This is a genomic window from Streptomyces sp. NPDC046465 (assembly GCF_040646035.1).
Classification (GTDB): Bacteria; Actinomycetota; Actinomycetes; order Streptomycetales; family Streptomycetaceae; genus Streptomyces.
In genome coordinates this window covers 228,464-285,737 of the sequence record NZ_JBEYZK010000005.1, presented here as the reverse complement: position 1 = coordinate 285,737, position 57,274 = coordinate 228,464, and the positions used below count along the sequence as shown (strand labels likewise).

Genomic DNA, 57,274 nt, shown 5'->3' with positions numbered 1-57,274 from the left:
GGGCAGCAGCGGACGCACCTGGGCGACACTGTGTGCGTTGTCGAGCAGGACGAGGACCCGGCGTCCGGCCAGGGTGGACCGGTAGAACGCCGCCCGTTCCTCGTGGTCGTCGGGGAGGGCGGAGTCGGGTACGCCGAGGGCGCGCAGGAAAGCGCCCAGTACGTCGTGGGGCCTGGCAGGCCGGGCGCTCTGGCCGAGGAGGTCCGCGTAGAGCTGCCCGCCGGGGAAGTGAGCGCGGACGTCGTGGGCCACTCGTACCGCAAGCGTGGTCTTGCCGACGCCGCCGAGTCCGCGTACCGAGGCGATGGCCATCACCCGGCCCGGGTCGCGCAGCAGATCTCGCCGCAGGTGTGCCGCGGCGGCGGCCCGGCCCGTGAAGTCGGCCAGCTCGGCCGGGAGTTGGGCCAGGCGTGCCGCTTGGGGCAGTGGCTCGCCCTCGGCGCCGGTGCCGGGGGGTGCGGCGAGGCCGGGGTCCGCCTGCAGCACGCGCTGGTGCAGTGCGGTCAGTTCCGGGCCGGGGCTGACGCCGAGTTCCTCGTCGAGCATGCGGCGGGTGTCGGCGTACACGCCCAGTGCCTCTCCCTGCCGTCCGCCGCGGTAGAGCGCCACCATCAGCAGGGCGCGCAGGCCCTCGCGCAGCGGATGCTCGGCGGTGAGTGAGGTCAGCTCGGAGACGGCGTCGAGGTGTCCGCCGAGCTCCAGGTCGAGGGCGAGGCGGTGTTCGAGCAGGGCCAGGCGCCATTCGGCGAGGCGGGAGCGCTGGGTGTGGGCGAAGGGGCCGGGGACGCCACCCAGGGGTTCCCCGTTCCACAGCGCCAGCGCGTCGCGCAGTGCCCGCCGTGCGCGGTGCGGGTCGTGTGCGGTGCGGGCCTCGGCTGCCTGCGCCTCATACTTCTCACACAAGGCCAGGTCAAGTGCCCCGTCCGGCAGGGCGATCGCATATCCCCCGGCCTCGGAGACGAGGGTGCGGCGGCCGAGGGTCTTGCGTAATCGGGAGGCGTAGGTGCGCAGGGCGGGGAGCGCCTGGGCGGGAGGCGCCTGGCCCCATATGGCGTCGATGAGTTCGCTCGCCGTCGCGGTGCGTCCGCCTCGCAGCAGCAGCGCGGTCAGCAGGGCCCGTTCCTGGGGGCGGCCCTCGGGCAGTGCCTGCGCACCGCACCACGCACGGACGGGACCGAGCACCTGGAAACGCATCGGGGGCTCGGACCGCCGGGCGTCGTGGGCGGGGGCAGTGCCCTGCGCGGGAGTCCGGCCGGGTCCGGGCGGTGCATGGCGGCGGTGGGCGGGGAGGGTGAAACCGAGCTGTTCCAGCCGCATGCCGAACATCTCCTCCAGCACCCGCTGGCTGGAGCGGCGCGGGCAGGGCGGATCGGGCTGCCGCCAGCGGTGCAGCTGCCGTACGGTGATCTGCCCCGGCTCGCCGAGCCGCCGTGCCGTGGCCTCGTACACCGCCATGAACACCGACGGCTGCTGCCACTGACGCCGGGCGCACAGCCGGGCAAAGTCCGACTGCCGTGTCGCCGCCATGTCCGCCTCCGGGCTCTCTCTTTCCGGCAGACGGCTCAACCTAGCGGCCCCCGGGATGCGGTAACAGGTGTCTTACCGCAGGAAAAGTCCGGCCGAAAGTCCGGCGGCTCGGCCGCGGCACGGCCACTGGACGGGGCCGACCACGCTGTTCGGCCGGGAGGGCCGCCTCGTGGGTGCGCTCATCGGACGGACAGCGCACGGAGGCGGCCTGGTGAGCGCGCCGGTGTTGACTCCTTCTCGTCCGGCACATCAGCGCACAGCCGAAACCACCGCCGCCCACAGGGGTGGTGCGGCCTGCCCGAACACAACGGAGGACACCACTCATGCACCGACACAAGCGCCTCGCGCTGGCCACGGCCACCATTGCTCTCGGCACCGGGCTGACCTTGGCGGCTCCGACCGCCCAGGCCGACAGCGCCCCGAAGGCCCCGAGGTCCGCAGCCCCCGCGGACGACACCGCGCGGTTGGCCGTGGCGGCGTGCCCGGCCCCGCTGCACACGTACGAGCACTGGCGCTACACGGGCGGCTACAAGAAGTTCTGCAAGTCGGACATGAAATTGTCCGACAACAAATACAACAACGGACACAAGGTCAACGACAATCTCCGCTCGGTGAAGAACCTCACCCGCAGCTGCTACTGGACGCTGTGGACGAACTACTGGAACCGCGGTGAGCACTGGACGTTCCACCCCTGGACGTGGTCGTCCGACCTGAAGGACACCCGCGTCAAGTACAAGACGAGTTCGCTGTACAAGTCGTGCACCTGACCCGTGAGCTCGCGGCGCGAACCCATGCCATGAGCTGAGCCCGTCCATCCGCCGGAGGTACGGCACCGCCTGCCGTGTACCTCCGGCACCTCCTGGGAGGTGCTGACCATGCGCAGGCGTATCGCACCCGCAGCGGCCCTGGTGCTGCTGCTCGCCGCGGGTTGCGGGGGACCCTCGGCAGACGACGGTACCCACCCCCCGGATCGGCCACCCGCCCCGAGCCGGGAGATCCGCGCACTCACCCTGCCCTTGGACGCGTACGAGTTGGACAGCCGCAGCGCCGCCCTCGCCGCCACGGCGCAGGAGAAGCTGATCAAGTCGTGTATGGCACGTCAGGGTCTGGACTGGCCCGAGCTCCCCCACTCCTCGACCGAGACATGGCCGCATCGCGGCCGCTACGGTCTGGCTGAGACTGCGGTGGCGAAGCGATACGGATACCACGCCATCCCTGACCCGGCCACCAAGACCGCGGAGAGGCGTCTGGGACAGCGGGACGCGAAGCTCACCACACGGCAGCGGACGGCTGCCTACGGTACCGACGGCCGGTCGGGCTGCCAGGCACGAGCCGACCGCGTACTGATGCGAGATGTGCCGATGGTCAACTCCGACCTGGTCAATGAGGCTTCCCACGCCGCGTACGAGAAGTCCCGGCACACCCCCGCCGCCCAGCGGGTGTTCGGGGAGTGGCGGGCCTGTATGCGGAAGCGGGGCCATGCCTACCGCGACCCGATGGACCCGAACGAGGACCCCCGGTGGAAGGGCGGACAACCCACCCGTGACGAGATCGCCACGGCCCAGGACGACGTCGCGTGCAAACTCCGGACACGCCTGGTGGCCGTCTGGTGGCGGGCCGATGCGACCCTGCAGCACCAGGCGATCAAGGACAGTGCCGGGCGCTTCCGGCAGGTCCATGAGGCCCGGAAACGCTACCTGGAGAATGTACGGCGGCACAGCAGGTGAGGACCCCGTGGCCGACGCTGCCCGCGCGGGACTTCTCGGCGCCTTTCTGCCGGGGCTGTCCGCCGCACTGCGCGGCACCAGCCCCGGTCGCCAGCTCCATTACTGCCGTTCACAGAGGAGGGGGTGGCGATCCAGCTGCCGTCCGGCGCGATCGCGACGCCGACCGCCGGGCGGGAGACCGCCCCTCCCCCTGAGCACAACCTCCCGGTGCCGGGAATGACGGTCTCACCGGACGGCACGTGGATTGCTGCTATCGGCCATGACGGGAAGCCACGTCCCTGTGGGGGTCTCGGAGATGCCCGACAACCCGGTGGGCCGGCACCGCCACCCCGGCCCGGGGAAGGTCGTCGGCGCGCGTGACGTGTGCCCGGACAACCGGGCTGGCCCGCCTCTCGTACAGTCAGGCCCGCGCCCTACTGGACGAGCACACCGCTGTGCGCGGGCCGGGAACCGGCCGGGACCTGCTCGCCCCGGGCGGCAGCCGTGGTTGCACCTGCGGCGCTGCGCCGTCACGGCGCAGTGTTCGAGAGAGCAGGGGCTGAAGGCTCCCATTGCTCAGATCCACTGGTTCCCGCCCTCGACCGAGGACGGCGGTCTCAGTTCAGGCCGGTGAGGAACTCGGCGAAGAGCCGGTTGGCGGTCTCCGAGTCGTAGAGGCGCTCGAACTCGGCGCGCGCCAGGCGGCGCCGGAACTCACCGTGGTAGGAGACGTCTCCCTCGTCGTGCATGAGGTCGGTGAACCACACGGCGAACGCCTGGTAGTTCCACACGTGCTTCAAGCACGTGGCGGAGTACGCCTCAAGCAGGCTCCTGTCCTGCTCCTTGACCTGCTTCGATACGGCCGCGGCGAACATGTCGGCGTCATGCAGCGCCAGATTCATGCCCTTGGCGCTCATGGGCGGCACGATATGCGCGGCATCGCCGAGCAGGTATAGGCGGCCGTGGCTCATCGGGTCGTGGACGACACTGCGCAGGGGCACCAGCGTCTTGCTGGAGATCCGTCCCTTCACGGCGACCGATTCACCGAAGCGCGCCTCCCACCACGGTGAACAGGTCTTCCGTGCCGTTGGGCATCGAACCGGCGAGCCGGGAGCACTGTAAGCACCCACCCGAATGGCTGACCTCCCATGCAGAAAAAAAGGGGGGTTGGAGATGTTGGCAGGGCATTCGCCTACGGCGTTTCCGCAACACCAAAACGCCACGCCTGCCGCTGCCGACAGACCCGCACCCGGCACCGGCTGGAGCAGTAGACCGCCGACTTGGCCCGCTCCACCCCTACCGTCCACGACCGCCCGCACACCGGGGCACACCGCCTGCTCGCCCCGCAGGATCGCCGCCACCCGGGACCGTGTCCGCCGCATCCCGCGCCACCGCCGTGACGCTACTAAAGGCCATTGGTCCCGAATCTTGTCGAGGGGCCAGGGCACCCGAACCTCTGCACGGTTACTCCGGTCGCCGACCCATCCGGCTGCACGTCGGCGTGTGGGCCTGATGAAGGCGGCTGCCGGGGCGTCCGATCGGCTTCGAAGAGCCCTGTACCAACCGCACAGCAGCAGAGGAAAGGCAACGTCATGGCTGAGAACACACTGAACGGCCACCGCGTTCTGGCGATCGTCACCAACTACGGAATCGAGCAGGACGAGCTCGTGGTGCCGGTGCAGCATCTGCGTGAGCGTGGCGCCCACGTCGACGTGGCCGCCGTGAAGGCGGAGGAGATCCGCACGCTCGTCGGCGACAAGGACCCCGGCAAGACCGTCCAGCCGGACCTGACCCTTGCCGACGCGGACGCGTCCTCGTACGACCTGCTCCTGATCCCCGGGGGCACGGTCAACGCGGACTCCCTGCGGCTCGACGAGACCGCCGTCTCGATGGTCCGCTCCTTCGCGGAGTCCGGCCGCAAGGTGGCTGCGATCTGCCACGGGCCGTGGCTGCTGGTGGAGGCCGATGTCGTCGATGGCAAGACCCTCACGTCGTACGCCTCGGTCGCCACCGACATCCGCAACGCCAAGGGCACCTGGGTCGACAAGTCCGTCATGCACTGCGGCGCCAACGACTGGGACCTGATCACCTCCCGTACCCCCGACGACCTGGAGGACTTCCTCCGCGAGATCGACGACACGCTCGGCGCGGCGGGCTGACGGCCCCGCGTCCGCCCCGGCTCGCGCGAAGTGGCGGGCCGGGGCGTGTCGGGTGGTGTCGGGTGGGTGTCCCCCATGCTTGATGGTGTTCGTCAATGGCCTCGCAGACAGGAGGAGGGTCCCGAAGCTGCGCCCCGGCCGACAGCGGCCGCAGTCGTTCACGACGCCCCCGAAGGCAGGGTTGGGGTCCATGCCGTAGCTGCGCACGCCGCACTGGATGTTCCCCGCGTCGCGACCGCACATGTCCTCCAGGGCGATCGCCTGAGGACGAGATCCGCGGATCCGGTCCATGCATCGCTTGATGACCAGGGCCGGGATCGTCCGTGCCGGGTCCTTTCGTGCGGGTAGCCCCCCTCACGTCATGCACCACAGCAACGCCGCCGTGCACAGTCACCAGCGCCTCAACTCTTCACCCAGGGCGCTGTGTTCCTCCCCACACAGGTGAACCCCCCTCGCAAACCAACCCTTCAGTGGAGTGGTGACGCACTCGCGCCACCCGGCCGCCGGTGCGGTCGTCGAAGGATCCGGTTTTCGACAGGGGCATCTGCTGATGACGTCGTTACGAAGAAGAAGACCTGCCACGTTTTCGACAGCTGCCGACGGCTTCGTCGATGCCGCGCTGGGTTCCCTGGGGGTCGGCGACACCCAGTCCGCCGACTTTCGCCAGGGGATTCAGCGCCTGATGCACGGCTGGGGCGAACTGCCCGTGAGCCACGGCGAGAGCCGGTCGGGCGGCGAGTACTTCGCCGCGAACGACGGTGCGCCGTTCGAGCTGTCGGTGTCCTGGCGGCCGGGCGGCTTCGAGGCGCGCCTGCTCTGCGAGTCCGCCGACGGGACCCCCGGGCTCCTTGCCCGCCAGGCGAGCGGGCTGGCGCTGACGCGCAGGGTGACCGCGGGGCTGAGCTCCGCCGCGGTCGACCGCGTCAACGGCGTGGTGGACCTGTTCACCTCGCGCGAACCCCACGGGCCCTTCACGCTGATGCACGCGGTCGGGTGGAACCCGGGCGCCGAGCCTGGCTTCAAGCTGTACCTCAACCCCGGCGTCCACGGGCCGGACACGGCCGCGAGGTCCGTCGCGCGCGCCATGGACAAGCTCGGCATGTCCCGCGCCTGGGCCGCCACTGCCGAGACGCTGCGCTCGCTCGGCATCGAGAACCACCTCGGCGTCCTCGCCCTGGACCTGTCCGATTCCCCCAGGGCCCGGGTCAAGGTCTACGCCGGTCTACCCGGTTGCTCACCCCAGGACGTGGAGGACATCGCGCGGCTGTCGGCCACGTACCGGCCGGGCCGGGCCACGGGGGCCTTCGACGCCGTGTACGGCGACGCGAGCCCGGCCCGAAGCCCGCCATGGCCGCCCTCGCGTTCACCTCCGGGCTCGACGCCCCCGCCGCGGTGAACCTCTACCTTCCGCTGGACCCCAATCTTCCCCACGACGAGGCCTCGCTGGCCGCCGCGGAGGCCTTGATGCGGGACGAGGGAATCGACCCGGCCCCGCACCGCCTGCTCATCGAGAAGCTGTGCCCGACCAGCCTGGACCGATCCCACATCCAGAGCTGGGTCTCCTGCCAGGCCGCAGGCCCGCCGCGTGTCACCGTGTACATGGGACCGGAGCTCTACCCTCATCGGGTACGGCCTTCCGGAGGGCGGCAGCCCTGAGGGTGATCTTCGGGCCGTAGATTGGGCACATGACAGAGGGGACGCGGACCGGGGCGATAACGCGGTCACGGAGAAAGCGGGGGCGGCACGCGGCTCCGAAGCGGGGCCCGGGCGAGGGCGGGATGATGCGCTCGTCCCTGTTGATGGCGGCGGGGACGGTGGTGTCCCGGGCGACGGGGCTGATCAGACTCGTACTGCAGGGGGCCGCGCTGGGGACCGGGCTGCTCGCCACCACCTACAACCAGGCCAATACCGTGCCGACCAGCCTGTATTTCCTGTTCATCGGCGGGGCACTGAACTCGGTGCTTGTACCGCAGTTGGTGAGGGCCCGGACCGAGCATCCGGACGGCGGCAGGGCCTTCGAGCAGCGGCTGGTCACCCTCGTCCTGTGCGTGCTCGGTGCGGGCACGGTGCTGGCGGTCTGGGCGGCGCCGCAGATCGTCGGCCTCTACCAGAGCGATACGCCCGACAACCATGCGGCGTTCGAACTGACCGTGACGTTCGCCCGGTTCCTGTTGCCGCAGATCTTCTTCTACGGTCTCTTCAGCATCCTGGGGCAAGTGCTCAACGCCCGGAACAGATTCGGGGCGATGATGTGGACCCCGGTCCTCAACAACATCGTCCTGATCACGGTGTTCGGCATCTACCTCGGAATCATGACCGTCCCGGACGGCGTACAGGACATCACGCAGACCCAGGTGACACTCCTCGGCATCGGCACCACACTCGCCCTGGCCGTCCAGGCGATCGCCCTGATTCCCTTCGCCCGCGCCGCGGGTTTCCGCTTCCGTCCCCGCTTCGACTGGCGCGGCACTGGCCTGCGCAAGAGCGTCGGCGCGGCTCGCTGGACGCTGCTGTTCGTGCTGGCCAACTTGGTGGCCAGCACGGTCGTGACCCGTTATGCCTCGGCGGCCGACCAGGCGCTGCCGAAGGACGGCGTGGGCTTCACCGCCTACTCCAACGCGCAGACGATCTGGATGCTGCCCCAGGCGATCATCACAGTCTCCCTGGTCACCGCCCTGCTGCCCCGGATGAGCCGGGCCGTGGTCGAGCGGCGCCTGGGCGATCTACGCAGCGACCTGTCCCGCGCCCTGCGGATCAGCGGCGTGGTCATCGTCCCCGCCTCCTTCTTCTTCCTCGCCTTCGGCCCCCGGATAGCACAGTTGCTGTTCGCTCACGGCGCGGCTGACGCCGCATCCGCCCGGCCGCTGGGCCACATGCTCCAGGCCTTCGGGCTCGGCCTGATCCCCTTCTCCGCGCAGTACCTGTTGCTGCGCGGGTTCTACGCCTTCGAGGACACCCGGACGCCGTTCTGGATGGCCGTGTGGATCGGCGCCGTCAACATCTCCCTGGCCACGGTCTGCCACCTGCTGCTGCCCGCGCGCTGGGCCGTCACCGGGATGGCGGTCGCGTATGCCGCCTCGTACGCCGTCGGCCTGCTCATCACCGCTCTGCGACTGCGACGGCGTCTGGAGGGCCGCATGGACGGCAGACGCCTGTGCCGCACCTACGGCAAGCTGGCGGCCTCCGCCGTATCAGCCGGCGCGCTCGGCTGGCTCGTCGCTCGCACCTACTCCACGACACTGACATCCACCACCTGGGCTCCCGCGCTGGCCCTGGCCGCGGGCGGCGCCACCATGGCGTTCCTCTTCGTACTTCTCGCCCGCGCCTTCAAGATCAGCGAGCTGCGGAGCCTGCCGGGTCTGAGGTGACAGAGCGGACGAGCGGGAAAGACGAGCGGGAAAGGGGTGGTGGCTGGTGGGGGCGGATGGGGCCCGGCCGGTACTGCATCATCACGAATTGCTCCGCCGTCTCGGGCAGCGGCGTGGCCGCGGTCGCCAGCACCCAGCCCGGGCCCTTCTCCGCGTGGTTCACCTGGCGCACCGCTCCGTCGGGGTGCGGCGGGTGCAGCGTCGCGGTCGCCCGGTAGATGGGCCCCGCGACGGGGTCGCGCCGGACGTCGTGCGCGAGGTTGACCAGAGCCGGATCGGCCGGGTGATCGGTGACCGCTCGCCTGACGGCCGGGCAGGCTCCGCGAGCCCAGTCGTCGGCCCAGTTCAGGAGCGTGCCCTCACGAGCCTGAGCGTCGAGGAGCATCCATCGCATGATGTTGGACGGAGCCCGGCCGTCGGGGAAGAGAGCCTTGAACTCGGCGTTGCAAGCCCTGACGTTCCAGTGCTTGTCGGCGATGTAGGCCATGGCGCCCGTGACCCCCTCGACGACTGTCCGCCAGACCATCCCTACCCGTGTCGCTTCTGAGTCTGAAGCCTGCTCACCCGGCTGCACCGGCCGTCCCCTCCCGTCATGCTCCGCGTAGAGCTCCGTGCCGTGACGGCTCGTCCGTCAAGCCTAGCCAGCACCGGAAGCCATGCTTCCGGTGCCCCTGGCGCGCTACCGGTACGACCAGGCCGCCGCCTGGCCCGCGAGTTCCAGCACAGTCGGAGAAGAAGAAGCACCGCCGAGGTGGCTGTATTCGACTGCGATCACGATCATCAGACGCTCGGGCAGCCCCAAGTGCGGGTAGAAGTCGCGCTGGACCAAGTCGTCCATCGCCTTCTCCGCAGTCATTCCGGCTTCGAAGCGAAGACGTATCTCGCGCTGCGCCGTGCGGAGGTAGACGAGGTGCTCTTCGAGGCCGGCCTGGTCCGTCGGCCTGCCGTGGCCAGGAATGATGACGCGCGGATTCAGGTCGAGAATGAGGTCGCACGCATTGATGACGTTCTGTAGCGGCCCCGCCCAGTGCGGCGGATGGTCGCCGTGGAAGAACACGTCGCCGGCGCAGACCACATCTCCTATGCGAGCCACCAGATCGCCGACATGGTGCGCAGGGCCCACCTCGATCAACTCCACCTCCGTCTCCCCCACGGCGAACGTGTGGCGGCCGGAGAAGGTCGACGTGGGCGCCACCAGTCGGGCGGAAGCGAAGTCGAAGACGCCGAAGTGCTCACGGAGGTACCGGCCGAGGGGGGAATCGGCCGCCGACTGGTTCACCAGGGCGTGCATTTCCTGCGGCGTCGGCTCGTGATGCAGGTGCTCCCGCGCAGCGCGGGTGGCGATGATGTCCGCGCCGGGGAACAGGTAGTTGCCGAAGGTGTGGTCGCCGTTCGCGTGGGTGTTGACCACGGTGCCCACGGTGCGGTTTCCGAGCCGGGGCTGTGCCGCGGCGATCATCGCCCGGGTCAGGGGCCCGTCGTACGGCGTGTCGATGACGGCGGCCTCGGGGCCCGAGATGACCCATAGACAGTTCGCGTAACCCCAAAGGCCCGTGCCTTCGGGAGCCCACAGGAAGAGCCCATCGGCGCCGGGTATTTCAGTGAGCTGCGTGGGGAGGTTCATGAGCGCATTCTCACCGATTCGTGCACCCCGCTCGCGCACCGGGTCCGGCACGGTCAGCGCACCGCTGTCCGGGGTTGTGTGCCGGGGGAGGTTTGGCAGCTGCAAATGTGGTGAGGCGCACGGCAGTTGACACAGGAGGTGCACGGTGGTTTTCAATCCGGGGCAGAACGGTCACTGGGTTCGCACACGTACAGAAGCCGACACGAAGGCTTTCATCGAGGAGAAAATGGCCGAGCAGGAGCGGTCCCTGGAGACGGGCACCGGATCGGTGATAGCGACGGGCATCATCGTGCTGCTCGTCGTCGCCGCGGTTCTGTACAGCTGGCTCGGCTGACCACCGCGCGCCGTCTCCGCGCACACCCGCGGCCCTACGACCCCAGCGGTTCGGACGTGATGGACCCTGCGGCTGCGTATGTTCCTGCATTGGGCGGAGCCAATAGGCCCGCCGCGACGGAACAACGAAAGTGTGCCGAGGTCCCGGGGCTGAGCAAGACCAAGGGCGAGGGGCTCGACCAGTGGAGGTGCACCGGCAGGGGCCACCACTGGTGGTGCCTCACCGAGGGGCCGGGCAACGGCGCCGACCTCATCCAGTACACGTGCAGCGACGCGGCCGACAACCGCTTCTGGGCGATCGACTGACGGGGCTCGACTCCCGGGACCACTGATCTGACCGTTGAACGGCCGGTGGCGGGGGGGCCTCGCCACCGGTCCGCGCCCGGTCAGGGACGGCGTGCCGCGACCACCGCTGAACTCGTCGGTGTGGTGAGTATTTCGGTGGCTTCGAGGGCCGGGTGGGTGAGGTAGAAGAGGCGGAGCTCATCCACTTCGCCCTCGAAACGAGGCGGCCAGCTCGGCGACGGGGTGAAGTCGTCCAGGATGAGAATGCCACCGGGAGCGAGCAACTCGACGACCCTTTGGGGATCGTCACGCTTGCCCCCGCCGTCGCAGAAGAAGACGTCGAAGGGCGCATGCCGCTCGAGCAGCCGCCAATCCCCCGTGAGCACGCTGACACGTTCGTCGTCCGCGAAGACACCGGCCGCTCGGCGGGCCAGCATTTCGTCACGTTCTACGGTGAGCAGGCGTGCACCGGCACCGGTCAAGCCGCTGTGCAGCCAGGCGGTGCCCACTCCCGAGCCGGTGCCGCTCTCCGCGATGACTCCGTCGGGTTTCGCGACGGCGGCCAGCCTGAGCAGCCTGCCCACCTCGGGGATGCAGCTCTTCTTGAAACCTGCCTCCGACGCGATGTGCTCCGCCGCCACCACTCGGGGCGGAACCGTGCGTTCAGTCAGGACGGTCGTATGGGCTGTATCAGTCGTATCAGTCGTATCAGTCGTACGAGTCATGATCGAGCCTCCCCTTCGCCGTGAGCATGACGCTATCGCCCTGGCGCCGGCAGACGGCCCCGTACGGAATTTCACTCCTCGGGCACCAGGTCCGGGCGCAGCCGGTGCCAGACCGGGTGCCGCAGCAGGCCGGCCCGGGTGAGGGCGGTGTAGCGGACCTCGGCGACCAACCGCGGCAGGACCCAACGGGCGCCGGGCACCGCGGGTTCGGGGGCGAAGGGGCACTCGTCCATGGCGGCGATGCTCAGGAGGTGGGCGAGTTCGGTGCGTTGCCGCTCGTTCCAGCCCGTTCCCACGCTGCCCCGGTAGGTCAGGACTCCGTCCTCGTACTGGCCGACCAGCACCGCGCCGGGCAGCCCCGTCAGGCGACCGTGGCCGGGGAGCCAGCCACCGACGACCACGTCGACGGTGCGTACGTTGCGGATCTTGACCCAGTTCGGTGACCGTCTGCCGGGCTCGTACACCGAGTCGAGCCGTTTCAGCACGATGCCTTCCAGGCCGTGCTCGCGGGCGAGTTCCAGGGTCTGACCGCTGTGCCCGACGACCGCGCGCGGGACCGACCAGCGCGGGCCGGCCTCGACCAGCCGCTCCAGGGTGTCGCGGCGGCGGACGTAGGGCAGGCCGGTCAGGTCCTGACCGGCCAAGAACAGGACGTCGAACAGGACCAGGTGCACGGGGGCGCCGGCGGCGAGGCGGGCCGCCTTCGCCGGGGAGCCGGACAGCCCCATACGTGGCTGAAGGCGCTCGAAGTCCGGACGCCCCGCCTCGTCGAGAACGACGATCTCGCCGTCGAGGACGGCCGGTACGTCGCCCAGCGCGTCGGCCAGGGCGTGCAGTTCGGGGTAGGCGGGAGTGATGTCCGCGCCCGAGCGCGAGCGGATGACCACGGTGCGGTCGCCGGGCAGGTACACCAGCGCGCGCTGCCCGTCGTACTTGGTCTCCGCACTCCACAGGTGTTCGGTGCGGGACGGCGGCAGCGATCCGGAAGTGGCGAGCATGGGGGCGAGGCGCGGCAGAGGGGCCATGGTGGTCAGCCCTCGCCCCATCCGGGTGCGTTCATGCGCGACGGCCGCCCATCTCGCCCGGTCGGCCCCGCCCTCCGCGGCCCCGCTCACCCGGTGGGCGGCAGGCCCCGGAGCGGGAAGCGCACGGAGCGGGAAGCTCACGGAGCGGGAAGCGTACGGAGCGGGCGGCTCCGTCAGCTGACGACCTGGTCCCCGTCCGGCACGTCCTCGACCGAGACCGAGACCGGGCCGCCGGTCAGCCCGAGCCCGTGCGACACCGCCCGTGCCAGGCCGTCCGCGTCCTGGCCCGCCGGAACCGGGACCTGCTCCCCCTCGCCGTAACTCTCGATCGCCTTCGTGAAATAGCTCGGGTGCCAGGCGCCGACGGCCCCTCTGACCTCGACCGCGGTCACGGCACGGCTGCCGACGACTCTCTTCACCGCGGCCAGGATCTCGTCGGACCGCAGCTCACCCGGCACCTGGAACAGACTGGCGTGCGCGCCGACGAGGCCGCCCTCCCGCAGCCGCACGGTGACCGTGAGACAGCTGGTGACGCTGGGGTACGTGAGTACGCCACCGGGCGCGACCTCCTTGACCTGTCCCTCCGAGATCGTCGCCTCGGCGGGTGCCGAGGCACTGCCTGCCGCGGACACCGGGCCGGAGGAGCGCTCGTAGGCCTGAGCCGCGGGGCTGAGCCCGCACGGCAGTGCCAGGAGCGCGGCGGCGAGGACCGTGCCGCTCACGGCGGTGCGCCGCCACCCCGGCGCCCGGACGGCTCGACGCGCGGGGTGGAGCGGCTGCTGATGCGATGACACGGGTAACTCCTGAGAAGGCACTGAGCTGAACCTGATCACTGTACTGAGGGCGCTCGTACGCTCGTACACTTGTACCGAGAGAGGCCGTGCTCCTTAAACCCTTTGGGCCGCTGACGGCAGACCACATACCGTGCCCCTCATGGATGAACTCGCCCTTCTGAGACAGTCCGACGGCCCCGTCACCCGCGCCGGGATCCGGCGCGAGGTGGCCGCGTTGGGGCTTGCCGAAGGCGACATCGTCATGTTCCACACCCGAATGTCGGCACTGGGATACGTCGCGGGTGGCTCCCTGACGATCATCGATGCGCTCTGCGACGCGGTCGGCGACCGCGGCACGCTGATGGTCACGTGCGGGTGGAACGACGCGCCGCCCTACGACTTCGACACCTGGCCCGAGACCTGGCAGGCGGCTCTGCGCGCGGAGCAGCCCGCCTACGACCCGCGGCACAGCGAGGCGGACCACAACAACGGCCGCCTGCCCGAGGCCCTGCGCCAACGGCCCGGCGCGGTGCGCAGCCGCCACCCCGACGCCAGCTTCGCCGCCCTCGGCCCGGCCGCCCACGCCCTGATGGACGATCACCCGTGGGACGACCCGCACGGTCCCGACAGCCCTCTCGCCCGCCTCACCGCCCTGGGCGGCCGGGTGCTCCTGCTGGGCGCGCCGTTGGACAGCCTCACCCTCCTTCACCACGCGGAAGCGCTCGCGCAGGCGCCTGGGAAGCGGTTCGTCGACTACGAACAGCCCGTCACCGTGGACGGCGAGCGCGTCTGGCGGCGCTTTCACGACATCGACTCCGCGGACGGCGCCTTCGACTACACGCCGGTCGTCCCGGCAGGCCAGGAACCCTTCGAGGCCCTCGCCCTCGACATGCTGGCCGCCGGGCATGGGCGAGTGGGTCAAGTCGGCGCGGCCACCTGCCACTTGTTCGAGGCGGGCGACGTGGTGGCCTACGGCGTCGACTGGATCGAGAGCAAGCTCGGACGGGGGGCGGCGGCGCAGGCCTCACCTCGGCGCGCGGGCCGCAGCTGAGAGTCCGAGGTCCGCGAGCGCGGACAGCCCTGCGGCGGAGTGGTCGGGGCCCGCGAGGAGCAACGTGCGGGCCGACTGGTACGGGGATCCGGCCGCGGCGAAGGCCCGCGCGGTGGCGTCTCGCTTGTACTTGCTCATCCCGGTCCCCTTCGGGGGACTCCACGTGGACTCCTTCGCGGGGACGTGGCTCGCCGTCCTGACCGGTGTCGCCACCCTGCTGTGGCGCCCTGGGTGACGCGCCTCGCGCGATCTGCACGACGGCGCCCAGGCCTGCCTCGTCGACGGTGCGCACCGGAACGCCGCCAGCTCGGTGCCGGTCGCGTTCTCGGCCGAACAGCGGGGCGAGCTGCCGTTGCACGCGTGAGAGCATGCGGCCATGCGCGTCGTGATCGCCGAGGATGCCGCCGTACTGCGGGAATCGCTGGCTCAGATGCGCACGACCACAACCGCCGGGTGCTCGAGGTCGTCCGTCTTCTACGGTCGTGAAACGAGCCGGTGGCGCCTCCTTCAGCGAAGGGGGCCCAATTCGCGCCGTTCTGGCGGGGGTTGGGGGCGCCGTAGAGCAGGAAATCCACGTCGGCGCGTGCCCCGGCACCCGGTGGCACGCCTTGTCGCCGACCGCCCGTGCCCGACGTGTCACACCCGCTCCTCGCCCATCCTCGACTCCCCCACCGGAACCCCACATTCCGCCCCTAAGCTCTACGGTCCCTTCACGGTCGCACCCTGGACGTACAGCCTCCGATCCGCGTATCGGCAGGACATAGGCATATGTCAGAAGCACCACCGCATCGTGTGTTGCCAAATCCCTTACGGCCCCTCACCGGCTGTGCGAAAGTCGATAGCGGTCCACCACCCGTCAAGTCGGTCGCACCGCACCTTCACCGGAGCACCCCATGCCGCCCCACGTCTTCGCGGACCACGCAGCCGCCCAGCCGCCCGAGCGCGGCCCGGTCGACGCGCTGATCTCGCAGACACGCCGGCTGCGCGGCGAGGTCGATGCCGTCCGGCGCGACGCCACGACCGACCACGGAGACCCCGAGGGGCGTTGGCAGCGAGCCCTGTGCGACCTGGCGGTGCATCAGCTCAACGACCTGGACGACCATCTCGCACAGCTGCGGGACGGCCCGCCGCGGGTGGGTGGGGAGCCCGCGGCACCGGCCGCCCCGGAATGCCGGGAACCACAGCGGGGTTCGCTCCTGAGCCGGGTGGGCAGCGCCGAGTGGAACCTCCTCACCGACGAGGCCGGCTGGTCCGGCGAGCTCTACGAGATCCTCGGCCGCGACCCGGCCGCTCCCCCGCTCTCGCTGGACGAACTCCCCTCCCTCGTACACGTCGAGGACCAGCCGCTGCTGACCGCGATGGTCACGGACTGCCTCATCGACGGCAAGCCCATCGACGGCGAGTTCCGCATCATCCGGTCCGACGGGCGAGTGCGCCAGGTGCACATGATGGGCGAGCCCGTGCTCGCCGCCGACGGCTCCACCGCCTCCATGTGGGCGGTCCTGCGGGACGTCAGCGAGTTGCGCCGCAGCCAGCGCGTGGTGCGCGAGAGCCATGACTCGCTACAGCGCCGACACGACATCGCACAGACCGAGCACCGCCTCGCCGTCGAACTGCAGGAGGCGGTCCTGCCGCCGTGGCGCGGCTCGCTCCGGTTCCCCCACGGCGGCCCCGGGCGGCTCGACCTCGCCGCCCACTACCTCCCATCCTCGACCAGCACGCTCGTCGGCGGTGACTGGTACGACGCGATGGAACTCCCCGACGGGCACGCCCTGTTGAGCGTCGGCGACCTCACCGGACACGGCGTCGCCGTCACCTCCGGCATGGCGATGCTGCTCGGCGCACTGCGTGGCATGGCGGTCGCCGGAGCCCCGCCGGGCCAACTCATGGAATGGCTGAACCAGTTACTGGACGCCACGGTCCAGCCCGCCCTCGGCAGCGCCGTCTGCTGTCGCTACGACCCCGCCACCCGCCTGCTCACCTGGGCACAGGCCGGTCACCCCGCCCCCCTGCTGTTCCGCGAGGGAGCGGGGCGCATGCTGACGCCACCATCCGGCGTGCTGCTCGGCGCCACCTCCGGGGCAACGTACGGGCAGGCCGAAGAGCAACTACGGCCCGGCGACCTGCTGATGCTCCACACCGACGGCCTGGTTCCACGGCGCGACAGGGACACGGCGACGGGCCTGCTGCTCTCCCTCGCGTCCCGATTCACCGGGGCGCGTACGGCACAGGACTGCGTGCGGGTCGTCGTCGAGGAGTTCGGCGGCGCCCCGCGCGAGGACGATGCCTGCCTGTTGGTGGCGCGGATCTGAGGGCCGCGACCTGAGGCGTTCTACGCCCTGGCTGTCCTCCCCGCTCCCCTGACCCCCCTCGGCAGCGCCAGCTTGATCTCCTCCCGCAGGTCCTCGATCTTCGGGTAGCCGGCGTACTGCGCGGTCAGCCGGTACATCTCGCGGAGCCGGTCCCAGGTGCGGTGCGAGGAGTTGGCCCGCATCGACACCAGCGCCAACCGCGCGTACCGGTCGGCCTGTTCGGGGTCGTCGGCGATGAAGCAGGCCGAGGCGAGCGAGATGTAGTCGAAGATCTGCGACCGGTCGCGGTTCTTGGCCCGCAGCTCGATCGCCCGCTTGGCATGCCGTTGCGCGACGCCCGCCGCGGACGCCTCGTGCTCGGCGAGGGTGCGGTAGGCGAGGGCCTGCATGCCGTGCAGATCCGCTTCGTCGAACATCTGCATCCAGCTCGGCGGCGGCACGTCCCCCTTGTCCGACACGAAGAGGTCCTCGGCGAGCCCGAGGGTGCGCCGCATCGCCTGGCCGCGCCCCATCGACGCGTGCGCCCACGCCTCGATGGTGTACAGCATCGCCTGCGTGCGGGGCAGTGCCTCCTCGCCCGCGCCCGACTTGGCGAGCTTCATCAGATCCAGGGCGTCGTCCGGCTTGCCGAGGTGCACCATCTGGCGCGCGGCCCGGGACAGGGCCTCCCCCGCGCGCGGGCGGTCGCCGCCCTCGCGTGCCGCGTGCGCCGCGATGACGAAGTACTTCTGCGCCGTGGGCTCGAGACCGACGTCGTGCGACATCCAGCCCGCGAGTACGGCGAGGTTGGCAGCGACGCCCCACAGGCGCCGCTGGAGATGGTCGGGGTGCCGGTAGGCGAGCATGCCGCCCACTTCGTTGAGCTGGCCCACGACGGCCTTGCGCTGCAGCCCGCCTCCGCGGGCCGCGTCCCACGCGCGGAACACTTCGACCGAGCGCTCCAGCTCCTCGATCTCCTGGGACCCGATGGGGGCGGCCTCGTAGCGGTCGAACCCGGCGGGGTCGGCGTGCAGGGGATCCTCGATACGGGGGGCGTCGGCCGCAAGCGCCGGGTCGGCGTGCAGCCAGTCGTGCATGGCGCTGCTGAGTGCGGAGCCTGCGGCAAGCGCGGCGCCCGCGCCCACCAAGCCGCGTCGGTTGAGCATGAGGTCCATTCCCGTGAATTCGGTGAGGACCGCGGCTGTCCGCTCGGGCGCCCACGGCACGCCGTCGGGGTGCTCCACACTCCCGTCGGCACGCCGCTTGCCTACGCGCCCGTGCCGGACCATGCCTAGATCCTCAGTGGTCACGACACGGCCGAGACGCTCGGTGAACAGGACCGCCAGCACACGCGGCACCGGATCGCGCGGGATCTCCCCCGTGTCGATCCAACGCCGCACCCGCGAGGTGTCCGTGGCCAGTTGGGGGTGGCCCATGGCCGCCGCCTGCCGGTTCACCAGTCTCGCGAGCTCCCCCTTGGACCAGCCGGCCAGGCCGAACAGGTCCGAAAGGCGGGTGTTGGGTTGTCCGTTCACGTCAAGCCCCCAGGTTCTCGGCTGAGTTGACAGTAACCCTCTGTCAGTTGCTGAGCGACTATTCGCCAGGGTTCGCCAGGGTGCGCCACATGGTGTGCCAGGGGACGGCGGGTGTCAGGTAGGAATGCGCCACCCCGACCCGGTCGCCGCAAGGCACTCCCCAGGGTGCACCCGAAGCGATCGGGCCGGGAGGCGCACGCAATTCACAGGCACACGAAGGGATCTGTATCGCCCATGTACGCAGCATCGTCCTCCGTGTCCGCCCCGCCCCGGCCGCTGCACCCGCGCCCCCCGGTCCACCGGAGTCGCGAGATCGCCTCCTCGCCGGGAAGCGGCCCCTATCTTGAGCCGGTGCGCCCCGCTGGTGCACCGCTGGGCGCCGGCCGTACGCCCCGCGTACCGGGAACCGGTACGCAACCGCTCAGCGGGAGACTCGACTTGTCCGGCCCCCAGGGGGCGCAACTGCGCACCGCGATTGCTTCGGTGCACCGCATCTGCCCGGAGTTCAATCCGGTACAGGTGCTCCGCAGAAGCGGCCGCACCGTGCTGCTCGTCGGCACGGCAGGACGCAGCACCGCCGTCGCCAAGTGCCTGCTCGACCACTCACCGGTGTGGGCCGAGCGGATCAGGCACGAAATAGCTGCCTACCGCTCGTTCGTCCGGCACCGGCCGCCGGTGCGGGCGCCGCGGCTCATCGCCGCGGACCCCGAGGACTGCACTCTGGTGATCGAGCGGATGCCGGGACGGGTGGCGGCACTGCTCCGGCACCCGATCGAGTCTCCGCCGCGCGCCGACATCCGAGCGGCGCTCGGCTCGATCTGCCGCCTCAACCAGTGGCGGCCGCCGGCCGAGATGTTCGGCAGGCCGTTGGACTACGGCAGGCGGATCTCCCGCTTCCACGAGCTGGGTCTGCTGACGGACCGTGACATGGGTGACCTGCAGAAGCTGCTGCACGGCATCGCGCACTCGGTCGGACATCTGGGCACCGGTCACCAGGCCATGTGGCAGTTCTGTCACGGCGACGCCCTGCTGTCGAACGTCCTGCTCTCCCCGGCGGGACCCGTCCTGGTCGACTGGGAGCACGCGGGCTGGTACCTCCCGGGGTACGACCTGGCGACCCTGTGGGCGGTCCTCGGGGACTCCCCGGTGGCCCGACGCGAGATCAGCCAGCTTGCACAGGTTGCGGGCCCGGCGGCGCGGGACGCCTTCCTGGTGAACCTGATGCTGGTCCTGACCCGGGAGATCCGGACCTACGAAACGGCCGTGCAGCGTTCGATGCACGACTCGGCCCCGACGGCACCGGGCCCGGCCCAACCCGGTGCCGCACCGTCCGGCGAGGAACAGCGGTTGCTGCTGAGGCGACTGCACGACGACTGCCAACTGGCCCGCCGGGCCGTGCGAGCGGCGGTCGGCACTCGCTGACGGGGACGACGGTCCGCAGTGCGCTTTGGACAGGGGCGTACTGCGGACTTTCGTATGCCTCTGGCACTTCCGAGCGACTATGACGCGCAGGCTATGACCGCGGAACGGGCTATGACCGCGGAACGGGCTATGACCGCGGAACCATGACGGAAGAGCCGTGCCGCCAGGGCTTGCTCACAGATTCTTGAGCGTGCCGCCGATCAGCGCCGTCACCGACTCCAGATGTTCCGGTGGAGACGTGCCGTCCGCGGTCAGGACGAGGGCGGCGTCCGGCGCGAGAGGGATGTGGAGCCGGGTGGGGCCGGGCGGCGCGGGAGTGAGGTACAGATCGGCTCCCGTGCAGCCGAGGACCGTGGGGACGTGCTTGGCGACCGCCTGGACGATGCCCGTGGTCGTAGTGGCCGCGTCGAGCGCCACCACGAGCGCGTGCAGATGGTCGAGCCTGGTGTGCACGGCGGACAGGGAAGCGGTGAGCGCGTTGCGCTCCTCGGTGGCGCGGAAGCGGAGCATGCGCTCGCGCTCCAGGGCGTTGACCCTTTCCTTGAGCGTGAGAAAACGGTCGCCGGGGTCGATGCGGACGGCGCGCAGATGCACGGTCGGCGCGGCGAGCCATTGAGCCCGGGCGCCGAAGCAACGGCAGCGCACCCGCGAGCCGTCGTAGCCGCACAGCGTGAGGCCCGCCGGCGTCGGATGGCCGGTGCGCAGCCACTGCCGGACGCGCGCGGCGACGTCGTCGTCGGATTCGGAGACCAGGCTGCTCAGGAGAGGGCCGTCCTGGACCCCGGGAAGCAGCCGCACCGCCGCCGGGTTCGCGGCGAGGACCTGGGTATCGGCGGCGACGAGCAGCACGGGTTCCGTGAGCAGACCGGTGATCTTCCGGAAGAGCTGCAGCGCTTCGTCGCGGATCACCGCAGGTCGCCGTAGTACTCACGTCCGGTGCCCTCGTCCGATTCGGCGGGTGGGCGCAGATGGACGATGACGCGACAGCCCACGTCCCATCGGGCGATGGTCTTGTCCAGTTCCACACGGGCGTAACCGAGGTTCTCCGCGGCGATGGTGCCGAAGACGTTCGATGTCATCATGCACATCGAGGGGCGGCCCACGACCTTCTCGCCGAACGGGCACACCCGGTTGCCCAGGACGATGCGCCGTTCGTTCTCCTCGATGACGAAGAAGTCGCCGCCGAGGCGCCTCTTGAGGTCCACCATGACCTGGGCGACCTGTCCGAGGTCGAGGCGGTCGACGTCCAGGGCCTTGGTGTACTGGCGGTTGACGTCACCGCCGAGGGTCTGGCTGACGAGGCTGACGTATCCCGCGGCCTCCTCCAGGCCGACCACGTCCTCGAGTACACGGGCCAATTCACGGATCAGACTCCGCATGAACACATCGCGGTCAATGGCGATGTCTGCTTCCGATGGTTGCACTGGGCCCCTCCGTGGTGTGGCCGATAAGTGCACGGCTCACCTTGTGTCACTCCATGATTGCTCGCCGTGACCTGGGTTGTCGACCCGTTCGGGAAGGTGGCGCGGAGTGCTGGTGGTCACCACGGTCGTTCAGTTGCCCTTTCAGGCACGAGCGACGAGGGCACGGGCGACGAGGGCACGGGCGGGCGGGCTTGTCCTGATATCCGGTCGGCAGACGGCAATTGGCGCACACTTCCGGAACTTTCTCGCCAGGTACGGACCAATCGAGATGCCCGCTCACTGCCGATTCACCCGCATTCGAGAGGGTGGCTTGCCTGCTTATCCACCGGTTTCATGATTGGCGGTAACCCTCAGGCATCTCAGAGGTCATCAAGGGCACTCTGGACCCACCCCCTACAGCTTCCCCCCACTCCTGCCCGGCTTCACCCTGCCCCGGCCCGTGCACGGTCGGCCCTACCGCCAGGAGTCCTGAGTGACCACGTCCAGCGCCGACGCCCTCGCCCGCCATGCCGGGCGCCTGCTGTGTTGGCACCTCGCCCTCGCCATGGTCCTCACCGCGTCACTCGGCCTCCATCCCTATGACCGTCTGCGCCCCGCCCTCTACGTCCTCTGGGCCGCCCTCCCCCTTACCGCCGCCGCATGGGCCCTCGCCCGCGCCCACCAGAAGCGACGCCTCCGACAAGAGCGCAGCAGACACACCGCCCAGCCAGACGACTGGACCCCCGCCGCCTGAGAGCCTGTCTTCGAACCCTCCGGGCGGCCGGTCGGCCGACGCGGGCGCGGGCGGACACTCCGGCACATTTTCGGTCTGCGAAGATGTGCCCTATGGATGTGCTGAGCAGGAATCACGTGACCGTGACCGGCCGGTCCGGCGGGCCGGTGGTGATGCTGGCGCACGGGTTCGGATGCGACCAGAACATGTGGCGCCTCGTGCTGCCCGCATTGGAACGCGATTTCACCGTGGTCGTCTTCGACCACGTGGGCGCGGGACGTTCCGATCTGTCGGCGTGGAGCCAGGAGCGCTATTCGACCCTGAACGGGTACGTCGACGACGTGCTGGAGATCTGCCACGAACTGGCGCTCGGACCTGTGACCTTCGTCGGGCACTCGGTGAGCGCGACGGTGGGCGTGCTCGCCGCGGCGCGGGAGCCGGAGACGTTCGCCGGGCTCGTCATGCTCGCGCCGTCCCCGTGCTTCATCGACGACCCGTCCACCGGCTACCGGGGCGGGTTCAGCGCCGAGGACATCGACGAGCTCCTGGAGTCCCTCGACGCCAACTATCTGGGCTGGTCCGGCGCGATGGCGCCGGTCATCATGGGCAACCCCGAGCGGCCCGAGCTCGGCGAGGAACTGACGAACAGTTTCTGCCGTACCGATCCGGACATCGCCCGGGTCTTCGCCCGCGTGACCTTTCTGTCCGACAACCGCGAGGACCTCGCTCGCGTGAGCGTTCCCACGCTGGTTGCCCAGTGCTCGAACGACGCGATCGCCCCGCCGGAGGTGGGTGCGTTCGTCCACGCGCGGATCCCCGGGAGCCGGCTGGTGACGCTGAACGCGACGGGGCACTGCCCCCAGCTGGCCGCGCCCGAGGAGACCGCCGAAGCGATCGCAGAGTTCGCCGGTGCCCCCAGATGATGTGCGACACCAGCAATGACGAGGAGGGCAGGGACCCCGAAGGGGACGGGGGCCCGGCCGGGGAGCAGGCGCAGTTCTCCGCGCTCCTGGAGGACAGCGCCGAGGACTTGTACGAGCACGCCCCGTGCGGCTATCTGTCCACTCTGCTCGACGGCCAGATCGCGAAGGTCAACACCACCCTGCTGGACTGGCTCGGCTACGGGCGGGGCGATCTGGTGGGCCGCAAGCGCTTCTCCGATCTGCTGACCGTCGGCGGGCGGCTTTACCACGAGACCCATTTCGCGCCGCTGCTGCGGATGCAGGGGGAGATCAGCGGTATCGCCCTGGAGCTCAAGGCCGCCGACGGCAGCCGCATCCCGGTCCTCGTCACCTCCGTCGTGAAGACGGCCGGCGACGGGCAGCCGCTGCTGATCCGCACCACCCTCTTCGACGCCCGTGACCGTCGCGCCTACGAAAAGGAGCTGCTGCGCGCCCGCCAGGAAGCCGAGCGGGAACGCGAGCGGCTGCAGCGCCTGAACGCCACGCTGCAGCAGACGTTGCTGCCGCCCGCCCTGGCGAGCGTGCCCGGCCTGGAAGTCGCCGCGCACTACCACATCGCCTCCACCGACGAGGTCGGCGGCGACTTCTACGATCTGTTCCCGCTGGCCGCCGGTACCTGGGGGCTGTTCCTGGGCGACGTCTGCGGCAAGGGCGCCGCGGCCGCGGCCGTCACCTCGCTCGCCCGCTACACCCTGCGGGCCGCCGCGGTCTACGACCCGGATCCCGCGGCGGTGCTGAGCAACCTCAACACCGTCCTCAACCACGAGTACAACGGGGCCGATCCCCGGTTCTGCACCGTCATCTTCGGCCTGCTGACCCCCGAGGGCGACCAGGGCGGCTTCCGCGTCACGCTGTCCAGCGGCGGGCACCCCGCCGCGGTCCTGATGCGTGCCGACGGGACCGCCGACTACCTGCCCACGCCCGGCGGGCAGCTCATCGGCGTGCTCCCGGACGCCCACATCGCCACCACCACCGTCCGCCTGGAAGCGGGCGACACACTGCTGCTGCACACCGACGGCCTGACCGAGGCCCACACCGCGAGCACCGGCACCGGCGACCGCTACGGCGACGAGGCCCTCCTCGACTTCGCGCGCGCCCTCGCACCCACCACCGCCCCGGACACGATCACCGCGATCCGCGACCTGCTCGACACCTTCGGTACCGGCGTGGACGACGACACCGCCGTGCTGGCCATCAACGTGCCCCGACCCACCAGTGAAGAGCAGCAGTGACCCACCTTCTCGCCCTCCACACCCGTGCCACAGCCGCGGGGCCGGTCCTGGAACTGAGCGGGGAACTGGACCACCGCACCGCTCCCGACGCCCGCACCGCGCTCCGGGAGCTCGACCTGGAGTCGGGCCAGCAGCTCGTCCTCGACCTAGCCGGTCTCACCTTCTGCGACTCCACGGGGATAACGGTCTTCATCGCCGCCCGCAACCACGCCCTGGCGGCGCACGCGGTCATCGTCCTTGCCGCGGTCCCCGACCGAGTGAACCGCATCTTCCGCATCGCGGGCCTGGACCACGTCTTCCCCACCCACCCCACCGCCGAGGCCGCGGAAGCCGCCTGGCGCCCGGCCGCGACCTGACCTGACCCGACCTGATCCGCTCGCCGGGCCGCGCTGTCAGTGGTGGCTGAGACGCTGGACGGCATGGACAGCGACGACGAGCAGCTGCTGCGCGGCCGGGTCTACGGCCAGGATCACGAACACCCGGGCCCGCGGCCCGGACAGCGTTACGTCGAACTCGTCGGCGGACCGCTGGACGGGCTGCTGCTCGACGTCACCGGATGGCAGCCGGAGCAGCTCGACGCGGGCGTCGCGCTGCCGACCGAGCTGGGACGGTTCGGCGCCGGTGGGCGGGCGACGTACGACCCGCGCGCGGGCGACCCGCGCCGCTTCGACTGGTCCGGCGACGTCCCGTGAACCGGTGGCGGCGGCAGCGGTCACCGAAAAGTTCCCCGGTCACCGAAAAGTGCGTTCTTCCACGTCGGCCACCGCTCTCCTACGGTTTCCGAGTAACCACAAGAGACCGCACCGCGAGAGCTCTTGGGCTCTCGACGAGGAGGCACACAGCATGGCCATCACCCTGGTGAACCCGAGCGGGCTGCCGGAAGTCGCCCCCTACCGGCAGGTGTCGATCGCGTCCGGGTCGAAGCTCGTCCACATCGCGGGGCAGGTCGCCTGGGACGCGTCCGGCGCCACGGTCGGCGAGGGCGATCTCGCCTCCCAGGTCGAGCAGTGCTACCTCAACATCGGCACCGCCCTGGCCGGGATCGGCGGTTCCTTCGACGACGTGGCGAAGCTGACCGTTTATGTCGTCGACTGGACCCCCGAGAAGATGCCGCTGTTCCTTGAGGGGGTGGCCCGGGCCGCCGAGAGACTGGGGACCACTCCGGTGCCGCCGGGCACGCTCCTCGGCGTCGCGGCACTGGACGTACCCGCCCACCTGGTCGAGGTCGAAGCCACCGCGGTCCTCGACTGAGGTTGCCCCGCCCTCACGAGGCTCCGCCGAACAGGTGGATCCGCGCACCGCTCATTGGTCCATGCCACTGACGCACCGCAGGCGGCGGGGCCACCCTTGGCGAAATCCCGCCCCTGACCCGCCGGAACCCGCGCTGACATGGGAAATCCCCTGCCATGGGCATGATTGACGGATCGTCGGAGAGCCGGTACCACTGACGCACGCCCGGCCCCGCACGCCCCGCCACGCTTCACCGGCCCAGGAGTCCCAGGAGGCTGCATTGCGAGGATCCGCCACCGCCCCTACCTCGTCCGCACGCAGACGCGCCGTCAGAACGGCGGGCGCTCTCGCGTCGGCCGGTCTGCTCGTGCCGCTGCTCGGTGCGGCCCCGTCGTCGGGCGTTTCCCATCCGGCTCCCGCGGCAGGGCTGCAGAACGCCTTCGCGGCCGCCGCCACGGAGTACCGCGTGCCGCAGAGCGTGCTGCTCGGCGTCTCGTACCTGCAGTCGCGCTGGGACGCGCACGGCGGCGCGGCCAGCGTCACCGGCGGCTACGGCCCGATGCACCTCACCGACGCGCGCACCGCCCTGGCCTCGGCCCCGCACCACGGCGAGGGCAAGGAGGACCCGCGCGGTGACACCTCGCGCCCGGCCGCGCCGCCCGCGACCGAGGTGCCCGATGAGTCCGAGATCCCCGCCCGGCTGAAGACGCTGCCCCGCGCGGCCGAGCTCTCCGGCCGGTCCGCCGAGGAGCTGCGCACCGACCCCGCGGCGAACGTCGAGGGCGGCGCCGCGCTGCTCGCGGCGGCCCAGCGCAAGCTCGGCAAGCCGTTCAGCAGCGACCCCGCCGACTGGTACGGCGCCGTCGCCCGTTTCTCCGGAGCGGACGACCGGGCCACCGCGGCCACGTACGCCAACGACGTGTTCGCCGTGCTGCGGACCGGCGAGCGGCGCACCACGGACGCGGGCCAGCGCGTCACACTCGCGCCGGTGCCCGGCCTGAAGCCCGACGCCGCGCAAATGGAGCGCATGGGGCTGCGCAGGGCGCCCGCCGGCGAGACGGAATGCCCGAAGAGTGTGTCGTGCGAGTGGATTCCGGCGCCGTACGAGGAGTTCAAGGACCCCCAGGGCAACCCGGACTACGGCAATCACGACCTGGCGGACCGGCCGAAGAGCCAGAGCATCGACTCGATCGTCATCCATGACACCGAGGGCCGGTGGGAAGGCGTCCTGAAGCTGGTGCAGGACCCCACCTACGTGTCGTGGCAGTACACCCTGCGCTCCACCGACGGCCACATCGCCCAGCACGTGAAGGCGAAGGACGTCGCCTGGCACGCGGGCAACTGGTACGTGAACTCCACGTCGGTCGGCCTGGAGCACGAGGGCTTCCTCACCGCGCCCGACACCTGGTACACGGAGGCGATGTACCGCACGTCGGCCCGCCTGGTGAAGTACCTCGCCAAGAAGTACGACATCCCGCTGGACCGTCAGCACATCCTCGGTCACGACAACGTCCAGGGCACCCTCACGTCGACGATCCCGGGGATGCACACGGACCCGGGGCCGTACTGGGACTGGCAGCACTACTTCACGCTGCTCGGCAAGCCGTTCCGCCGCACGGCCGGGCCGAACGGCGGGCTGGTGACGGTGGCTCCGCAGTACGCCAAGAACCGTCCGGAGTACACGGGTTGTGTCAAGCCCGGCGAGACGTGCACGCCGCACGGTTCGGCCGCGGTGCGCGTCCACACCGAACCGCGTGACGACGCCCCGCTCATCAAGGACATCGGCAAGCGCCCCGGTGGCCAGGACTCCACGATCGACGTGAACGACACGGGAGCACGGCTCTCCACCGGTCAGCAGTACGCGGTCGCCGAGCGCAAGGGCGACTGGACGGCGGTCTGGTACCTCGGCCAGAAGGCCTGGTTCAAGAACCCGGCGAAACAGCCCACCGCGGTCGACGCGAAGGGCCTCGTGGTGACGCCGAAGCCGGGCGCGAGCGAGGTCCCGGTCTACGGTCGGGCGTACCCGGAGAAGGAGGCCTATCCGGCGGGCGTGCCGGTGCAGGCGGTCTCCCCGCTGCCGTACAAGATCCTCGCGGGCCAGCGGTACGCGGTCGGCGACAAGGTGCCGGGCGAGTACTTCTACGCCCCGACGTTCGACACCGCGCCGCACAAGGTGGTGCGCGGCAAGGACATGTACTACGTGATCCAGTACGGGCACCGGATCGGCTATGTGCGGGCCGCCGACGTCCAGGTGGCGCAGTCGGGCAAGTAACCGCGCCAGAAAGGCGGGGGTGACCGGGTGGAGCCGTACAGAGGTTTGCCCGTTAGCCCGTCGTGGCGATTTCCCTCTCCCTGTTCAGGACGAGAAGCTGATCGGTGGCATCGTCGGCGGCGCCCGGTCGGCGCACGGCTTCCCGAGGGAGAGTCACGTGAGGACCATCGAGCACGTCGTGTCCAGGCACCATCCCGTGTTCAACGTCCCGGCCCTGAACCTGGGCCTCGGCCGGGACGACCAGGTCTATCTGGTGATCGCCGGCCGCCCGGACGGCCATGCGCTGCGGCTCGCGCCGGACGGCACGGCGCAGCGGTTCGGGCGGGTCGGGTACGCGGCGTTGGCCATCACGGCCGACGCGAACGGCGTGATCGCGACCGCCGAGACCCACTACCCGCACCGGATCGACTTCTGGGACAAGGAGTTCAACCCGCTCGGCAGCATCAACGACTTCACCGCAGGCGTCACGGACGGCTACTACGCGCCGTCGGCCGTCGAGGCGACCCGGTCCGGCTGGTTCTACGCCATCGACCAGCACCGCGGACAAGTGGTCCGGCTGAAGCCCGGCACCGTGGACAAGCGCGTCTCCCTCACCGGGCTCGACCCGAACGCCACCTCCAAGAAGGGCCCGGCGGGGTTACGGGTGGCCGAGGAGCTCGGGCTGCTCTACACCGCTTGGCCCACCACGCCCGGCGCCGGACTGATCGCCGTCTCGACGCTCGACGGGGCCTGGGTGCGGAACATCCCGGTCCGCCCCGCGGGCTTCGCCTTCGGCGGTTACGACGTCGACGACGACGGCCGGCTCCACGTCTCCACCGGTCTTCCGAAGGAACCGGAACGACGGCAGGTGACCGTCTACAACGCGCAGGGCGGGCTCGAGCGCACCGTCTCTCTGGCCTTGCCGAAGGACGACTCATACGTGGTGCAGGGCCTCCGGGTTCGCAACCAGCGCTACTACGTGAAGCGGAACGACCCCAAGTACCTGTTCGAGGTGTACGAACTCAACGGCGCGCTCGTGCGCCGGGTCAGCGCCGACGTCGAGCGGCTCTCCGTGTCGTACGAGGCGGACACGTGGACGGCGGGCCGGAAGATGCCGCTGACGGTCGCCCACGACCGGGGCAAGTGGTCCGACGACCCGCGCTTCCGGGTGTGGCTGCGGCCGCTCGGCGTACCCGAGTTCACCGAACTGCCGCTGACCGGCGGGGCGGTCACGCCGCCCGCCGACGCCCGGGGCCTGTACCACCTGCGGGTGTCACCTGACGTCGCCGGGCGGATCGGTGACTACGTCGTGGACGGCTTCGTCGAGATCCGCACGCCCGAGAGCACCAAGGGCTCGCTGTCCCTGATGACCTGCCGCGCCGTCACCGGCACGGGCGGCGCGGAGACGTTCACCGCCCTGAACCGCTTCTCCTACGGGCGCGGCGAACCCATCACCGTGCGCGTCGTGGCCCGCGTGGCCGACGGCACGCCGCTGCCGGGCAGCGCACGCGTGCGGGTGCTGCGGGACGGGGCGGAGGTCCGTGCCGAGGACATCCCCCTGACGGACGGCGAGGGCCGCCTCGTACTCACCGAGCAGTACACCGCCACCCTGGCGCCCGGACGCTACGTCATCGACGCCCAGCAACTCCCCGGCTTCACCGTCGCCCCGCAGTACATCGACCTCGGGCCCGGCCTCGTGCGGCGGCCCGACTTCCACCTCACCTGGTACAGCGACATCTACGCCAACAACCACGCCAGCATCCCCTCCGACCCCAGGGATGTCGTCAAGAACCCATCGACGCAGCGCCTGCCGGTCTTCGCGGACCTCCCGGACACCGTCGAGGACCACGTCAACAGAACGAAGAAGCTCGGCCTCAACCTCTTCGTCGACCGACTCGGCTTCCAGTGGCCTGATGCGTTCAAGGACGCCGCCGCCGACTCCGCCGTCGTGGACCGGCTGAAGCTGTCGAAGACCGCCGTCCACTGGGAAAAGGCGATCTTCGAGGACCCCGGCCGCCGCACCATCGCCGGTTACGGCGCCCGCGGCATGGAAGAACAAGCGGTCCTGTACGCCAACGACACCTTTCTGCCCCTCAGCTGGCCGCGGAACCACGAGGGCCGCGACCAGGCGGCGCTCGAACGCGACCTGCTGAAAGTCACCGAAAGCCTGCACACCTACGCGGCGTTCCGCGGCTGGACCTGGGGCGCGAACTGGTGGGTGGCCGCGATCGGCGCCGGCGCCGCGCAGAGCGAGGGCGAGCGCAAGCAGTACAACGACGCGCTGGAACTGGTCGAGCAGCCCGGCGGCTGGGTGCCGATCCTCGACACCGTCACCGACCGCTCCATCGCCCTCAGGGCCAACGCCGCGGCCCGGTTCCGCGCAGTCCTGAACAGCCGATTCCCCGGCAAGGTCAGCGCGATGACCGGCCCCTACCGCGCCCCGCAGACCCTGCCCCCGACCGTGTTCGCCGCCGCCGACGAGGTCGACTTGCACTACCAGGGCGAGCAGCTCCAACTCCTCAACTCCACCGCTCACATGGTCGACTACTACCGGCGCCCCGGCAGGCCCGCCTGGGGCCACCCGGAGCTCTTCAACGACGACGGCACCGGCGGCATGATCCTGCCGACCCTGCTGCAACAGGTGATGCGGGGCGCGAACGGCACCGGCATGACGGGCGACCAGGGCGCCTACCACCTGGAGGGCATCACCGCCCTCGACGAACGCGGCGGCGGCAGCGGCGGCAGGCCCGGCGACCCCCGCTCCGGCAGCGCGGGCCGCACCTCGATGCTGCGCGCCGCGTTCGACCTGTGCGCCCGTCTCGGGCCGACGACCGCGGGCGCCCGCAACGCCGACCGCGTCGCGATCGTCGTCTCCACCCGCATGCAGCGCCTGGAGACCTCGCAGGGCCTCAGCAGCAAGTACTTCATGCGGCTCTACGAGGCCTACACCGCCTGCCTGTACGCCCACCGCCCGGCCACCTTCGTCTTCACCGAAGATGTCAGCGCCGACGTCCTGCGCGGCTACGACGCCGTGCTGCTCATCGGCCAGCGCACCGACCTGGATCCGCGCCTGGCGGCGGCGCTCACCGCGGTGGGCCAAGGACCGGACGCCGTCCCCGTCTACGCCGACGACAGCTGCGTCCAGCGGTACAAGGACGCCTACCGTGCCCTCGGTACCGCATTCACCCACGTCGAGAACGACGAGACGCCACAGAGCGACGACGCGTCCTACTACCGCCTGCGCCGCGTCTTCCTCGACCAGGCGGCCAAGGTCACCGCCGCCCTGAAGGACGTCGTCACCCCGGTCGCCGAGTGCGACAACCCCGAGGTGTGGCTCAGCGAGCGCAAGGCCGGGAACACCACGTACATCTGGGCGGTCAACAACACGCTCCTCGACTGGGAGCCGAGCCTGGTCTGGCGCGTGGGCCTGCGGTGCGGCCACCGCGTTCCGGTGACAGCGAAACTGAAGGTGGCGCTGCCCGCGCTGCACCAGGTCGTCGACGTGCTCACCGGGGAGCGGGTCAGCCTGCTCGGCGGGGAGTTCACCGCGGATCTGCGCACCGTCCCCGCCCGGCTCTACGCCGTCGTACCGTTGACGCACGATCCGCTGCCGCCCCCGGCCGAGTACGCCTTCGGCCCGCACGTGCGCGACATCGCGGTCACCGCCGACGGCCGCACCGCCGCCCTCACCGCCTTCAACTGGGACCAGAACCTCTACGGCCTCGACCTCGCCACCGGCACCACACGCTGGCGTCGCCGCCTCGGCCACCACTTCGCCTACGCCCCGAGCGCCCCCGGTGACGGCTTCGCCGCACAGGGCTTCGACCTGCACAGCGCCGAGGGCTACCACCTGTATCTGCTGGGCGCCGACGGCACGCCCCGACGCCGGTTCGCGCTGTTCGGCCTGCCCAAGAAGGCCACCGACTGGACGAAGGGCGAATGGGGCCACGACTACGGCCTGAACAACTTCGCGGCCGCGCCCGGCGGTTCCTGGATCGCCACCTCCGGCGACCTGGGCCTCGCGCTGTGGGTCCACGCAGACGGCGCAGACAGCGCGGACGGCGAGGCGCACGAGAGGTGGGCACACGAGTGGTGGAAGACCGGCGAGCGGGCCCCTCTGCGCCTCCTCGCCCTCGACGACGACACTCTCATCACCTTCGCCGCGCGCACGATCACCGGACTCGCCGCCTCGGACGGCGGCACCCTGTGGTCGATCCCCACCGGCGACGGAAACTTCGGCGGCGGCGTCGTCAGCGCTGACCGGCGCACCGCCGTGATCTGGTCGGACGCCGACGGCGGTCGCGTATACGTGATCCGCGGCGGCACCCTCGTCAACACCCTCCCCACCGCCGCCGGCGAGGTCTCCGTCAGCGCCGACGGCTCGTTCCTCGCGGTCACCGCCCGCAACCAGCTCAAGGCGTACGACACCGAGCGCGGACTGCTGTGGACGTACACCGGGGACGATCTGCTGCGCCGCCCGCGGGTTTCCCCGGACGGCACCCGCGTCGCCGTCGGCAGCGAACTCGGCACCCTCGCCGTACTGCGGCGCGACGGCACCCCGGTGACCACCCAGGACCTGAAGGCGCTGCCGGTACCTGCCTGGCTGCCCGACGGCGGGCTCCTCGTCGCGACCTGGACGGGCACCGTGCTCCGCTACACCGCCGACCTCGACGAACGCTGGCGGACCCGGCTCGCCCCGTCCGAGACCGACATCCGCCCCAAGCTCCTCGCCCCTGACCCCGTTCCGGTGGTCCGCCGCGCGGGCTGGGGCAACACGTCGCCGCCCAAGGACCTCACACCCAACCTGATCACGACCGCCCCCGCCCTGTTGGACGTACGCCTCGTCAACCCGACCCGGTACATCGACCTCACCAAACAGAACGCGGTCGGCCTGCTCGCCGACGGACGCGCCGACCCGCCCGCCAACCCGTGGGTGCCCCCGTCGGTCATCGGAGCCATCGGCGCCATCCCCGGCCAGGAGCTGCTGTTCACCGTCGACACCTTCCGCACGCAGGTCCGGCTGACCGGAATCACCTTCGCCGAGGACCCCGCTCACCCCGAGTCGTGGCTGCGCGACGTCCAACTGCAGTGGTGGGACACCGGAGCCGGGCTCTGGAAGGACGGACCGAAGCTGCTCTCCGACGCGGGCGCCACGCACACCCACACGTTCGAGGCCCTCTCGTCCTCCCGCTTCCGGCTGCGCACCACCGGCGGCGGCATCTGGCCCGTGGGCAACATCCGCCTCGGTGAACTCGTCTTCCACGGCACCGTGGTGGGCAACTCCCACCGGGACGTGCTGGCGGGGAACGCGCTCGCCGTCCTCTTCGACGACCGGGAGGACGACGTGCGCGACATCGTGGAGGACAGCTCGGCCGCCGACATCCAGATCGGTGGCGCCGCCGTCGGGACCAGCTGCCTGCGGCTGAAGAAGGCGGTGGAGCGCTACCCCACGTCGCGGGCCCCCTTCGGGCATGCCATGCACGACTGGGACTTCAGGATCGTGGAGAACCCGAGCGCCCCGGGCGAGTACCGCTACCTCCAGTTCGCCTGGAAGGCCCTCAGCTCCCTGACCACCGGGATCAGCGTCCGGCTCGGGCCCGCGAAGTCCGCCCCGATCTTCTCCGCGTCCGTCGGCGACTCGCACTGGCCGCCGCAGACGTCCATGGTCGAGAAGCGGTTCGACGGCCCCGTCCCCACCGACTGGGCAGTCGTACGCATCGACCTGTGGAAGTTCACCGCGGGAGCGGTCAAGGTCGTCGACCAACTCGCCCTGCGCAGCAACGGCGACGGCGCCCTGTTCGACCAGATCACCCTCGCCCGCACCGAGGCCGCCCTGCCGGTCCTGCCCTTCCCCCGGTCGACGTGACGGCCGCGGCGGACACGGTTCAGGACGGCAATGAGGACCAGGGCATGCTCGTCGTGGGTGCGCAGCCGACGGCAGACCTCGAGGCCGCCGGTCAGTGCCAGTTCGAGCCCGCTTACATACGACTTCGTTCGACCCCTGCCATCCCGGCGAGCACCGCGTCGAGCATCCGGTCGAACTCCGCCAGGGATCCGAAGTCTTCCATGAGCGGGGCGAGGGCAGCCATGGCCGGGTACGCGGCGGCGTCGAACGCGGGCACGGCGCCGGGCTCGTCTCCGGTGCGCGCCAGCAGGTGGCCGTTGAGGAAGCTGAACAGCACCATGGGCGCGTCCGCGACGACTCGGTCGGGCAGGCCCGCGCCACGCATCGCGGCGACCAGTTCCTCCAGGGCGGCGACGGCCACCGGCGAGGTCTGGGCGCGCGTCACGAGGAGCGGGAAGACCCGGGGGTGCCGGTAGGCCATGTCGCGGTAGCCATGCGCCGTCCGGCGGGCGATGGCCTCCCAGCTCTGGGCTGCGCCGTCGTCGGTCGCGGGCGCCACCTCGGCGAGCACCGCCTCCGACATCGCGTCGAGCAGCGCGGCCTTGCCCTTGATGTGGTGGTAGATCGACATCGGGTCGACGCCGAGCTCCACGGCAAGTCGCCGCACCCCGAAGCGCTCCAGGCCGTCGCGGTCGACCAGTGCGACGGCGGCGGCGGCGATGCGGGGGCGGTCGAGGCCCGCCGCGGTGCCCTGAGTGCGTCTGGCCACGGTCACTCCCTTCTCTTCCTTCTCTTCCTTCTTTTCCTTCTCTATTTTCGCCCTCTTCAGGTTTCTCGCCTTGCCAAACCTACACCGTAGAAAATACCGTGCGGAGTCGAAACCTACGGCGTAGGTTTCAGATCGATGATCCGTACGCCCCACCAAGGAGGAGACATGGGAGAGGTCACTGCCACGGAGCGACCGCCGGAGCCGGATTGGCCGACGATCACGGCCGAGGAACTGGTCGCGTACCGCGACGCGGAGAACCGCTTCCGGGCGTCCACCTCGGCGCGGGCGCTCCTCGGGGACCCGGACCCCGGCGCCGGCATCCAGTGGCAGAAGGTGGCGCTGCCCGACCGTGAGATCGCCGTCCGGGTGTACCGGCCGACCTCCGGGCGCGACGGCGCGGGCGGCGATCGGACCGAGCTGCCACTCGTACTGCACGTGCACGGAGGCGGGTTCGTGGGCACGGCGGCCCAGTGCGACTGGGCCAACAGCCATCTCGCCGCCCACCTGCCCGCGGTCCTCGTCTCGGTCGAGCACCGCCTCCTCGACCCGCAGACTCCGCTGTCGGCGGCCGCCGCCGACGGCTGGGACGTCCTGCGGCATGTGGTGCGGCACGCCGCGCAGTGGGGCATCGACCCGGCGCGCACGGCCGTCTTCGGCGAGAGCTGCGGCGCGTTGATCAGTGCGCTCTCGGCGATCCGGGCCGACGAGGCCGGCTTGCGGCTCGCGGCGCAGGTGCTGGTCAACCCAGCGGTCGACGTGTCAGAGACGATGTTCGACTACGCTTCGATCGCCGAATACGGGTACAGCCCGACGCGCGCCGTTCCGCAACTGCGCCTCTTCCAGCAGCTCTCCGTACCACCGGGAGCCGACGCCCGAGCGGTCTCGCCGCTGTATGCCGACAACCTGGGCGGCCTGGCCCCGGCGCTCGTGGTGGTGCCGACGCGGGACGCGGTCGCCGATCACGGCCGCGGCTACGTCGAACGACTGCGCGCCGCAGGGGCATCGGCACGGCTCACCGAATACCCCGGAGCGCGGCACGCGTTCCTCACCCTGCCGGGCGTGGAGCCGCAGGCCGAGGCCGCGCGGGCAGAGATCCTCGGGTTCCTCCGAGCCGCCCTGACCGCGTGACCATGGAGGTAGGAGAAGAGTGAAGCGCATCGGCATCATCGGAGTGGGCGAGATCGGCCGGGCCCTTGTGACGGGGCTGTGCGACGGGGACGAGAAAACGCCGGAGGTGTTCCTCTCGCCCCGAGGTGCCCGCACGGCAGCGGAGTTGTCCGCGCGATACGAGGGCGTGCGGGTCTGTGCCGACAACCAGGAGGTGGTGGACCACTCCGACGTGGTCATCGTCGCCGTACGCCGACAGGACCGGTACGAAGCGCTGAACGGTCTGCGGGTGGACGACGATAAGATCGTGGTCAACGTGATGGCCGGCGTCGCCAACGACGAGCTGCGCCGGATCCTGGCCACCGGCGCCTCACTGGTACGTGCCATCCCCCTGCCTGCCGTACGTGAACGGCGCGCCGTCACGGTGACGTACCCGGCGCACCCGGTGGTGGGTCCTCTCTTCGAGCGTCTGGGTGGGGTGTTGCCGGTCGCGGACGAGGCGGCCTTCGATGTCTTCTCCGCGCTCACGGGGACGTTGACCACCCACTACTCGTACCTCGCCACGCTCACGTCGTGGGCCGCAGGCCAGGGCATCGCCTCCGGCGACGCCGACCGCTACGTCCGAGGGCTCTTCCAGGGCGTCGGCCGCGCCCTGAGCGACGAGACCCGCTCCCTGGACCGACTCGCCGCCGACCACGAGACCCCGAACGGCAACAACGAACGCATCCGCACCACGTGGTTCGACCCGGCCAACTCCGAGGCCCTCCGCAAGGCCCTCGACGCCCTCCTCGCCGATCTGCGGTAGCCGAAGCTCCGAAGCTGAAGGCGGCGTGGGCGCCGGTACGCCGGTCCCGCAAGGAGGCCGCCTTCGGCCTGATCCCGGCGATCACCTGAGCGATGTTGTTCGCCGACCGGCCGCCGTGTTCCTGCGTGGGGACCCGTTCGAGGGCGCTGCTATCGCGGCCGCCGAGGCGCCTCGCTTGCCGGCGTCGGCCTGCTCGTGCGGCCTTGGCCTGCTGAACGGCCGATCTGTAGCTGAACGGCTGATCTGTAAATGCGTGGCGTGTTGGTGCAGGCATCGGGATACTGCCTCGATGACACGAGCTGCGCTGCCTCAACCGCTTCGGCCCCGCGCGTTGGCGCCCGGAGACCTCGTCGTCATCGCGTCGCTTTCCGGTCCGCTCGATGTCAGATACGCGCCCGACCTCGAGCGCGCGGTGACTGTGCTTGAACGGATGGGATTCCGCGTGCGTCTCGCGCCGCTGCTTGAAACCGGGCGGCACCATTGGTGGAGCGCGGCTCGGCCGGCGGAGATCGCGGAGGAGTTCAACGCGCTTCTGCGTGACCCTGAGGTGCGCGCGATCATTGCGCATGACGGTGGGACGACGGCGCTCGGTTACCTCGACCTGATCGATGACGAGGCGATCACTGCGGACCCCAAGCCGATCCTCGGCTACAGCGACATCTCGCTGCTGCATCTGGTGCTCCATGCGCGCACGGGCCTGGTCGGATTCCACGCCGATCTGGCCACCCCTGGACTCGGCGGGCACTGGCAGGCCGCGCCCGCGGAGCGCCAAGCGGAGCTTGGGAAGCTCTACTCGACGCTGCTGACCGGCCCAGAGGCGATCGGTGCGCTGCCCACCAGCCCGTCGTGGGAGTGCTGGCGTGCCGGTCGCGCCGAAGGCCGGCTGATCGGTGGGTTGCTCAATCGCATTGTGCTGTCGCAGGCGACCCGTTACGCGATCCCGCTCGAATGGTTCGACGGCGCGGTGCTGTTCTGGGAGGAGATGGGCGGCCAGGCCGCGCATGTGTGGAGCTATCTGCAGGTGCTGCGGCACCGCGGGATCCTCGATCGGATCTCCGGCATGGTCGTGGGCATGCCATACGCGATCGACGGGCTCGGGGCGGACGCGTCCCCGACCCTCCGCGAGATCGTCCTCGACGTCCTCGCCGACCGCGACATCGCGGTCCTGGGCAACGTCGACTTCGGACACGCCGGCCCGAACCTGCCGATGCCGGTGGGTATCCGCGTCGCCCTCGAATCGCAGCAGCGGACGCTGTCGCTGCTCGAACCGGCGGTGCGGGTCGCTCACAGCGGCGAATCGGTCAGCTGAGCAAGGCGGATCAGTGAGGCGCTTTGCATCATCGAGTCGGGTTCTCAGTCGAAGACGTACCGCTGGCCCGCCCGCGCCTTCACCGTCCGCGTACCGCCGCTGAACAGCGTGCTCCGCACCGTGAGTTGGCGGGTGCGCGATGCTCTCAGGACGATGCGGGTGGCGCGGCCCGACGCCCAGTCGATGTCGACGGTCGCGCCGCCGCGTGCCCGCAGGCCGCGTACCGAGCCGTCGGGCCATGCCGCGGGCAGCGCGGGCAGGATCTCGATCGCGTCGTGCTGGCTCTGCAGCAACATCTCCACCGTGCCCGACGTGGCGCCGAAGTTGCCGTCGATCTGAAACGGCGGATGGGTGTCCCAGAGGTTGGGCAGCGTCGAGGACTTGAGCTGCTCGCCGAGCATCTTGTGTGCGTGGTCGCCGGCACGGAGGCGCGCCCAGAAGTTGATCTTCCAGGCCTTGGACCAGCCGGTGCCGCCGTCACCGCGCGCCGTGAGGGTGACCTTCGCCGCCTCGGCCCACTCGCTGCCGGGTTCGATCTGCCGTCCCGGGTGCAGGGCGTAGAGGTGGGAGACGTGCCGGTGGTCGTCCGTACGGTCGTCCAGGTCGGCCTTCCACTCCTGGAGCTGCCCCCAGGAGCCGATGCGCAGGCCTGGGTCGAGGCAGCCCAGCGCCTCCTCCAACTCGGCGCGGAACGACGGTGCGTCGCCGAGCAGGCGGGCCGCTTCGAGGGTGTTGGTGAGCAGGTCGTGGACGATCTGCTGGGCCATGGCGCCGCCCGCCGTGAAGTCGCCGTGCTCGGGCGAGTAGCTGGGCGTGACGATCAGGGTGCCGTCGCGCGGGTCCGCGCGCAGGTTGTCGAGCCAGAACTCGGCGGCCTCCTTCATCGCCGGGTAGGCGGTGGTGCGCAGGTAGTCCGTGGAGCCGCCGAAGCGGTAGTGCTCGTAGAGCTGCGCGGTGAGCCAGGCCGCGGCCTCGGGGAACCAGAACGCGGTCGGCCAGTCGTGCACCCCGGTGAACCCGAAGGGGTTGGTCTCGTTGTGGACGACCCAGCCGCGGCTGCCGAACATCTCCTTGGCCGTGCGCCGTCCGGGGGCGCGCAGGGCCTCGACGAAGCGGTCGTACGGGGCGGTCGTCTCGGGCAGGTTCGCGGCCTCGGCGAGCCAGTAGTTCATCTGCAGGTTGATGTTGGTGTGGTAGTCGGCGGACCAGGGCGGGGTGGTGCTGTTGTTCCAGACGCCCTGGAGGTTGGCGGGCAGGGAGCCCGCGCGCGAGGAGGCGATGAGGAGGTAGCGGCCGTACTGGAAGAAGAGCGCCTCCAGCGCCCGGTCGGCGGCGGCGTCCGCCCCGGTCCCGTACTGCTTGAGCAGCCGGTTCGTGGGCAGGTCGGCGGGCATCGCCTGGCCGATGTCCAGGGTGACGCGGTCGAACAGGGCGCGGTGGTCCCGCAGATGGCGGGCGCGCAGCGCGGAGTGGCCGGACCGGACGGCCTTGTCCACGGTGCGGGTGAGGGTGGCGTGCGGGTCGTCGCCCCGGTAGTCGGGGTAGGTGTCGGCGTAGTCGGTGCCCGCGGCGAGGACGAACCACACCTGGTCGGCGCCGGTCACGGTGATACTTCCGTCGCCGTGCGCGACGCGCGTCCCGCCCCGGTGCCCGACGCGCAGCTGGGCCTCGAACTTCAGCCCGTTGTCGGCGAGTTCACCGCGTACGGTGAGCCGGTCGCCGTCCGCCGTCGCGGTGAAGTCGGTACGGGGCGAGGAGTAGCGGAGCGTGCAGGTGACCTGCGCGGGACGGTCGGCGGAGAGTCGCCCGACGATCACCCTGTCGGGGTACGAGGCGAAGAACTCCCTTTGGTGACGGGCCTGTTCATCTCGGTACGTGACGGTCGCGAGGCCCTGTGCGATGTCGAGGGCGCGGCGGTAGGCGGCATCGGGTGCCGCCGGGGCGCCCGGCACGTCGATGTGGAGGTCCCCGAAGGCCTGGTGGGCGCCGTAGCCACGCCGGGCCTGGCCGAGCCTCTCCGCGACGGCGTCGGGGGCGAGCCTGCCCTTCTCGTCGAGCTCGTCGCGGACGGCGTCGAGGGCGCCGGGGCGGGGCGCGCGCCAGTTGCCGGAGTCGTAGCCCTCCTGGGCGCCGGGCCCGCCGGTCCACAGGGTCTTCTCGTTGAACTGGAGCCGTTCGGAGGCCAGGGTGCCGAACACCATCGCGCCGAGGGCACCGTTGCCGATGGGAAGGGCCTCGCGCTCCCAGTCGGCGGCCGGAGTGCCGTACCAGAGGAGCAATTCATCGGAGGTATCACGCTCCGGCAGCCCGTCGGCCGCCGAGGCGGGTTCGACTTCGACGGCCCCGACCGCCCCGGCAACCCCGCCACCTCCCACAGCCAGCGCAGCAGCACCGCCGAGTGCGGACCTCATGGTCGTCCTTCGCGTGATCCCCTGCGCCATGACCGATCACGTTAAAGGTCCGATGACTGGGTAGCAAGACGCAAAACTGCCCCGATCCTTGGACGGAACGGGGCAGTGCTTGGACGGAAGTACGTGTAGCCCTAGTGCCGGGGCAGCCTTGCTGAAGTCAGCCCTGCTGGAAGAGCTCGGCGGGCAGCGGCTTCAGGAGCGCGTACAGGTCGTCGGTGATCGGCCGGTCCCAGGCGGCGATGGTCACCAGGACGTTGTCACTGCGGTCGAACTGCACGCAGGAGATCCGGCCCTCGGAGAGCTTGAGGCGGCGCACGATGAGGAGGTTGTCGCCCTGCATCACCGGCACGTCCTCGGTGGAGACGACCGTGATGTCCTCGTCGTTCTCCAGGGCCAGGAGCAGCTGGGCCACCTCGAAGGGCACCTCGCCGTCGGCGGTCTCGCGCGCCGGCGAGCCCTCGGGGAGGTTGCCGATGATCATCGCGGGGCCGCGGCCGCCGAACAGGTCGTACCGCAGGAAGACGCCCTGACAGCTGCCGTCGGGGGCGGGCAGCAGGCCCGCGCCGAGATTGCCGGGCCAGTCACCGGGGTCCATGGCCAGGACGTCGAATTCCGGGCCCGCGGGAGTGGCGGAGCTGCGGCGGCGGAGGAAGGACATGCGCCCATGGTACGTGCCCTTCGGGCTCCGCCTGCGCGGGGGCGGACGCGGTTCGGGCGAGCCGGAAAGCACCGCGCGCAGCCGCGGCGGCCGCGCGACCAGCCACGCGACGCCCACCTCGGTGCCCCGCCGCCCACCCCGGGCAGCATCCGCCGATGGCCCCGACCGCATCGGCGGCCTCAAGACCTTGCACACCCCTCGCTCTCGTGCGCTACCGCTCCGGCGGTACCACTGCCACCGGGCAGCCCGCGTGCAGCAGCACCGCCTGGGTGACGGAGCCGAGGATGCGGCCCGGCGCCAGCCGACGCCGGTGGCGGCCGACCACGACGAGGTCGGCGGCGCGCGAGGCCTCGACGAGGTGCCGTGCCGCGTCGCCGGGCGCGATGAACACGTCCACCGGCACGGCGGAGTACCGCTCCCGGTACGGCGTGAGGAGCGCGTCGGCGAGCTCTCCGTACTCCCGCTCGGTCTCCTGGTCCGCGACCGCCTTCATCACGAATTCACCGGCGGCCGTGGCGCTCAGGACGGGCCACGGATACGCGGCGATCACTTGGAGCCGGGCCCCGCACCGCGCCGCCTCGGCGAAGGCGAACGCCACGGAATGTCCGTCCGGGGCGGGCGCCGAGAGCCCGAGGACCACCCGCGGCCCGGCGTCCGGCCCCGGCACCTCCGGGTCCCGCGGCTGCGCACCGCCCGCCGGGCGCGGCACGACCACCACCGGGCAGGCCGCCTCCCGCGCGCACGCCAGGCCGTTCGAGCCGAGCAGCAGGCTGGCGAACCCGCCCCTGCCGCGCGAGCCGAGGACCAACAGCCGGGCCTCGCCGCCCAGCCGCGGCAACTCGCGCCCCGGGCTGCCGTCCACCGTGACGAAATCCAGCTCGGGCAGGTCGGCGCGGCCCACGAGGGAGGCGCGCACATGGTCGAGGACGGGGTCGTTCTCGGTGCGCTCAAGGACCGAGGCGAACGGGCCGTCGACGAGCGGCACGTCGTACCCGCGCACGTGCACGATCCGTAGCGGCATACCCCGCAACCGGGCGGCGGCCAGCGCCCACTCCAGGGCGCGGCCGCTGCCGGTCGAACCGTCGACGGCCGCGACGACGGGGCCGCCCCCGCCTCCGGACCCACCGCCGCTCACGAACTCACCGCTCACGGACTCACTGCTCACGCTGTCGACCGTTTCGCTGCTCATGACGTCAGCCTTGTCCAGTGCGCCGGGCACCGGGAGAGTCGAAGGTCACGCGATCGGCAGGGCCGAAAGACCACCGGGCGGGAAGGACGGGAAGGAACCGTGGCAGCAGGAGGCCCTGCCGTCACCGGGTGGTGGCAGCAGGGCCGTGTGCCGTACGGGAAACGGCCGCCCTACGTCAGGTCGAACTCGCCCGCGCGGGCGCCGTGCACGAAAGCCCCCCACTCCGCCGGGGTGAAGATCAGGGAAGGGCTCTCCGGGTGCCCACTGTTGCGCATCGCGACGAATCCTTCGACGAAGGCGATCTCCACATCTCCACGCCCCTCGCTGCTGGATCGCCAGTCCGCCGTGCTGAGGTCGAGCTCCGGCTTGTGCCAGCCCGCGAGCGGATGCTGCTGAGTGGTGCTGTCGGCCACGTCCGTGCTCCTCCCGAATTGCGTCGTCCGGCGCCAGCCTAGCTTTCGCTCCGAGCGCCGGACAGGCCGCGACGGCAGGACCTCGATCCGGGCGGGCCCGCTCCGTCCGGCGGGCCCGCTCCGTCAGGTGGTGGGCGGTTCGGCGCCGACCAGCCACATGGAGAAGAACTGCGAGCCGCCGCCGTAGGCGTGCCCAAGTGCCCTGCGGGCGCCGTCGACTTGGTGCTCCCCTGCCTGGCCGCGCACCTGGAGCGCCGCCTCGGCGAAGCGGATCATGCCGGAGGCACCGATGGGGTTGGTCGACAGGACGCCGCCGGACATGTTCACCGGGAGGTCACCGTCCAGTTCCGTCACGCCGGACTCGGTGAGCTTCCAGCCCTCGCCCTCCGCCGCGAAGCCGAGGTTCTCCAGCCACATCGGCTCGTACCAGGAGAACGGCACGTACATCTCCACGGCGTCGATCTCCCTGCGCGGGTCCGCGATGCCGGCCTGCCGGTAGACGTCGGCCGCGCAGTCCTTGCCCGCCTGCGGGGAGACGAAGTCCTTGCCCGCGTGGAGGGTCGGCTCGCTGCGCATGGCGCCGCCGTGCATCCAGGCGGGCGGCCGGGGTGAACGGGCCGCGCCCGCGCGGTCGGTGAGGACCATCGCGCAGGCGCCGTCGGAGGACGGGCACGTCTCGGAGTAGCGGATGGGGTCCCAGAGCATCGGCGAGGCCTGGACCTTCTCCAGGGTGATGTCCTGCTCGTGGAGGTGCGCGTAGGGGTTCTTGAGGGCGTTGCGGCGGTCCTTGTACGCGACGAGCGAGCCGACCGTGTCGGGGGCGCCGGTGCGCCGCATGTACGCGCGCACATGCGGCGCGAAGAAGCCGCCCGCCCCCGCGAGCAGCGGCTGCTGGAAGGGAACGGGCAGCGACAGGCCCCACATCGCGTTTGATTCCGACTGTTTTTCGAAGGCCAGGGTCAGAACGGTGCCGTGGACGCGGCCCGCCACGAGGTTGGCGGCGACGAGCGCCGTGGAGCCTCCGACGGAGCCCGCGGTGTGCACGCGGAGCATGGGTTTGCCGACGGCGCCGAGCGCGTCGGCGAGGTACAGCTCCGGCATCATGACGCCCTCGAAGAAGTCGGGCGCCTTACCGATGACGACGGCGTCGATGTCCGCCCATGTCAACTCCGCGTCTACCAGGGCACGTTGGGCCGCCTCCCGGACGAGGCCCGCGATTGAGACGTCCCGCCGCGCGGCCACGTGCTTGGTCTGCCCGACCCCGACGACGGCGACGGGCTCCTTGCCCACCGAGTTGCTCATCGGGCGTCTCCTTCCAGGACGGCGACCAGGTTCTGCTGGAGGCAGGGCCCGGACGTGGCGTGGGCGACGGCGCGGTCCGATGCGCCCCGGTGGATGCGGGCCGCTGCCTCGCCGAGCCGGATGAGCCCGGTGGCCATCACCGGGTTGGCGGCGAGCGCACCGCCCGACGGGTTCACGGTGACGTCGTCACCGAGCTGCAGGGCGTTGCGCAGGACGACCTCCTGGGAGGTGAAGGGGGCATGCAACTCGGCCGTGTCTACGGGGCGTTCGAAGACTCCGGCGCGCTCGGCGGCCAGGCGGGTGGACGGCGAGTCGGTCAGGTCGCGCACCCCGAGCGCGTGCGCCTCGATGCGGTGGTCGATGCCGCGGATCCAGGCAGGGCGCGGGCACAGCTCGCGGGCCCGCTCCCCCGCCGCGAGGATCACGGCGGCGGCCCCGTCGCCGATCGGCGGGCAGTCTCCGGTGCGCAGGGGACGTACGGCGTAGTCGCCCTGCTCGACCGAACCGCGCAGCTGCGCATGGGAGTTGGCGGCCGCGTCGGCCCGGCTGCGGCTCGCGACCCCGGCGAGCGCGGGCTCGTCGGTCTCTCCCGCGTCGATCAGCGCCTGCGCCTGGAGCGCGGCGAGCGCCACGGAGTCGGGCCAGAGCGGGGCGACGTAGTACGGGTCGAGCTGCCGGGTCAGCACGTCGCGCACGGAGCCGGGTGAGGATTTGCCGTACGCGTAGACGAGCGCGGTGTCGGCCTCGCCGGTCTGGAGCTTCACCCATGCCTCGTACAGCGCCCAGGCGCCGTCCATCTCGACGTGCGACTCGGAGATCGGCGGCCAGGCGCCCACCCCGTCGAGCGCCATGGTGAAGGAGAAGGCGCGCCCCGCGAGGTAGTCCGACGAACCGGAACAGGTGAAGCCGATGTCGCTGGTCTTGAGGCCGGTGGCGGCGAGGACCTCGTGCAGCACGGGCATCAGCATCTCCACCTCGGAGAGCTCGTCGGTGGTGCGCAGGTGGTCGCTCTGCCCGAAGGCGACGACGGCGACGTCGCGGGCGGGCCGCGTCACCGGCGGTTTGCGGGGCGCCATCAGACCATCTCCTTGTACGTGTCGTAGTCGGCGTCGGGTTCGCCCGTGGGCCGGTAGTGGTCGGGGTAGCGGCCGCCTTCGGTCCAGACGGGTTCGACGCGCAGGCCCATGCGGACCTGGTCGTAGGGGATGTCCGCGATCCGTGCGTGCAGGGCGAGGTCGGCGCCGTCGAGGGCGATGTGCGCGTAGACGTAGGGGACTTCGATGTCGAGGTTCTTGGCCTTGATGTTGACGATGCAGTACGTGGTGACGGTGCCGCGCGGTCCGACCTCGACCCGTTCCACCGTGGCGACGCCGCAGGTGGGGCAGGCGCCGCGGGGCGGCACGTACACCTTGGCGCAGGACGGGCAGCGCTCGCCGACGGTCCTGCGCTCGGAGAGGGCGTGGATGTAGGCGGACTGGGCGCGGCCGGGCGAGTAGGTGTAGTCGAGCCGCGCGGGCGCGACGATGCCGGTCACGGGCTCCTCGAACTCGCCGCTGTGCGGGCCCGGCCGGGTCGCCTCGCTGTCGCCTTCGTACGCCTCGAAGCAGGCGATGTCCGTGATGGCGCCGACGCGTTCGGCGGCCCAGCGGACCCGGACCCGCATGCCGGTGCGCACCGCGTCGGGGCCGGGCGCGTCCAGGGCGTGCAGCAGGGCGGTGTCGGCGCCGTCGAGCCTGACAAGGACCCAGGCGAAGGGGGTGTCGAGGGGCTGGCCGCGGCGGGGCTCGTGGTTCCAGGCCCAGGTGGTGACGGTGCCGGTCGTGGCGACCTCGATCAGGTCGCGTACCTCTTCGGCGGTCACCGGGTCGTACTCGACGGGCGGCACGAGCGTGCGCCCGTCGCCGGTCCTGACGCCGAGCACGGTGCGTTCGCGCAGCCCGGTCAGGAAGGCGCTCTGCACGGGGCCGAGGGAGCGGGTGAAGGGGAACTCGACGACGAGCGGCGCACGCAGCACTTCGGGTGAGGAGGCGGTTGTCATGACCAAAACTCCGTTTCCAGGCGAGGGGGCGGCGAGGGCCCCGTCGGGGCGCGGGGACGGCGGGGGCCCCTTGAGGGGCGCGGGGAACTGCGCGACCAGCCACGACGGCCCCGCAGGCGAGACGGGACCTAGGCCCGCCGAAACACCGGGTCACGTTTCTCGGCGAAGGCTCTGGAGCCCTCCTTCGCATCGGCGGTGTCAAAGATCGGCCACCCCCGCTTCAGCTCCGCCGCCAGGCCGTCCGCCTCGGACATCTCGGCGGCCTCGTACACGGAGGCCTTGACCGCTTCGACGGCGAGTGGTCCGCAGGCGTTGATCTGCTCGGCGATGAGGAGGGCCTTCTCCAGGGCGGTTCCGTCGGGGACAACATGGCCGACGAGGCCGATGGAGGCGGCCTCCGCCGCCGAGTAGGGGCGGCCGGTGAGCAGCATTTCCAGGGCGTGGGTCCGCGGGATCTGCCGCGGGAGCCGCACGGTCGACCCCCCGATGGGGAAGAGTCCCCGCCTGACCTCGAAGAGCCCGAAGGTCGCCGACTCCCCCGCCACGCGGATGTCCGTGCCCTGCAGGATCTCCGTGCCGCCCGCCACGCAGTAGCCCTCGACGGCCGCGATGACGGGTTTGCGGGGGCGGTGGTGCCGCAGCATCGCCTTCCAGTGCAGATCGGGGTCGGCCCCCAGCCGGTCCCGGTACTGCTCGCCCTCCATCCCCTTGCCCGCGAGGGCCTTCAGGTCCATGCCCGCGCAGAACGCGCCGCCCGCGCCGGTGAGCACGACCGAGCGGACCTCGTCGTCCTCGTCGGCCGCGAGCCACCCGTCGTAGAGGCCCACGAGCATCGCGAGCGACAGTGCGTTCTTCGCGTCGGGCCTGTTCAGCGTGAGTATCAGTGTGGCGCCTTCGCGCCGCACGGAGAGGTGTTCCGTCCCAGCCATGTGCCGTGCTCCCTCCCTCGACGGCCACCGATCGGCCGGCCTGTCGCGTCCGGACCTGGAACAGGTTGCAGTAGCGGGGGAGCCAGTTCAATAGTTTTCTGACACCCAGTCAGTTTTCTTGCGCAGGGCCCCTTCCCACTTGGTGGCGGCTCTGCTCTGATGACCGCCACGTCAGATGTGACAGTGGGCACCGGGGTCAGGAGGAGTGCGGTGGAGTACAACCTTGCCGACCTGTTCGAGTCGGTCGTCGACGTGGTCCCCGACCGCGAGGCGCTCGTCTACATCGACCACCCCGGCACAGGCGCGGAGCACCGGCTGACCTATGCCGCGCTCGACACGGCCGCCAACCGCATCGCCCACCACCTCCTCGACAGCGGCCTGCGGCCCGGCGAGCACCTGGGCCTGCACCTGTACAACGGCGTCGAATATCTGCAGACCGTGCTCGGCTGCCTCAAGGCACGCCTCGTCCCGGTCAATGTGAACTACCGCTACGTGGAGGAGGAGTTGGTCTACCTCTATCGCGACGCGGACCTCGCGGCGCTCGTCTTCGACGCCGAGTTCACCGAGCGCGTCGCGGCCGCCCTGCCGCGCACGGAGAAGCTGCGCCATCTGATACGGGTGGGGGCGCCGCCCGCGGCCGCTCCCCCGCTCGACGTGGCGCCCTTCACCGAGGCGGAGGCGGCGGGTTCGCCGGACCGCGGCTTCGGGCCGCGCTCCGGCGACGACCTGTTCATCATCTACACCGGCGGCACGACCGGCATGCCCAAGGGCGTCATGTGGCGTCAGGAGGACCTGTTCTTCGCGGGGCTCTTCGGCGGCGAGCCGACGGGAGAGCCGGTCAAGCGGCCCGAGGAGCTCGCCGAGCGCGTCGCGGCGGGCGGCCCCGGCCTCACGTTCTTCCCCGCGCCTCCGCTGATGCACGGCACGTCGACACTGACGTCGTTCATCGCCTTCAACTACGGGCAGCGGGTGGCCCTGCACCGCAAGTACGTCCCCGAAGAGGTGCTGCGCACCATCGAGCGGGAGAACGTCTCCAGCGTCTCCCTCGTGGGCGACGCCATGCTCAGGCCGCTCATCGACGCCCTGCGCGGACCGCTGCGGGGCACCGACCTGTCGTCGCTCTTCAGCGTCTCCTCGTCCGGGGCGATCATGTCGGAGACGGTGCGCGCCCAGTTCCAGGAGCTCGTGCCGAACGTCCTACTCCTGAACAACTTCGGCTCCTCCGAGTCGGGCTCCAACGGCAGGGCGACGGACGACTCCGGCCCGGAGAAGGGCTTCCGCCTGGAGGTCAACGAACGCACGCAGGTGGTGGACCCGGCGACGTACGAGCCCGTCCCGGTGGGTGAGCCGGGCCGCCTCGCCCAACGCGGGCACGTGCCGCTCGGCTACTACAACGACCCGGTGAAAACGGCCGAGACCTTCTTCCAGAAGGGCGAGGAGCGCTGGGTCCTGCTCGGCGACATGGCGACGGTCGACGAGGACGGCATCGTCACCGTGCTCGGACGCGGTTCCCAGTGCATCAACACGGGCGGCGAGAAGGTGTACCCGGAGGAGGTCGAGCAGGCCCTCAAGTCCCACCCCGACGTGTACGACGCGCTGGTCGCCGGAGTGCCCGACGAACGGTGGGGCAGCCGGGTGGCCGCGGTCGTCCAACTCCGTGCTGGGGCGCCCTCGTTGGACCTGGCGGCGGTACAGTCCCACTGCCGGGAGCGGCTCGCGGGCTACAAGATCCCGCGGTCCGTCGTCTTCACGGACCACATCCAACGCTCGCCGAGCGGCAAGGCGGACTACCGGTGGGCGAAGACGGTGGCGGCGGCCGACGGGCAGGCCTAGCCGGAGCCCAGGGCCGCGGCCGCCAGGTGGTCGCGGAACCAACGGTGCCCCGGATCGGCCGAGTTGCGTGGGTGCCAGGCCATTCCCAGCGTGACCGGCGCCAGGTCGAGCGGGATGGGGAACGTACGCAGGCCGAGGGCCTCGATGGTGTCCTGGAGCCAGCCGTCCGGGGTGAGAGCGACGAGGTCGGTGTCCCGGGCGAGGAGCATCGCGCTCGTGTGGCTGGGGACGACGACCGCGGTCCTGCGCCGCAGGCCGAGCGCGTCGAGCGCGCTGTCGATGGGGCCCTGGCGCTTGCCCCGCCGGGAGATACCGATGTGGTCGGCCGCGGCGAAGCGGCGGGCGTCGATCTCTCCGTCGAAGAGGGGATGCCCGTCGCGCGCGACGGCGACCACCTCCATCGGCATCAGCTCGCGGGTCCGGATCTCCGGATCCAGGTGACCGAGCGAACCCAGCTCGACATCCACAAGGCCCTGCCGCAGCGCGGGACCGCCCTCCACCGTCTCCGGCAGGAAGACCACGTCCACGTGCGGGGCCTCCGCGCGCATCCGGTCGACCAGGGTCCCGGCGAGGCCCGCGAGGATCACGTCGGTGGCCTGCACGGTGAAGGTGCGCTGCAGATGGACGGCGTCGAAACCGGCACCGGGACGCAGGACGTTGTCGCAGCCGCGCAACAACGCGCCCACCTCACCGCGGAGTTCCAGGGCGCGCGGGGTGGGGACCATGCCCTGTCCCGCGCGGACCAGGAGCGGGTCACCGACGGCGCGGCGCAGGCGCGCGAGCGTGCGGCTGACGGCCGCGGGCGACGTGCCGAGCCGCTCGGCGGCGCGGGTCACGCTGTTCTCTTGGAGCAGGGCGTCCAGCGCACGCAGCAGATTGAGATCCAATGACAACTCTGAGCTCCTGACCTGCGTTTTCACATCTGGGTTCGCAGCTGGGTTCGCAGCTGGGCAACGGCTGGATGCCGAGTCTCGCACGGTGGCTTTCCCGGGGCGGATCCGGCGGGAGTGGTGCGGAATCGGGTGTGCACGGGGTCCGAGAGTGTCGTACCGTAGATCAGTCCCTGCGCCGGAGTCTTCGGCGGCAGTGTTCGGACTTCCTGTTCCGCGATCTTGAGGTGATTTCATCCACCAGGCCCTGTAGCCGTCCGCGTTTCCCCGCGTTCTGATTTCTTCGAATGTGTCCGGGGGCGGACGTCGCGCTGGCCTGAGTTGCGTCACCCTCCCCCGTAGATCCCTGTTGTTCCCCGGGTGCAGCTCTGCCGTCTGCCCCGGGTTTCGTGTTGTCCGACCCCGGCACGGCTGACGGCGAGCTCCCCCGATTCCCTGAATCAGGAGTCCCACCGTGGCTTCCCCCGCGCTCGAGAACGAGCCGCAGCACACCACCGAACCCTCGGCACACGCCGCGTCCGGCACCGACTCCACGATGGCCATGGCTGCCAAGATCGCCCTCGTGGTGGTCCTGGTGGCCGAGTTGATGGACGTCCTGGACCAGTCGGTCGTCCTGACCGCGATCCCCACCCTCCAGCAGTCCCTCGGCGCCTCCCCTGCCGCCGTGCAGTGGCTGACCGCAGGCTACGCGCTGACCCTCGCCCTCGGGCTCATCACCGGCGGCAGGCTCGGCGACGCCTACGGACGGCGCAGGATCTTCCTCATCGGCACCACCGTGTTCACCCTGGCCTCGCTGTTGTGCGGCCTCGCCACCGGTGCGGGCATGCTCATCTCGGCGCGTGTCCTCCAAGGCGGCGGAGCCGCGGTGATGATCCCGCAGATCCTGGCGACCCTCCACGTCACCTTCGACGCCGCTGACGCCAGGCACCGCAGCCGGGCCTTCGCCCTCTACGGCGCGGTCCTCTCCGTCGGCGCCGTCCTTGGCCCGGTCCTGGGCGGCGTGCTCACCGAGGCCGATCTGCTCGGACTGGGCTGGCGGCCGATCTTCCTGATCAACGTGCCCATCGGCCTCGCCGTGATCATCCTCGGACGGAAGTTCATCACTGAGTCGACCGCCCCGAAGGCCGCGCGCCTGGACCTCACCGGCATGCTGCTGTCCGCGTCGGCCGTGGTGCTGATCGTCTTCCCGCTCACCGAGGGGCACACCCACCACTGGCCGCTCTGGTCCTTCGCCATGCTCGGCACAGGTCTCCTCGTCCTGGGCGTCTTCGTGCGCCATCAGCGCGGGAAGAAGACCCCGCTCGTCGCCCTGTCCCTCTTCGAGAACAAGGCGTTCTGCGGCGGCCTGGCCGCGCAGATGCTGATGGGCCTGCTGTCCGGCTTGTTCTTCATGACCTGGACGCTGTACCTCCAGCGGGGCCTCGGCATGAGCCCGCTCCAGGCGGCAGCAGCCTTCGTGGTCATCGCGTGCGGTGAGATGGGCGGTGCGGTGATCGCCATGAGGACCACGGGGCGTCACGGGCGCCGGGTGCCGCAGGCCGGAGCCCTGTTCGCCGTCGCCTCGATGGCGCTCTACGGGCTCCAGATCAGCGACCGCCAGGACGACCTCACCCTCGTGGCGATGGCGGTCCCGCTCCTGCTGCTCGGTCTGGCCTTCGGCACGATCGGCGGGCCGCTCGCCGACATGTCCCTCGCCGAGGTCCCGCACGAGAACGCCGGATCGGCCTCGGGCCTGTTCAACACCGCGGTCCACCTCGGCATCGCCCTCGGTACCGCGCTGACCGCCCTGGTGTTCTTCTCGGCCACGGGCGGATCGCCCGCCGCCGCGGCCCACCGCGACGCGTTCACCGGCGTGCTCCGGTGGGTCGGCGGCGCCTTCGCCCTGATGTGGGCCCTGATGTTCTGCCTGCCGAAGCGCGCGAACAGCCGGGCCGACTGATCCATCCCTTCGTGAGGTGTCGTCAGGCCACCCAGCGCGGACGCCCCGCGGCGGGCGTCGGCAGGGGATCGTCGGCGAGGGCGGTCGCCAGGCGGCGCACCGCCTCGCGCAGGGTGTCGGGCGAGGCCGTGTACGGGATGCGGAGCCGCTGCTCGAAGACGCCGGGGTCGGTGGCGAAGCAGGAGCCGCTCTCGATCCGTACGCCGTGCGCGAGCGCCCGCTCGGCCAGCGCCGAACCGACGGGTTCGCCCAGGTCCACCCAGAGCGACAGGCCACCGGGCGGCAAGCGCCAGCTCCACTCGGGCAGGTGTTCGGCCAGGGTGGCAGCGAGCGCGGCGCGGCGTACACGCAGCTCTGCCAGGCGGGTCGGCAGCAGTTCGTCGGCCCGGTCGAGGAGGTCGAGGGCGAGGAGTTGGTCGAGGACCGAGCCGCCCATGTCAGTGGCGACGCGCTGCCCCGCGAGTTCGGTGACGAGCTGCGCGGGGGCACGGAGCCAGCCGATGCGCAGGCCTGCCCAGTGGGTCTTGCTCATGGAGCCGATGGTGATGAGCTGACCGGCGGCGCCCGGGGCGGCGTGCGAGGCGAAGGGCGGCGGCGCCGGAACGTCGAGGGCGAGCTCGGCGAGGGTCTCGTCGACGAGAAGCCAGGACCCGGTCCGCTGGGCGGCGCGCAGTATCCGGCCCCGCGCGTCCTCGGGCATGAGGCAGCCCGTCGGGTTGTGGAAGTCCGGGATCAGGTAGGCGAGTTGTGGCACCGCCTGCCGGAAGGCCGACTCGACGACGTCGACGTCCCAGCCCTCTTCGGTGACGGGCACCGACAGCGTGCGCAGCCGGCCCCGGCGCATGGCCTCCAGGGCGTTCGGGTAGGACGGGTTCTCGGTCAGGACGCGGTCGCCGGGCCGGCCCAGGAGGCCCAGTACGAGGGTCAGCGCGTGCTGGGCGCCCGAGGTGACCAGGATCTGCTCGGGCACGGTGGCCAGGCCCCGGCGGGTGAAGCGCTCGGCGACGGCGGCCCGGAGTTCGGGCAGGCCGTACGGGTGGTAGCCGGACGTGTGCGCGTGCGCCGCGAGCTGTGGGGCGACCCGGGCAAGGGCGTCGGTGAGCTCCTGTTCCGCCAGGCCGGGGGCGGCCCGGGCGAGGTCGATCGCGGTGTCCTCGGCCGCGAGGAGTCGCCGGACACCGCTCGGGGCGCGGCCCGCGGGCAGCGCCGTCCAGGTTCCGGCGCCCTGCCTGCTGTGGGCGTAGCCGCTCTCCCTCAGCAGGTCGTACACGGCGGTGACGGTGGTCCTGCTGGTGTCGAGGGCGGCGGCGAGCTCGCGTTCGGCGGGGAGCCTGACGTGCAGGGCGATGCGGCCGTCCAGGATCAGTTCGCCGATCGCCCGCGCGAGGTGGCGGTAGGCGGGCCGCACCCCGGCCGGGTCGGGCAGCATCGCGGCGAGCTGCCCGCTGCCCAGCGTCCGGCTTGGGCGGCCCGCCATCTCCCCCACGGGCCGCTCGGGGTTCGCGTCGACCACACCATTCTCCCGGGATTGGCCGTGTTTTCCAGGCCAATCACTCTACAGAGTGGCCGAAATGGCTTCGAAGGCGCGTCAAGCCCCCCTCGAAGCGCGCACATGCATACACGCACACCCCCGCACACCCGCACCCCCACATACACGCACGCCCGCACACCGGCACGGAGGCCATCCCGCATGCGGCAGAACATCTCGTACGTCCCGTTCCGCGAGCACCCGTCGAGACGTCTGCCCCAACTCCTCCTCGGCCTCGCCCTGTACGGCTTCAGCCTCTCCGTCCTGGTCCGGGCGGCCCTTGGCGTGAATCCGTGGAGCGTTCTGTACGAGGGCCTCGAGCGCCGCACGCCGCTCAGCTTCGGCACGATCAGCGCCGTCCTCGGCGTGCTCGTCCTGCTGCTGTGGATCCCGCTGAAGCAGCGGCCGACGTTCGGCACCTTCGCCAACATCGCCGTGCTGGCCGTCTCTTCCGACATCGGCCTGCTCGTCCTGCCCGCGGACCTCGGGCTGCCCGCCCGGGCCGGTCTGCTCGTCGGCGGAATAGTCCTCAACGGCCTCTCCGTCGCCGTCTACGTCGGCGCGCGCTTCGGCCCCGGGCCCCGGGACGGGCTGATGACCGGTGCGGCCGCCGTGACCGGCGGTTCGCTGCGGCGGGTCCGCACCGTCATCGAGCTCGCCGTGCTCTCCGTGGGCTGGCTGCTCGGCGGGACCGCGGGCGCCGGAACGGTGCTGTACGCCGTGGCGGTCGGCACCGTCACCCAGTTCTTCATGCCGTGCTTCGCCTACCGGAGCCCCGGCGACGCGCCGCGCGCCTCAGTCCGCGCAGACTGACGCGAGCGCCCGGCCCAGAGCGACGGAGTGCAGGGCGTCGAGCCGGTCCGCGTGCCGCACGTGTACGGCGGCGACGGTCAGCGCTCCCCCGCAGTACGGCGCCGTCCGCGCGCCGGGGGACGCGGCGATGCCCCGCACCAGCTCGCCGTTGACGCGGTTGATCTCCTTGCGGACCTCGCCGAGGTCGGGCCGCTCCGTCGGGGCCCCGGACGGGTCGGCGTCCCAGCGGCGGAACAGCCCGCGCTGGACGACCTTGTTGGCCTCGATCTGGTCGCGGAAGATCCGCACGGTCGCCGCCGGATCGGCACCGGCCTCGGCGGCCTGTTCGGCGACCGCCGCGAGGACCTCCCGCTCACGGGCCGGGTCGTCGATGGGGCTGTCCGTGCCGTACTTGGCCGCCGCGACGAGGTCGGCGGTGGCCAGGCGCTGTGCGGACAGGTCGGCGAGGGGGCGCAGTTGACCGTAGGGACCCATGGGCGCCGTGGCCCGGGTGGCCGGGGCGGGTTGCCCGGGTCCCGCGGTGGCCGTGCCGCCGCCCGCGAGCAGGGCGGCGGTCAGCGCACCGGCGGTGAGCAGGCGGCGGGCAGGAGTGGCGAAGCGCACGGCGGTTCCCCCAGGGGATCGATGACGGACGTCCGGCGACCGCGCACGGTCGGCGGTCATCGTACGAGCAGGGGGCTCTGCCGCGGACGCCCCGCGCTCGACGACCTCCCGCACTGTCTCCGTACGTCTCCCGTACGTCTCTGTACGTCTCCCGTACGTCTCCGTACGTCTCCCGTACGTCTCCGTACGTCTCCCGTACGTCTCCGTACGTCTGCCGTACGCCTGTCGGGTCAGCCGCTCAGTCCTGCGCGAGGAACCCCGCGACCCGCCGCGCGAACCACTCCGGGTCGTCGAGCCACGGGAAGTGCCCGCCGCCCGGCTGCACTTGGCAGACACCGGCCGGGAAGAGGTCCGCGAGCTCCGCCGCGCGTGCCGGGTTGGGCCCGCCGTCGTAGGCGCCCGCGAGGACGAGCACGGGGGCGGTCATCGTGGCGAGGGCGGCGCGGGTGGCGGGCGGGTCGAAAGAGGCCTCTCCGTAGTACGCCTCGGAGGCCGCCGCGTTCTTCTGGGCCGCGCTCTGGTCCCGGTGGGCCTGCGCCCGCGCGTCCCAGCGGCCGTACATGAGCGGTCCGATGGCCCCCCAGCCCGCGCTGGGCGCGCCGAGCTCGGCGATCTCCCGCAGCGCGGTCTCGACCGCCGGGTACCAGGGTTCGTCCTTGCGCAGCGCGGCCGCCTCGCTGCGGTCCTCGGCGGTCACGGCGCCGCCCACGGCCAGCGTGGCGGGAGTGACGAGGACGAGTGTGCGGATCCGCTTGGGGTGGCGGGCCGCGTACAGCGTGGCGAGGTCGCCGCCGGCGGAGTGGCCGAGCAGGTCGACCTGGTCGAGGCCCAGGTGCTCGCGCAGCGCCTCGATGTCGTCGACGAGCCGGTCGCAGCGGTACGTCGCCGGGTCGGCCGGGACCGATGAGTCGCCGGTGCCGCGCAGATCGAGCAGGATCAGACGGCGGTGTGCGGTGAGGCCGCCGAGGTCTCCGAGGTAGACGGAGGCGCGCATGGGGCCGCCCGGCACACACAGCAGTGGCTCGCCCTCCCCCTTCTCGTGGTAGGCGAGCTCCGTCCCGTCGTACGCGCTGAATGTCGGCATGGGGCTGATCATCACATCCGGCGGCTCGTCCGGGCAACGTGCTCACGGGCGTGGCTCATGACGGTGGCCCATGCCCTTGCGCCCCAGCTCAAAGCAGCTGTGCGCGATCTCTTGACGCCCACTGCCGGGCCTGGATTACTGAGGTCCACAGAAGATCGACGACCGAATGATCGGTCGCCCGTTCAGGACGGGAGCACTCTCTATGACGCGTATGCCGCCACTGCTCGACGCGGCGGAACAGCTCGGCCCCCGCGAGCTCGGGGCCCTGCAGTTGGAACGCCTCCAGGACACCTTGCTGCACGCGTACGAGAACGTCCCGTTCTACCGGGCCGCGTTCGACAAGGCAGGGCTGCACCCCGACGACTGCCGCTCCCTCGCCGACCTCGCGCGGTTCCCGTTCACCACCAAGGACGACCTGCGGGCCAACTACCCGTTCGGCATGTTCGCGGTGGAGCAGTCGGAGGTGCGCCGGCTGCACGCCTCCAGCGGCACCACGGGGCTTCCGACGGTCGTCGGCTACACGGAGCAGGACCTCTCCATGTGGGCGGACGTGGTCGCGCGCTCGATCCGCGCCGCGGGCGGCCGCCCCGGCGACAAGGTCCATGTGGCGTACGGCTACGGCCTGTTCACCGGCGGCCTTGGCGCGCACTACGGCGCGGAGCGGCTGGGCTGCACGGTGATTCCCGCCTCCGGCGGCATGACCGCGCGCCAGGTGAGGCTTATCCAGGACTTCCGCCCCGAGATCATCATGGTGACCCCGTCGTACATGCTCACGCTCCTCGAGGAGTTCGAGCGGCAGGGCGTCGATCCCCGTACGACGTCCCTGCGCGTCGGCATCTTCGGCGCGGAGCCGTGGACCGAGGAGATGCGGAGCGAGATCGAGGAGCGCTTCGCGATCGACGCCGTGGACATCTACGGGCTCTCGGAGGTGATCGGCCCCGGGGTCGCGCAGGAGTGCGTGGAGACCAAGGACGGGCTGCACATCTGGGAGGACCACTTCTACCCGGAGGTCGTCGACCCGATCACGGGCGCGTCGCTGCCGGACGGCGAGCGCGGCGAGCTGGTGTTCACGGCGCTGACGAAGGAGGCCATGCCCGTGATCCGTTACCGGACGCGGGACTTGACGCGGCTCCTGCCCGGGACGGCGCGGGTCTTCCGGCGCATGGAGAAGGTGACGGGCCGCAGCGACGACATGGTGATCCTGCGCGGCGTGAATCTCTTCCCCACCCAGGTCGAGGAGATCGTGCTGCGTACGGCGGGCATCGCACCGCACTTCCAGCTGCGCCTGACCCGTGAGGGCCGGATGGACGCCCTGACGGTGCGGGCGGAGGCCCGGGCGGACACGCCGTCGGCGCGGCGCGCGGCCGCGGCGCGGGAGATCGCGGCGGCGGTGAAGGACGGGATCGGGGTGTCGGTGGGCGTGGAGATCGTCGATCCCGAGACGCTGGAGCGGTCGATGGGCAAGTTCAGGCGGATCGTGGACCTGCGGGACTGAGCGGGCCGCGCGAGTTCCGTGGCTCGTGCGGTCACATCGGGTCGAGCGACACGTTCGGTGGCAGGCAGGGGTCGGCCACGGCGACGGGAGGGTCGGGGCTCGCGGTCGTGGCCGGTGCGGGGGGCGCCTCGTTCGCCTTGGCGACCGCGGCCTCCAGCTGCCTGCGTACGGAGTCGGGCAGGGCGCCTCCCTGGACGGTGCCCACGACGTCCCCGGCGAGGAGGTGCAGCTTGGTGTTGGTGTTCTGGGAGGCGGTGACCAGGACCTCCCAGGCCGCGTCGGGGCTCAGGTTGAAGGACGACATGAGGATGCCGCGGGCGAGGTCGATGGTCGGCCTGGTCTGCATGGCCCGCCGCAGCTGGGCCACCACGGTGTGCAGATGCTGGTCGGGTTCCGTGTGCGTCTTCGTTCCGGACGGGGCCGCCGACGCGGCGTTCAAGGCCTCTTCCTGGGCGGCGCGGGTGAACAGGGCACGGGTACCGGTGAGGTCGAACAGCCGCTCCATCGCGGGGCTCGTGGTGGTGATGACGACGGTCTTGCCCTGCTTCAAGGCCTGTTGGCGGAGGCCGAGCAGCAGGTTGAGGCCGGAGCAGTCACAGAATTCCACGCCGCTCAGGTCCAGTTCGATGCCACGGGCCGCGTGACTGAGCGCGACGTACAGCTCGGGCCGGATCCGCTG

General features: G+C 71.1%; 50 protein-coding genes and 1 pseudogene (2 of these 51 cut by a window edge). 26 read left to right on the top strand and 25 right to left on the bottom strand.

Going from position 1 to position 57,274, the window contains the following annotated elements:
* Positions 1-1,527 carry the start of a BTAD domain-containing putative transcriptional regulator gene (locus ABZ953_RS10500; protein WP_361719899.1) on the bottom strand. It extends 1,698 nt beyond the left edge of the window, so 1,527 of the gene's 3,225 nt are visible here — the first part of the coding sequence; the start codon lies at positions 1,525-1,527; its stop codon lies off the left edge, out of view.
* A gap of 323 nt (positions 1,528-1,850) precedes the next feature.
* On the opposite strand from ABZ953_RS10500, the gene ABZ953_RS10495 reads away from it, so the two are divergent.
* The 3 genes and pseudogenes from ABZ953_RS10495 to ABZ953_RS10485 form a co-directional block, all read left to right on the top strand.
* The gene (locus tag ABZ953_RS10495; protein WP_361719896.1) at positions 1,851-2,294 is read left to right on the top strand and encodes a peptidase inhibitor family I36 protein; all 444 of its coding nucleotides are present in this window, start codon (positions 1,851-1,853) and stop codon (positions 2,292-2,294) included.
* 108 nt (positions 2,295-2,402) lie between these two features.
* Complete coding sequence (locus tag ABZ953_RS10490; RefSeq protein WP_361719893.1) at positions 2,403-3,254, top strand: hypothetical protein; 852 nt, start codon at positions 2,403-2,405, stop codon at positions 3,252-3,254.
* A gap of 319 nt (positions 3,255-3,573) precedes the next feature.
* A pseudogene (locus ABZ953_RS10485) lies at positions 3,574-3,718 on the top strand (site-specific integrase); the annotation flags it as partial.
* A 132-nt stretch (positions 3,719-3,850) separates the two neighbouring features.
* On the opposite strand, the gene ABZ953_RS10480 reads toward ABZ953_RS10485, so the two are convergent.
* Complete coding sequence (locus ABZ953_RS10480) at positions 3,851-4,615, bottom strand: FAD-dependent monooxygenase (protein ID WP_361719890.1); 765 nt, start codon at positions 4,613-4,615, stop codon at positions 3,851-3,853.
* Between the two features lie 210 nt (positions 4,616-4,825).
* Here ABZ953_RS10480 and ABZ953_RS10475 point away from each other — a divergent pair, with 210 nt between their 5' ends.
* The 4 genes from ABZ953_RS10475 to murJ all read left to right on the top strand — a co-directional run bounded on the left by ABZ953_RS10475 (position 4,826) and on the right by murJ (position 8,760).
* Positions 4,826-5,392 (top strand): type 1 glutamine amidotransferase domain-containing protein, encoded by a 567-nt coding sequence (locus ABZ953_RS10475; protein ID WP_361719887.1) that lies wholly within the window; start codon positions 4,826-4,828, stop codon positions 5,390-5,392.
* Between the two features lie 478 nt (positions 5,393-5,870).
* A complete protein-coding gene (locus ABZ953_RS10470) occupies positions 5,871-6,788 on the top strand; it encodes a tryptophan dimethylallyltransferase family protein (protein WP_361719884.1) in 918 nt (305 codons plus the stop codon).
* A complete protein-coding gene (locus ABZ953_RS10465) occupies positions 6,740-7,048 on the top strand; it encodes a hypothetical protein (RefSeq protein WP_361719881.1) in 309 nt (102 codons plus the stop codon). The genes ABZ953_RS10470 and ABZ953_RS10465 overlap by 49 nt, the downstream gene beginning before the upstream one ends.
* Positions 7,049-7,170: 122 nt before the next feature.
* Positions 7,171-8,760, top strand: coding sequence for a murein biosynthesis integral membrane protein MurJ (murJ, locus tag ABZ953_RS10460; RefSeq protein WP_361719878.1), 1,590 nt, complete (start codon positions 7,171-7,173; stop codon positions 8,758-8,760).
* On the opposite strand, the gene ABZ953_RS10455 is transcribed toward murJ, so the two are convergent.
* Together ABZ953_RS10455 and ABZ953_RS10450 are read right to left on the bottom strand one after the other, a co-directional pair.
* Positions 8,726-9,286, bottom strand: a complete 561-nt coding sequence (locus ABZ953_RS10455; protein ID WP_361719875.1) for a hypothetical protein — start codon at positions 9,284-9,286, stop codon at positions 8,726-8,728. The genes murJ and ABZ953_RS10455 overlap by 35 nt on opposite strands.
* 153 nt (positions 9,287-9,439) lie before the next feature.
* Positions 9,440-10,435, bottom strand: a complete 996-nt coding sequence (locus ABZ953_RS10450; RefSeq protein ID WP_361719872.1) for an MBL fold metallo-hydrolase — start codon at positions 10,433-10,435, stop codon at positions 9,440-9,442.
* A 372-nt stretch (positions 10,436-10,807) separates the two neighbouring features.
* Here ABZ953_RS10450 and ABZ953_RS10445 point away from each other — a divergent pair, with 372 nt between their 5' ends.
* Positions 10,808-11,023 carry a hypothetical protein gene (locus ABZ953_RS10445; RefSeq protein ID WP_361719869.1) on the top strand — a complete coding sequence of 72 codons (216 nt, stop codon included), beginning with the start codon at positions 10,808-10,810 and terminating at the stop codon, positions 11,021-11,023.
* Between the two features lie 80 nt (positions 11,024-11,103).
* Here the strand turns inward: ABZ953_RS10445 and ABZ953_RS10440 are convergent, their stop codons facing one another.
* The 3 genes from ABZ953_RS10440 to ABZ953_RS10430 all read right to left on the bottom strand — a co-directional run bounded on the left by ABZ953_RS10440 (position 11,104) and on the right by ABZ953_RS10430 (position 13,546).
* Positions 11,104-11,646 carry a class I SAM-dependent methyltransferase gene (locus ABZ953_RS10440; protein ID WP_361719866.1) on the bottom strand — a complete coding sequence of 181 codons (543 nt, stop codon included), beginning with the start codon at positions 11,644-11,646 and terminating at the stop codon, positions 11,104-11,106.
* A gap of 152 nt (positions 11,647-11,798) precedes the next feature.
* Positions 11,799-12,752 carry a non-homologous end-joining DNA ligase gene (ligD, locus tag ABZ953_RS10435; protein ID WP_361720193.1) on the bottom strand — a complete coding sequence of 318 codons (954 nt, stop codon included), beginning with the start codon at positions 12,750-12,752 and terminating at the stop codon, positions 11,799-11,801.
* A gap of 173 nt (positions 12,753-12,925) precedes the next feature.
* Complete coding sequence (locus ABZ953_RS10430; RefSeq protein WP_361719863.1) at positions 12,926-13,546, bottom strand: hypothetical protein; 621 nt, start codon at positions 13,544-13,546, stop codon at positions 12,926-12,928.
* 139 nt (positions 13,547-13,685) lie between these two features.
* On the opposite strand from ABZ953_RS10430, the gene aac(3) reads away from it, so the two are divergent.
* Positions 13,686-14,576, top strand: coding sequence for an aminoglycoside 3-N-acetyltransferase (gene aac(3) / locus ABZ953_RS10425; protein WP_361719860.1), 891 nt, complete (start codon positions 13,686-13,688; stop codon positions 14,574-14,576).
* Here the strand turns inward: aac(3) and ABZ953_RS10420 are convergent.
* Complete coding sequence (locus ABZ953_RS10420) at positions 14,550-14,714, bottom strand: hypothetical protein (protein WP_361719857.1); 165 nt, start codon at positions 14,712-14,714, stop codon at positions 14,550-14,552. The genes aac(3) and ABZ953_RS10420 overlap by 27 nt on opposite strands.
* Before the next feature lie 755 nt (positions 14,715-15,469).
* Between ABZ953_RS10420 and ABZ953_RS10415 the strand changes: the two genes are divergently transcribed.
* Positions 15,470-16,888 carry a SpoIIE family protein phosphatase gene (locus tag ABZ953_RS10415; protein WP_361719854.1) on the top strand — a complete coding sequence of 473 codons (1,419 nt, stop codon included), beginning with the start codon at positions 15,470-15,472 and terminating at the stop codon, positions 16,886-16,888.
* 20 nt (positions 16,889-16,908) lie between these two features.
* Here the strand turns inward: ABZ953_RS10415 and ABZ953_RS10410 are convergent, their stop codons facing one another.
* The gene (locus ABZ953_RS10410; protein ID WP_361719851.1) at positions 16,909-18,402 is read right to left on the bottom strand and encodes a hypothetical protein; all 1,494 of its coding nucleotides are present in this window, start codon (positions 18,400-18,402) and stop codon (positions 16,909-16,911) included.
* Between the two features lie 234 nt (positions 18,403-18,636).
* On the opposite strand from ABZ953_RS10410, the gene ABZ953_RS10405 reads away from it, so the two are divergent.
* Positions 18,637-19,824 carry an aminoglycoside phosphotransferase family protein gene (locus tag ABZ953_RS10405; RefSeq protein WP_361719848.1) on the top strand — a complete coding sequence of 396 codons (1,188 nt, stop codon included), beginning with the start codon at positions 18,637-18,639 and terminating at the stop codon, positions 19,822-19,824.
* Positions 19,825-19,998: 174 nt separating this feature from the next.
* On the opposite strand, the gene ABZ953_RS10400 is transcribed toward ABZ953_RS10405, so the two are convergent.
* Positions 19,999-20,733, bottom strand: coding sequence for a PAS domain-containing protein (locus ABZ953_RS10400; protein WP_361719846.1), 735 nt, complete (start codon positions 20,731-20,733; stop codon positions 19,999-20,001).
* Positions 20,730-21,182, bottom strand: a complete 453-nt coding sequence (locus tag ABZ953_RS10395) for a methanogen output domain 1-containing protein (RefSeq protein WP_361719843.1) — start codon at positions 21,180-21,182, stop codon at positions 20,730-20,732. Before ABZ953_RS10395 ends, ABZ953_RS10400 begins: the two co-directional genes overlap by 4 nt.
* Before the next feature lie 538 nt (positions 21,183-21,720).
* Here ABZ953_RS10395 and ABZ953_RS10390 point away from each other — a divergent pair.
* The 8 genes from ABZ953_RS10390 (at position 21,721) to ABZ953_RS10355 (ending at position 33,501) form a co-directional block, all read left to right on the top strand.
* A complete protein-coding gene (locus ABZ953_RS10390) occupies positions 21,721-21,981 on the top strand; it encodes a hypothetical protein (protein ID WP_361719840.1) in 261 nt (86 codons plus the stop codon).
* A 92-nt stretch (positions 21,982-22,073) separates the two neighbouring features.
* A complete protein-coding gene (locus tag ABZ953_RS10385) occupies positions 22,074-22,883 on the top strand; it encodes an alpha/beta hydrolase (protein WP_361719837.1) in 810 nt (269 codons plus the stop codon).
* Positions 22,883-24,154, top strand: a complete 1,272-nt coding sequence (locus tag ABZ953_RS10380) for a SpoIIE family protein phosphatase (protein WP_361720190.1) — start codon at positions 22,883-22,885, stop codon at positions 24,152-24,154. Before ABZ953_RS10385 ends, ABZ953_RS10380 begins: the two co-directional genes overlap by 1 nt.
* Complete coding sequence (locus tag ABZ953_RS10375) at positions 24,151-24,510, top strand: STAS domain-containing protein (RefSeq protein WP_361719834.1); 360 nt, start codon at positions 24,151-24,153, stop codon at positions 24,508-24,510. Before ABZ953_RS10380 ends, ABZ953_RS10375 begins: the two co-directional genes overlap by 4 nt.
* A gap of 63 nt (positions 24,511-24,573) precedes the next feature.
* A complete protein-coding gene (locus ABZ953_RS10370; RefSeq protein ID WP_361720187.1) occupies positions 24,574-24,846 on the top strand; it encodes a hypothetical protein in 273 nt (90 codons plus the stop codon).
* Between the two features lie 151 nt (positions 24,847-24,997).
* A complete protein-coding gene (locus tag ABZ953_RS10365; protein WP_361719831.1) occupies positions 24,998-25,405 on the top strand; it encodes a RidA family protein in 408 nt (135 codons plus the stop codon).
* Between the two features lie 259 nt (positions 25,406-25,664).
* Positions 25,665-27,656, top strand: a complete 1,992-nt coding sequence (locus ABZ953_RS10360; RefSeq protein WP_361719828.1) for an N-acetylmuramoyl-L-alanine amidase — start codon at positions 25,665-25,667, stop codon at positions 27,654-27,656.
* A 157-nt stretch (positions 27,657-27,813) separates the two neighbouring features.
* Positions 27,814-33,501: a hypothetical protein gene (locus tag ABZ953_RS10355; protein ID WP_361719825.1), complete on the top strand. Its 5,688-nt coding sequence runs from the start codon at positions 27,814-27,816 to the stop codon at positions 33,499-33,501.
* Between the two features lie 112 nt (positions 33,502-33,613).
* Here the strand turns inward: ABZ953_RS10355 and ABZ953_RS10350 are convergent, their stop codons facing one another.
* The gene (locus ABZ953_RS10350; protein WP_361719822.1) at positions 33,614-34,249 is read right to left on the bottom strand and encodes a TetR/AcrR family transcriptional regulator C-terminal domain-containing protein; all 636 of its coding nucleotides are present in this window, start codon (positions 34,247-34,249) and stop codon (positions 33,614-33,616) included.
* 165 nt (positions 34,250-34,414) lie between these two features.
* Here ABZ953_RS10350 and ABZ953_RS10345 point away from each other — a divergent pair, with 165 nt between their 5' ends.
* The 3 genes from ABZ953_RS10345 to ABZ953_RS10335 all read left to right on the top strand — a co-directional run bounded on the left by ABZ953_RS10345 (position 34,415) and on the right by ABZ953_RS10335 (position 37,470).
* On the top strand, positions 34,415-35,377 hold the full coding sequence (locus ABZ953_RS10345; protein WP_361719819.1) for an alpha/beta hydrolase: 963 nt from the start codon (positions 34,415-34,417) through the stop codon (positions 35,375-35,377).
* A 19-nt stretch (positions 35,378-35,396) separates the two neighbouring features.
* A complete protein-coding gene (locus ABZ953_RS10340) occupies positions 35,397-36,161 on the top strand; it encodes an NAD(P)-binding domain-containing protein (RefSeq protein WP_361719816.1) in 765 nt (254 codons plus the stop codon).
* Between the two features lie 289 nt (positions 36,162-36,450).
* Entirely contained in the window at positions 36,451-37,470 is a 1,020-nt protein-coding gene (locus tag ABZ953_RS10335) for a S66 peptidase family protein (RefSeq protein ID WP_361719813.1), read from the top strand.
* Between the two features lie 44 nt (positions 37,471-37,514).
* On the opposite strand, the gene ABZ953_RS10330 is transcribed toward ABZ953_RS10335, so the two are convergent.
* The 8 genes from ABZ953_RS10330 to ABZ953_RS10295 all read right to left on the bottom strand — a co-directional run bounded on the left by ABZ953_RS10330 (position 37,515) and on the right by ABZ953_RS10295 (position 46,410).
* Positions 37,515-39,881 carry a glycoside hydrolase family 95 protein gene (locus ABZ953_RS10330; protein ID WP_361719811.1) on the bottom strand — a complete coding sequence of 789 codons (2,367 nt, stop codon included), beginning with the start codon at positions 39,879-39,881 and terminating at the stop codon, positions 37,515-37,517.
* A 157-nt stretch (positions 39,882-40,038) separates the two neighbouring features.
* A complete protein-coding gene (locus ABZ953_RS10325; RefSeq protein ID WP_361719808.1) occupies positions 40,039-40,539 on the bottom strand; it encodes a hypothetical protein in 501 nt (166 codons plus the stop codon).
* Positions 40,540-40,750: 211 nt separating this feature from the next.
* On the bottom strand, positions 40,751-41,728 hold the full coding sequence (locus ABZ953_RS10320) for a universal stress protein (RefSeq protein ID WP_361719805.1): 978 nt from the start codon (positions 41,726-41,728) through the stop codon (positions 40,751-40,753).
* A gap of 170 nt (positions 41,729-41,898) precedes the next feature.
* The gene (locus ABZ953_RS10315) at positions 41,899-42,141 is read right to left on the bottom strand and encodes a DUF397 domain-containing protein (protein WP_361719802.1); all 243 of its coding nucleotides are present in this window, start codon (positions 42,139-42,141) and stop codon (positions 41,899-41,901) included.
* Between the two features lie 123 nt (positions 42,142-42,264).
* Positions 42,265-43,431, bottom strand: coding sequence for a thiolase domain-containing protein (locus ABZ953_RS10310; protein ID WP_361720184.1), 1,167 nt, complete (start codon positions 43,429-43,431; stop codon positions 42,265-42,267).
* An 8-nt stretch (positions 43,432-43,439) separates the two neighbouring features.
* Positions 43,440-44,519 (bottom strand): thiolase domain-containing protein, encoded by a 1,080-nt coding sequence (locus ABZ953_RS10305; RefSeq protein WP_361719799.1) that lies wholly within the window; start codon positions 44,517-44,519, stop codon positions 43,440-43,442.
* Complete coding sequence (locus ABZ953_RS10300; protein ID WP_361719796.1) at positions 44,519-45,481, bottom strand: OB-fold domain-containing protein; 963 nt, start codon at positions 45,479-45,481, stop codon at positions 44,519-44,521. Before ABZ953_RS10300 ends, ABZ953_RS10305 begins: the two co-directional genes overlap by 1 nt.
* Before the next feature lie 128 nt (positions 45,482-45,609).
* Positions 45,610-46,410 (bottom strand): crotonase/enoyl-CoA hydratase family protein, encoded by an 801-nt coding sequence (locus ABZ953_RS10295; RefSeq protein WP_361719793.1) that lies wholly within the window; start codon positions 46,408-46,410, stop codon positions 45,610-45,612.
* Between the two features lie 210 nt (positions 46,411-46,620).
* On the opposite strand from ABZ953_RS10295, the gene ABZ953_RS10290 reads away from it, so the two are divergent.
* Entirely contained in the window at positions 46,621-48,243 is a 1,623-nt protein-coding gene (locus ABZ953_RS10290) for an acyl-CoA synthetase (RefSeq protein WP_361719790.1), read from the top strand.
* On the opposite strand, the gene ABZ953_RS10285 is transcribed toward ABZ953_RS10290, so the two are convergent.
* The gene (locus ABZ953_RS10285) at positions 48,240-49,130 is read right to left on the bottom strand and encodes a LysR family transcriptional regulator (RefSeq protein WP_361720181.1); all 891 of its coding nucleotides are present in this window, start codon (positions 49,128-49,130) and stop codon (positions 48,240-48,242) included. The genes ABZ953_RS10290 and ABZ953_RS10285 overlap by 4 nt on opposite strands.
* A gap of 457 nt (positions 49,131-49,587) precedes the next feature.
* On the opposite strand from ABZ953_RS10285, the gene ABZ953_RS10280 reads away from it, so the two are divergent.
* Positions 49,588-51,072, top strand: a complete 1,485-nt coding sequence (locus tag ABZ953_RS10280; RefSeq protein ID WP_361719787.1) for an MFS transporter — start codon at positions 49,588-49,590, stop codon at positions 51,070-51,072.
* A 22-nt stretch (positions 51,073-51,094) separates the two neighbouring features.
* Here ABZ953_RS10280 and ABZ953_RS10275 read toward each other — a convergent pair whose 3' ends face one another.
* Complete coding sequence (locus ABZ953_RS10275; RefSeq protein WP_361720177.1) at positions 51,095-52,549, bottom strand: PLP-dependent aminotransferase family protein; 1,455 nt, start codon at positions 52,547-52,549, stop codon at positions 51,095-51,097.
* A gap of 213 nt (positions 52,550-52,762) precedes the next feature.
* Between ABZ953_RS10275 and ABZ953_RS10270 the strand changes: the two genes are divergently transcribed.
* The gene (locus ABZ953_RS10270) at positions 52,763-53,413 is read left to right on the top strand and encodes a hypothetical protein (RefSeq protein ID WP_361719784.1); all 651 of its coding nucleotides are present in this window, start codon (positions 52,763-52,765) and stop codon (positions 53,411-53,413) included.
* On the opposite strand, the gene ABZ953_RS10265 is transcribed toward ABZ953_RS10270, so the two are convergent.
* A complete protein-coding gene (locus tag ABZ953_RS10265) occupies positions 53,396-54,016 on the bottom strand; it encodes a chorismate mutase (RefSeq protein WP_361719781.1) in 621 nt (206 codons plus the stop codon). The two genes, ABZ953_RS10270 and ABZ953_RS10265, sit on opposite strands and share 18 nt — an antisense overlap.
* 238 nt (positions 54,017-54,254) lie before the next feature.
* Complete coding sequence (locus tag ABZ953_RS10260; RefSeq protein ID WP_361719778.1) at positions 54,255-55,100, bottom strand: alpha/beta hydrolase; 846 nt, start codon at positions 55,098-55,100, stop codon at positions 54,255-54,257.
* Between the two features lie 211 nt (positions 55,101-55,311).
* Here ABZ953_RS10260 and paaK point away from each other — a divergent pair, with 211 nt between their 5' ends.
* On the top strand, positions 55,312-56,595 hold the full coding sequence (paaK, locus tag ABZ953_RS10255; RefSeq protein ID WP_361720174.1) for a phenylacetate--CoA ligase PaaK: 1,284 nt from the start codon (positions 55,312-55,314) through the stop codon (positions 56,593-56,595).
* 31 nt (positions 56,596-56,626) lie between these two features.
* Here paaK and ABZ953_RS10250 read toward each other — a convergent pair whose 3' ends face one another.
* Positions 56,627-57,274, bottom strand: the 3' portion of a protein-coding gene (locus tag ABZ953_RS10250) for an anti-sigma factor antagonist (protein ID WP_361719776.1). 198 nt of this gene lie beyond the right edge of the window; the window shows 648 of its 846 coding nt (coding positions 199-846); the start codon falls outside the window, past its right edge; its stop codon occupies positions 56,627-56,629.

What these genes read in the sequence shown, in the direction of transcription:
- ABZ953_RS10330 (WP_361719811.1), bottom strand. Translation starts at nt 39,881, where the DNA reads ATGAGGTCCGCACTCGGCGGTGCTGCTGCGCTGGCTGTGGGAGGTGGC.
- ABZ953_RS10325 (WP_361719808.1), bottom strand. Translation starts at nt 40,539, where the DNA reads ATGTCCTTCCTCCGCCGCCGCAGCTCCGCCACTCCCGCGGGCCCGGAA.
- ABZ953_RS10420 (WP_361719857.1), bottom strand. Translation starts at nt 14,714, where the DNA reads ATGAGCAAGTACAAGCGAGACGCCACCGCGCGGGCCTTCGCCGCGGCC.
- ligD (WP_361720193.1), bottom strand. Translation starts at nt 12,752, where the DNA reads ATGGCCCCTCTGCCGCGCCTCGCCCCCATGCTCGCCACTTCCGGATCG.
- ABZ953_RS10405 (WP_361719848.1), top strand. Translation starts at nt 18,637, where the DNA reads ATGTACGCAGCATCGTCCTCCGTGTCCGCCCCGCCCCGGCCGCTGCAC.
- ABZ953_RS10385 (WP_361719837.1), top strand. Translation starts at nt 22,074, where the DNA reads ATGGATGTGCTGAGCAGGAATCACGTGACCGTGACCGGCCGGTCCGGC.
- ABZ953_RS10480 (WP_361719890.1), bottom strand. Translation starts at nt 4,615, where the DNA reads ATGCGGCGGACACGGTCCCGGGTGGCGGCGATCCTGCGGGGCGAGCAG.
- ABZ953_RS10455 (WP_361719875.1), bottom strand. Translation starts at nt 9,286, where the DNA reads ATGGTCTGGCGGACAGTCGTCGAGGGGGTCACGGGCGCCATGGCCTAC.
- ABZ953_RS10260 (WP_361719778.1), bottom strand. Translation starts at nt 55,100, where the DNA reads ATGCCGACATTCAGCGCGTACGACGGGACGGAGCTCGCCTACCACGAG.
- ABZ953_RS10465 (WP_361719881.1), top strand. Translation starts at nt 6,740, where the DNA reads ATGGCCGCCCTCGCGTTCACCTCCGGGCTCGACGCCCCCGCCGCGGTG.
- ABZ953_RS10490 (WP_361719893.1), top strand. Translation starts at nt 2,403, where the DNA reads ATGCGCAGGCGTATCGCACCCGCAGCGGCCCTGGTGCTGCTGCTCGCC.
- ABZ953_RS10300 (WP_361719796.1), bottom strand. Translation starts at nt 45,481, where the DNA reads ATGACAACCGCCTCCTCACCCGAAGTGCTGCGTGCGCCGCTCGTCGTC.
- ABZ953_RS10305 (WP_361719799.1), bottom strand. Translation starts at nt 44,519, where the DNA reads ATGGCGCCCCGCAAACCGCCGGTGACGCGGCCCGCCCGCGACGTCGCC.
- ABZ953_RS10335 (WP_361719813.1), top strand. Translation starts at nt 36,451, where the DNA reads ATGACACGAGCTGCGCTGCCTCAACCGCTTCGGCCCCGCGCGTTGGCG.
- paaK (WP_361720174.1), top strand. Translation starts at nt 55,312, where the DNA reads ATGCCGCCACTGCTCGACGCGGCGGAACAGCTCGGCCCCCGCGAGCTC.
- ABZ953_RS10320 (WP_361719805.1), bottom strand. Translation starts at nt 41,728, where the DNA reads ATGAGCAGCGAAACGGTCGACAGCGTGAGCAGTGAGTCCGTGAGCGGT.
- ABZ953_RS10295 (WP_361719793.1), bottom strand. Translation starts at nt 46,410, where the DNA reads ATGGCTGGGACGGAACACCTCTCCGTGCGGCGCGAAGGCGCCACACTG.
- ABZ953_RS10365 (WP_361719831.1), top strand. Translation starts at nt 24,998, where the DNA reads ATGGCCATCACCCTGGTGAACCCGAGCGGGCTGCCGGAAGTCGCCCCC.
- ABZ953_RS10370 (WP_361720187.1), top strand. Translation starts at nt 24,574, where the DNA reads ATGGACAGCGACGACGAGCAGCTGCTGCGCGGCCGGGTCTACGGCCAG.
- ABZ953_RS10270 (WP_361719784.1), top strand. Translation starts at nt 52,763, where the DNA reads ATGCGGCAGAACATCTCGTACGTCCCGTTCCGCGAGCACCCGTCGAGA.
- ABZ953_RS10380 (WP_361720190.1), top strand. Translation starts at nt 22,883, where the DNA reads ATGTGCGACACCAGCAATGACGAGGAGGGCAGGGACCCCGAAGGGGAC.
- ABZ953_RS10415 (WP_361719854.1), top strand. Translation starts at nt 15,470, where the DNA reads ATGCCGCCCCACGTCTTCGCGGACCACGCAGCCGCCCAGCCGCCCGAG.
- murJ (WP_361719878.1), top strand. Translation starts at nt 7,171, where the DNA reads ATGATGCGCTCGTCCCTGTTGATGGCGGCGGGGACGGTGGTGTCCCGG.
- ABZ953_RS10475 (WP_361719887.1), top strand. Translation starts at nt 4,826, where the DNA reads ATGGCTGAGAACACACTGAACGGCCACCGCGTTCTGGCGATCGTCACC.
- ABZ953_RS10345 (WP_361719819.1), top strand. Translation starts at nt 34,415, where the DNA reads ATGGGAGAGGTCACTGCCACGGAGCGACCGCCGGAGCCGGATTGGCCG.
- ABZ953_RS10495 (WP_361719896.1), top strand. Translation starts at nt 1,851, where the DNA reads ATGCACCGACACAAGCGCCTCGCGCTGGCCACGGCCACCATTGCTCTC.
- ABZ953_RS10275 (WP_361720177.1), bottom strand. Translation starts at nt 52,549, where the DNA reads ATGGCGGGCCGCCCAAGCCGGACGCTGGGCAGCGGGCAGCTCGCCGCG.